This is a genomic window from Crenobacter caeni (genome assembly GCF_010435965.1).
Lineage (GTDB): Bacteria > Pseudomonadota > Gammaproteobacteria > Burkholderiales > Chromobacteriaceae > Craterilacuibacter > Craterilacuibacter caeni.
Genome location: NZ_JAAGAA010000003.1, coordinates 56,313 through 111,636, shown reverse-complemented (window position 1 = coordinate 111,636; position 55,324 = coordinate 56,313). Strand labels below are relative to the sequence as shown.

The following is a 55,324-nucleotide window of genomic DNA, read 5'->3' as shown; positions in this document are numbered from 1 at the left end:
AGTGCGCGCCTGGTCGGCGATCGAGCGGGTGATCGCCTGGCGGATCCACCACGTCGCGTAGGTCGAGAACTTGTAGCCGCGGCGGTATTCGAACTTGTCGACCGCCTTCATCAGGCCGATGTTGCCTTCCTGGATCAGGTCGAGGAACTGCAGGCCGCGGTTGGTGTACTTCTTGGCGATCGAAATCACCAGGCGCAGGTTCGCCTCGATCATCTCGCGCTTGGCCAGGCGTGCCTTCTTCTCGCCGGCTGCCATCTGGCGGTTGATCTCCTTGAGCGCGCCGATGGTGAGCATGGTGCGCTGCTGCAGCTCGCCCAGCTTGCTCTGGTGTTCGATCACCGCGTGCTTGAAGCGCTCGAGCGTCTCCGACCACGCCTTGCCGGCAGAGATCTCGTCTTCGACCCAGGCGACGTTGGTTTCGTTGCCCGGGAACACCTTGATGAAGTGGTTGCGGTCCATGCGCACGCGCTGCACGCAGATGGTCTGGATCTCGCGTTCGTGGCCGCGCACCTCGGCGACCAGCGTGCGCAGCGAGTCGCACAGGTTCTCGATCTGGCGGGTCGCGAAGCGTACCTTCATGAATTCGTCGGTGATCGCCTGCTGGAAGACCAGCGCCTCGGACGAACCCGAGCCATGCTTCTCGATCGCGGCGAGCATCTTGGCGTACTGTTCGCGCACGCCCGCAAAGTACTCGATCGACTGCAGCTTGAGCGCGAGCAGGTTGGCCGAGTTGGCCGCGTCGGGGTCGCCCCCCTCCTCGTCCTCTTCTTCCTCCTCTTCCTCGGCTTCGGTCAGGCTGTCGTCGTCGTCGGACGGCTCGCCGGAGAACTTGGCGTCCTCTTCCTCGCTGGCGTTCGGGTCGATGAAGCCGTCGACAACCTCGTCGATGCGCATCTCTTCGCGCTCAACCTTGTCCATCAGCGCGAGCACTTCGGCGATGGTGCCGGGGCAGGCGGAGATCGACTGGATCATGTGCTTGAGGCCGTCCTCGATCCGCTTGGCGATCTCGATCTCGCCCTCGCGGGTCAAGAGCTCGACCGTGCCCATTTCGCGCATGTACATGCGCACCGGGTCGGTGGTGCGGCCGAACTCGGAGTCGACCGAGGAGAGCGCGGCTTCGGCTTCCTCCACGGCGTCCTCGTCGGCGACGGTCGGCGTGGTGTCCGACATCAGCAGGTCTTCGGCGTTCGGTGCCTCTTCGGTCACCTGGATGCCGAGGCCGGTGATCATGCCGATAATGTTCTCGATCTGCTCGGCGTCCGAGACGTCTTCGGGCAGATGGTCGTTGATTTCTGCGAACGTCAGGTAGCCGCGTTCCTTGCCCAGCGCGATCAGCTGGCGCAAACGCTTGCGCTGCTCTTCCAGGCTCAACTGCGGGTTGTCCTGGCTGTCCTGCACGTCCTTGTCAGTCTTGGGGGAAGCCGCCATTTCGTTTCCTGCTCGGATAAAAGCCGAAAAAAACAGTTAAGTATATCACGGACCGTCACTCGGACGGCCTATGCACCGTGCGCGCCGCCATCCGGCGCATCAGTTCCTGCATCAATCTTTTTTCTTCGTCGCTCAGGTGTTCTAGTCCGCGCTGCGACAACTGTCTGAACAGCTCGTCGTCGCAGGATTCGAGCAGACGGCGCACACCATCGCGGAACATGTCGAGGTCGAGCTCGTCCGGGTTGGCCATCTCGGCCGGGTCGCGCAGCGCCTGCTGCAGCACCGCGTCGATCTGCGTTTCATAAGGCGTGCCGCGGAATGCCTCTTCCAGCCTCGCGCTGGTCGGTACCTGCTCGCTCGCCTGCACCCTGTCGATCAGCGCGACCAGACACGCCATGTCGCCGGCAAACGGCAGGCTGTCCGGCACGGCTACCTGCATCGCCCATTCCGGATTCATCAGCAGCCACTTGACCAGTTGCCGCACCGACGACGTCGCCAGCACCCGGCTCGCCTGCCTGGGTAGCCTGTATTCGCGCCGGCCTTGCGCGACCGGCTTCTCGACGCCGGTCAGGCGCTCGAACTCGGACAGGTCGATACCGGTCAGCTCGGCCAGCCGCTTGCGGATCAAGAAACCCAGCGCCGGCGCGGCGATCTGCCCGAGCATGGGCGTCGCCTGGCGAATCAGGTCGGCGTGCCCTTCCGGGGTCGACATGTCGACCCGCGCGGTCATCTCGCGCACGAAGTACGCAGACAGCGGCAGGCTCTCCTCGAGCAGTAGCCGCTCGAACGCTTCGGCCCCGTGCGCGCGGATGTACGAGTCGGGGTCGTGCTCCTGCGGCAGGAACAGGAAGTGCAGCGCCTTGCCGTCGACCAACTGTGGCAGGCTGTTTTCCAGCGCCCGCCACGCCGCCTTGCGCCCGGCCGCGTCCCCGTCGAAACAGAAGTAGACCTGGTCGGCGTGGCGCAGCAGCTTGCGCACATGCTCGCCGGTGGTCGCCGTACCCAGCGTGGCCACCGCGTAGCCGACGCCGAACTGGGCCAGCGCGACCACGTCCATATAACCCTCGACCACCAGCACCCGGTTTTGCTCGCGGATCGCCTGCCGCGCCTCGTAGAGGCCGTACAATTCGCGCCCCTTCTCGAACAACGGCGTCTCCGGCGAGTTCAGGTACTTCGGCGCGTGCGCGCTCTTCTCCTTCGACAGGATGCGTCCACCAAAACCGATGATGCCGCCGCGCTGGTTGCGGATCGGAAACATCACGCGGGCGCGGAAACGGTCGTAACGCTTGCCGTCGTCGCCGGCGATCACCAGACCCGCTTCGACCAGCCGCTCGTCCTGATAGTCGTCAAACAGGGTCGCGAGCGGCTGCACCGCATCGATCCGCGCGTCGGGCGCGAAGCCCAGCGCGTAGCGGGCGGCGATCTCGCCGGTAACACCTCGCCCCTTAAGGTAACTGACGGCAAGCGCCGACGATTTCAACTGCTGCTTGTAAAACGCCGCGGCCGAAGCCAGCATTTCCTCGAGCGACAGGCGCCTCTCGCGGGCGGCGCGCTCGCGCACGGGGTCGCCGCGCCGCTCTTCGGGCACCGGCATGCCGAGGCTGTCGGCGAGCAGGCGCACCGCGTCGACAAAATTCAGCCCCTGATACTCCATCACGAAGCCGATCGCCGAGCCGTGCGCACCGCAGCCAAAGCAGTGGTAGAACTGCTTGGACGGGCTGACGGTGAACGACGGCGACTTCTCCTTGTGGAAGGGGCAGCACGCCAGATAGTTCTGCCCGGCCTTCTTCAGCGGGACGTAACGGTCCACCACGTCGACGATGTCGACGCGGGAGAGTAGCTGGTCGATGAAGTCCTGCGGGATCATCCCGGCGGGTCAGCGGGCCAGCCGGGCCTTGATCAGCGCGGAAACCGCCGCCATGTCGGCGCGGCCGGCAAGTTTGGGACGCAGCAGGGCCATCACCTTGCCCATGTCCTGCATGCCGGCGGCGCCGCTGTCGGCGACCGCCTGCTCGATCAGCGCGGCAATTTCGGCCTCACTCAGCGGCTGCGGCATGTAGCCGGACAGCACGTCGATCTCGGCGCTCTCGGCCTCGACCAGGTCTTCACGGCCGCCGGCCTTGTACTGGGCGACCGAGTCGCGGCGCTGCTTGATCATCTTGTCGATGACCGCGGTCACCGCCGTGTCGTCCAGTTCGACCTGCTCGTCGACTTCCTTTTGCTTGATCGCGGCCATCAGCAGGCGGATGGCGCCCAGACGCACGCTGTCGCGCGCCTTCATCGCCTGTTTCATGTCGTCGTTGATCTGTTGCTTGAGCGTCATCGCACACCTGCCACGGGAAGGAAACGCCGGAGGCCTGGCCGCCGGCGAAAAATCGGGAGTACAAATGGCAAAACCGCAGGCAAAGCTGCGGTCTTGACTGAAGCTGCCGGAGAAGCTTAGTACAGCTTGGGCGGCAGTTGCTGGCTGCGGATACGCTTGTAGTGGCGCTTCACGGCAGCAGCGGCCTTGCGCTTGCGCTCGGCGGTCGGCTTTTCGTAGAACTCGCGGGCACGCAGTTCGGTCAGCAGACCGGTCTTTTCCACGGCACGCTTGAAACGGCGCATAGCTACTTCGAAGGGTTCGTTCTCTTTAACGCGAATGTTCGGCATCGACTAATGATCCTTGAGATTGTTCAGTAAGCTTGACGCTTGAAAGGCGTCGATTTTAGCAACGGGCAGGCGATAGATAAAGTCCTGAATCCGCTGTGGGTTCTTCACGGCAATGGCCGCCAAACCCTCTTAAGGAAATCACCCCCTCACTCGGAGAATCTGATGTTGCTTGTGGACGAAACCGCGGCCGGCGCGGACGCCAGAAGGGCCTCGGCCATCGGCAGCACGTACTCTGCTGAGTGCGGGCTTCGCGAAAGGGGTTGTTTATACCGGAAAACGCCGGTGGCGTCGAGCGGAAAATGGGCAGTCAGCGCCGCTCGGCGCGCATCACGCTGCCGACCTGCAGCACGGCGAACAGCACGCGCTCGAGGTGGGCGACGTCGCTGACCTGCAGCCGGAAGTGGATCTCGATCACGCCCTCGGACGAGGGGCTGTCCTGCGTGTCGACACGCTCGACGTTGGCCGCCGCGTTGGAGATCGCAGCGGCGATCTCGGCCAGCGCCCCCCGCTCGTTGTGCGCGGTGACGCCGACCGTCACCGTGAACACGCGGTCGCGCTGCGCGTCCCAGGTCACGTCGAGCAGCTTGTCCGCCTCGACCCGGCGCAGGTTCGCGCAGTGGCTGCGGTGGATCAGCAGGCCCTGCCCCTTGGCGATCACCCCGACGATCTCGTCGCCATGGATGGGGTTGCAGCACGAAGCCAGCGCGATCGCACCGCTCTCATTGCCGCGGATCGCGATAGGCGCCATGCGCACCGCCTCACCCAGCTTGCGCCCTGCCAGCTCGACCAGGCGGCGGGCGACGACGATGGGCAGCAGCTTGCCGACACCGACCTCGGCCAGCACCTCGCCGAACGCCCCCTGGCGGTCGCCGAAACGGCTCAGGTACTCGGCCTGCAGCGCGCCGTCGATCTCGAGCGGCTGCGTCAACAGCGCCCCCAGCGCCTGGCGCAGCAGGCGGTCGCCCAGCAGCGACGCCTCGGTGCTCTGCAGGCTCTTCAGGTAGGCGCGGATGCACGAGCGCGCCCGTCCGCTGGCGACGAAGTTCAGCCACGAAGGGTTGGGCTTGGCCTGCGTCGCGGTGATGATCTCGACGCTGTCGCCGTTGCGCAGCACGGTGCGCAGGGGCACCAGCGCGTGGTTGACGCGGGCGGCGATGCAGCGGTGGCCGACGTCGGTATGCACGGCGTACGCGAAGTCGACTGGTGTCGACCCCTGCGGCAGCACCAGGATCTTGCCCTTCGGGGTGAACACGTACACCTCGTCGGGGAACAGGTCGATCTTGATGTGCTCGAGGAACTCGATCGCGTCGTCGCTCTCGGCCTGGATGTCGAGGATGCTCTGCAGCCACTGGTGGGTGCGCTGGTGCGCGGCGTCGAGCGTCGCGTCGCCGCTCTTGTACATCCAGTGCGAGGCGATGCCAGCCTCGGCGACCGCGTTCATCTCGCGGGTGCGGATCTGCATCTCGACCGGCGTGCCGTACGGTCCGAACAAGGTGGTGTGCAGGCTCTGGTAGCCGTTGCCCTTGGGGATCGCGATGTAGTCCTTGAACTTGCCGGGCAAGGGCTTGTACAGGCTGTGCAGCGCGCCCAGCGCCAGGTAGCAGGCGGGCGTGTCGTTGACGATCACCCTGAAGCCGTAGATGTCGAGCACCTCGGAGAAGGACAGGTGCTTCTCCTGCATCTTCTTGTAGATGCTGTAGAGGTTCTTCTCGCGGCCCTTGATGGTCGCCTCGATATTGTTCTCGACGAGGCGCTGGCTGACCGCCTGCAGGATCTTGTTCACCACCTCGCGCCGGTTGCCGCGCGCGGCGCGCACGGCCTTGGCCAGCACCTGGTAGCGGTTCGGGTAGAGGTGGCGGAACGACAGGTCCTGCAGCTCGCGGTAGACCTTGTTCAGGCCGATACGGTTGGCGATCGGCGCGTAGATTTCCAGCGTTTCCAGCGCGATGCGCTTGCGCTTGTCCTCGCGCATCGAGTCGAGGGTGCGCATATTGTGCAGGCGGTCGGCCAGCTTGACGATGATCACGCGCACGTCGCGTGCCATCGCCAGCACCATTTTGCGGAAGTTCTCCGCCTGCGCGGTTTCCTTGGTCTGGTACTCGAGCCGCTCGAGCTTGGAGAGCCCGTCGACCAGGTCGGCGATGGTCTTGCCGAAGTGCTCGGCGAGCGTCGCCTTGCTGACGCCGGTATCCTCGAGCACGTCGTGCAGCAGGGCCGCCGCGACCCCCTGCGCGTCCATCCGCCAGTCGACCAGCATCGCGGCGACCGCCAGCGGATGGGTGATGTAGGGCTCGCCGCTCTTGCGGGTCTGCCCCTCGTGCGCGTCGCGGCTGACTTCGAACGCCTGGCGCAGCAGCTGCACGTCTTCCGGCTTGAGGTAGCGGGACGCTAGCTCGAACAGTGAAGACGAATCGGCTTCGATCAGCGGTCGGTAGTCGACCGCGCTGTCTGTATCAGACTGCGGCATGCGCCGTGATGCTCCGGAACGTTCAACCCTGGTGGCGGGTCAGCACTTCGCGGCCGACATGGCCAGCGGCAATTTCGCGCAGCGCAACGACGGTCGGCTTGTTGCGGCCGCTGTCGACGAAGGGGGTGCCGCCGGAAGCGAGCTGGCGCGCGCGGTAAGCGGCGGCCAGGGTCAGGTCGAAGCGGTTCTGGATGCGGTCAAGACAATCGTCAACGGTAATGCGGGCCATGGAAATTCAACCTTTGGGTTAGGTAACAAACACTATGCGATTTTAATGCGCCGGGCAATCGCTTTCGCTTCAGGCGGAAACGCCTTCGGCGAGGATCGCGTCGACGGGGCTTTGCTGCTGAGCCGCGCGCAGGCGGGCGGTACGCACCAGCGCGCGCAGGTCGCCGAGCGCACGCTCGAAGTCGTCGTTAACGACCAGGTAATCATACTCGGGCGCCAGCGCGATCTCGGCACGCGCCTCGGACAGGCGGCGGGCAACCACCTCTTCGCTGTCGGTGCCGCGCCCGCGCAGGCGCTTCTCGAGTTCGGGCAGGCTGGGCGGCAGGATGAACACGGCGACCGCCTCGGGGAACGCCGCGCGCACCTGGCGCGCACCCTGCCAGTCGATCTCGAGCAGGAGGTCGTGCCCGGCGGCAACCCGCTCGGCGATCCAGCGACGGCTGGTGCCGTAGTAGTTGCCGTAGACTTCGGCGTGCTCGAGAAAGTCGCCGTCGGCGATCATGCGCTCGAACAGCTCGCGGCTGACGAAGTGGTAGTGCTGGCCGTCGACCTCGCCCTGGCGCGGCGCGCGGGTAGTGAAGGAAACGGACAGTTCGACGCCGGGCTCGGCCTTCAGCAGGGCGGCCACCAGCGAGGTCTTGCCCGCGCCGGAAGGCGCTACCACGATGAAGATGCTGCCAGCCGCGCCACTCATGCCCAATCCCTTCACAATCCTGAACTAATATTTCAGGTTACCACAAAGCAGCCTTGCGAAAACAGCACCCCGGGGCAGATACCTCACACTTCCTAAGTCACATCATATAAAATCACGCGCTTGCCTTGTCCATAAAACCAAAGCACCACGGGGAGTGTGCGCACCATGCAACTGCTTGAAAACCTGTTCCGGCTCAAGGAGCACGGCACTTCGGTCAAGACGGAAGTGATCGCCGGGATCACGACCTTCCTGACCATGGCGTATATCGTGCTGGTCAACCCGGCCATCCTGTCGGCCACCGGCATGGACCTGAACGCGGTCTTCGTCGCGACCTGCCTCGCCGCCGCCTTGGGCACCGGCATCATGGCGCTAGTCGCCAACTACCCGATCGCGCTGGCGCCGGGCATGGGTCTGAACGCCTACTTCACCTTCACCGTGGTGCAGGGCATGGGCGTGCCCTGGCAGACCGCGCTGGGCGCGGTGTTCCTGTCGGGCATCGTCTTCCTCGCGGTCAGCCTGTTCAAGGTGCGCGAGGCCATCGTCAACGCGATCCCGCAGTCGCTGAAGTTCGGCATCTCCGCCGGCGTCGGCATGTTCCTCGCCATCATCGGCCTGAAGAACGCCGGCGTGATCGCCGCCCACCCGGCCACGCTGATCACCCTGGGCGACGTGCACAGCCCGACCACCCTGCTCGCCATCCTCGGCTTCTTCCTGATCGTCGCGCTCGAGTACCGCAAGGTGCCCGGCGCGATCATCCTCAGCATCATCGCGGTCACCGTGCTGTCGATCACGCTGGGCCTGTCGACCTTCGAAGGCGTGTTCGCGCCGGTGCCCAGCCTCGAGCCAACGCTGATGCAGATGGACATCGCAGGCGCCCTGAACGCGGGCCTGTTGGGCGTGATCTTCGTGTTCTTCTTCGTCGACCTGTTCGACACCACCGGCACCCTGGTCGGCGTGTCGCACCGCGCAGGCCTGCTAGACAAGGACGGCAAGCTGCCGCGCCTCAAGCGCGCGCTACTGGCCGACTCGGTCGCGATCACCGCCGGCGCGGTGATGGGCACCTCGTCGACCACCGCCTACGTCGAATCCGCCGCCGGCACCGCGGTGGGCGGACGTACCGGCCTCACCTCGCTGACCGTCGCCCTGCTCTTCCTGGCCTGCCTGTGGCTCTCCCCGCTGGCCAAGACCGTGCCGGCCTACGCGACCGCGCCCGCACTGTGCTACGTCGCGGTGCTGATGACCCGCGGCCTCGCCGAGATCAAGTGGGACGACCTGACCGAGGCCGCGCCGGCGGTGATGACCGCGATGGCGATGCCGTTCACCTTCTCGATCGCCGACGGCATCGCGTTCGGTTTCATCAGCTTCACCGCGGTCAAGATCCTGTCCGGCCGCTTCAAGGACCTGAGCATCGCCGTACTGGCCATCACCGGCATGTGGGTGTTCAAGCTCGCGTTCTTCCACTGAGCGCATCCGCGCTGACCTAAGCTGCAAGGGGCCGGCCGCCCCTTGCCCATGCGGGCGCGGCAGCCTGTACAATACGCCGCGACACAAGAAAACAAGGCTGAAACCATGGATAACCTCAGCAATATCGACTACGCGAGCTACCTCAAGGGCTGGATCCGCGCCGTACCCGACTGGCCGCACAAGGGGGTGATGTTCCGCGACATCACGCCGCTTTTGCAGAACCCGAAGACGTTCCGCATGCTGATCGACGTGTTCGTCCACCGCTACATGGACCAGGACATCGACCTGATCGCGGGGCTGGACGCACGCGGCTTCATCATCGGCTCGGTGCTCGCCTACGAGCTGAACGTCGGCTTCGTGCCGATCCGCAAGAAGGGCAAGCTGCCGTACACGACGATCGCCGAGGAATACGAGCTCGAGTACGGCAACGCGACGGTCGAGATGCACACCGACGCCTGCAAGCCGGGTGACCGCGTGATCCTGGTCGACGACCTGGTCGCTACCGGCGGCACCATGATGGCGGGCTACCACCTGCTGCAGAAGCTCGGCGCCGACGTGATCGAAGCCGCGGCGATCATCGAGCTGCCCGAGCTTGGCGGCGGCAAGCTGGTGCGCGAGGACGGACTGCCCTTGTTCACCATCTGCTCGTTCAGCGGCCTGTAAACCGGCCACACCCCGAGCCGGACAAGGCGCGCGCAGGCGCGCTTTTTTGCGCCCTTAATATTCATGTTGCATTGCAAGGGGATGCCCGCCTAAGATTTTCGCTTCCAATTTCTATACGCGGGAGTCGAACATGATCAAGGTCGGGATTGTCGGGGCCACTGGCTACACCGGAGTCGAATTGCTGCGCCTGTTGGCGACCCACCCGCAGGCGCGCGTCACCGCCGTCACTTCGCGCAAGGACGCCGGCACCCAGGTCTCGGCGATGTTCCCCAGCCTGCGCGGCCATGTCGACCTCGCGTTCAGCACGCCGGAAGACGCGCGTCTGGCCGAATGCGACGTGGTGTTCTTCGCCACCCCCAACGGCATCGCGATGAACGAGGCCGCCCAGCTGTTGGCCGCCGGCGTGCGCGTGATCGACCTTGCTGCCGACTTCCGCATCCGCGACCAGGCCGAGTGGGAAAAGTGGTACGGCATGGCACACGGTGCGCCGCAGCTGCTGGAAGACGCCGTGTACGGCCTGCCCGAAGTCAACCGCGAGACCATCCGCGGCGCGCGACTGGTTGCCAACCCCGGCTGCTACCCGACCGCGGTGCAACTGGGTTTCCTGCCGCTGATCGAGGCCGGCGTCGTCGACACTGCCAGCCTAATCGCCGACTGCAAGTCGGGCGTCTCCGGTGCCGGGCGCAAGGCCGAGGTGCACGCGCTCTTGGCCGAGGCCGGCGACAACTTCAAGGCCTACGGCGTAGCCGGCCACCGCCACCTGCCGGAAATCCGCCAGGGCCTCGCGCGCGCTGCCGGCACGCCGGTCGGCCTGACCTTCGTGCCGCACCTGACGCCGATGATCCGCGGCATCCACGCGACGCTGTACGCGCGCCTCACCCAGGACACCGACTTGCAGGCCCTGTTCGAGTCGCGCTACGCGAACGAGCGCTTCGTCGACGTACTGCCGGCCGGCAGCCACCCGGAAACCCGCTCGGTACGCGGCGCGAACACCTGCCGCATCGCCGTGCACCGCCCGCAAGGCGGCGACACCGTGGTGGTGCTGTCGGTGATCGACAACCTGGTCAAGGGCGCCGCCGGCCAGGCCGTGCAGAACATGAACCTGATGTTCGGCTGCGACGAGCAGGCAGGCCTCGCGCAGGTGCCGCTGTTGCCCTAAGCACTTGAAAACTCGCCAGCGCGCCCCAATCCCGAGTAAAATCCTTGGGTTGATGCCGCTTTTGGCTACCCGTTTGACAGAGGTTCCCTGAACATGACCGCCACCACCGAAATGCCGTCCCCGATCAACTTCACCGACAGCGCCTGCGACAAGGTGCGCGAACTGGTTGCCGAAGAAGGCAACCCGGAGCTGAAACTGCGCGTCTTCGTCACCGGCGGCGGCTGCTCGGGCTTCCAGTACGGCTTCACCTTCGACGAGATCGTCAACGACGACGACACCGCGATCGAGCGCGCCGGCGTGACCTTCCTGGTCGACCCGATGAGCTACCAGTACCTGGTCGGCGCCGAGATCGACTACCAGGACAGCCTGGAAGGCTCGCAGTTCGTGATCCGCAACCCGAACGCGACCACCACCTGCGGCTGCGGTTCCTCCTTCTCGGTTTAAGCGCGCCGCGTTATCATCGAAAGCCCGGATGCGTCCGGGCTTTTTTCTTGCCTGCCGCCAGACCATGACCCTGCTACCGCCGATCCAGCTGCCCAAAATCGACTTTGCCCGCGAGTTCACCTTCAGCGACGCCGACTACGAGCGCGTGCGCCGGCTGATCCACCGCACGGCGGGCATCGCGCTGGGGCCAAGCAAGAAGGACATGGTGTACGGCCGCCTGGTGCGCCGCATCCGCGAGCTCAAGCTCGCCGGCTTCACCGCCTACGTCGACCTGCTGGAATCCCCGGCCGGCCGCGGCGAGTTCGAACAGTTCGTCAACGCGCTGACCACCAACCTGACCTTCTTCTTCCGCGAAGACCACCACTTCCCGCTGTTGGCCGAGCACCTCAAACAGAAGGCCGGCCAGGAAGTGTCGATCTGGTGCGCAGCCTCGTCGACCGGCGAGGAACCCTACTCGATCGCGATCACGGCGCTCGAGGCGCTCGGCGCCAACGCCCGCGTCAGCATCCTCGCGACCGACCTCGACACCAGCGTGCTCGAGACCGGGCGGCGCGGCGTCTACGGCGCGGACAAGATCGCCCGCCTGCCCGCCGGCATGGCCGCGCGCTACTTCGACAAGCTGCCGGACGGCAACTATCAGGCGCGCGCGCAATTGCGCAACCTAATCCGTTTCGAGCGCCTCAACCTGGCCGACAGCGTGTGGCCCGCGCGCAAGCCGTTCGACGCGATCTTCTGCCGCAACGTGATGATCTACTTCGACCGAGATACCCAGGCCGGCGTACTCAGGCGCTTTGTGCCCATGCTCAAGCCGGACGGCCTGCTGTTCGTCGGCCACTCGGAAAATTTCTACTTCGCGTCCGACCTCTTTCACCTGCGCGGCAAGACCGTCTACGAGCACGCCGCGCGCGCTGCGGCGCGCGGCTGACCGGTCATGCCATGCGTGTTAAGATGCGGCCGATTTCTTAGTTAAGGAGCCCGTCCGTGCGCATCGGTACCCCGTTGTCCCCCTCCGCCACCCGCGTCATGCTCTTGGGCAGCGGCGAACTCGGCAAGGAAGTCGTGATCGCCCTGCAAAGGCTGGGCGTGGAAACCTTCGCGGTCGACCGTTACCCGAACGCGCCGGCAATGCAAGTCGCCCACGGTAGCCGAGTCATCGACATGACCGACGCGGCCGCCTTGCGCGCACTGGTGGCTGAAGTGCGCCCGCACTACATCGTCCCCGAGATCGAGGCGATCGCGACCGAGGCGCTCGTCGCGCTCGAGGCCGAAGGGCACACCACCGTGGTGCCGACCGCGCGTGCGGTCAACCTGACCATGAACCGCGAGGGCATCCGCACGTTAGCCGCCGAGGAACTGGGCCTGCCGACCTCGCGCTACGCCTTCGCCGGCTCGCTGGATGAGATGCGCGCGGCGACCGGCGCCATCGGCTTCCCCTGCTTCATCAAGCCGGTGATGTCATCCAGCGGCAAGGGCCAGTCCTTTCTCAAGTCCGCCGCCGACGTCGACGCCGCGTGGGACTACGCGGCGAGCGCCGGCCGCGTCGCCAAGGGCCGGGTCATCGTCGAGGGCCTGGTCGACTTCGACTACGAGATCACCCTGTTGACGGTTCGCGCGAGCGACGGCGAGGGCGGCACCACGACGCACTTCTGCCAGCCGATCGGCCACCGCCAGCAAAACGGCGACTACGTCGAGAGCTGGCAGCCGCAGGCGATGTCGCCCGTCGCGCTCGAACGCGCGCGCGAGATCGCCGGCAAGGTCACCGCCGCACTCGGCGGCTGGGGCCTGTTCGGCGTCGAGCTCTTCGTCAAGGGCGACGAGGTGTGGTTCTCCGAAGTGAGCCCGCGCCCGCACGACACCGGCCTGGTGACGCTCGCCACCCAGCGCTACTCGGAGTTCGAACTGCACGCACGTGCGCTGCTCGGCTTGCCGGTCGACACCACGCAGCGCGAACCCGGCGCCTCGGCAGTTGTTTACGGCGGCATGGACGACACCGGCATCGCCTTCGAGGGCATTGCCGAAGCGCTATCGGTGCCCGGCGCCGACCTGCGCCTCTTCGGCAAGCCGGAGAGCTTCCTGCGCCGGCGCATGGGGGTGGCGGTCGCCAGCGGCGACGACACCAATCAGGCGCGCGAACGCGCGCAGGCTGCGGCGTCTGCGGTGCGCCCGGTCAAGGGAAACTGAAGATGGCCGAAATGACCCCGTACGAGCTCTTGGGCGGCGCCGGCGTGGTGCGCTACCTGACCGACCGCTTCTACGACATCATGGACAGCGACCCTGCGGTGGTGAAGCTGAGGCAGATGCACCCGGACAAGCTCGAAGGCTCCCGCGAGAAGCTCTACATGTTCCTGTCCGGCTGGCTGGGCGGCCCCGCGCTCTATATGGAAGCGTTCGGCCACCCGCGCCTGAGGATGCGCCACCTGCCGTTCGCGGTCGACCGCCAGATGCGCGACGAGTGGATGTACTGCATGCGTCTCGCAGTGAACGAGCTGATCGTCGAGGACGAACTGAAGGCCAAGCTGATCGACGCCTTCCACAACACCGCCGACTTCATGCGCAACCAGCCCGAGTAAGCGGACGCGACGCATGCAAAGGCCCGGGCCGCCAGTACGGCGCCCGGGCCTTTTTTGCCTGTTCCGCCGCTTAACGGCTGCGCTGCCCGCGTTCGATGGTCACGCCGACCTTGGCGACGTCAGGCAGGATGCCCGGCTTGGTCACCGACACCCGCACCCACGCCGCGCCGAACTCGTCGCGGATCAGGTGCGCGATATGCTCGGCCAGCGCCTCGATCAGCAGGAAGTGCTGCTCGGACAGCGAAGCACGCACCCGCTCGACGACTTCCCCGTAGTGGATGGTGTCGCTGATGTCGTCGCTGTGGCACGGCGTCTCGCTCGGGATGCCGATATCGAGGTCGATCTCCAGGGTCTGGGGTGCGTGGCGCTCCCAGTCGTAAACGCCGATCAGGGTGGCGGCGCGCACTTCTCGCAGGAAAATGATGTCCATCTTGGGTGGCGGCGTTGGGAAATGCCGCCCGATACCGTAGAATCCAAACCCCGCATTCTAGTGTATTCACCATGACCACGACAGCCTTTGCCTTTATCGCCGCGGCCTACCTGATCGGCTCGCTCTCGTTCGCCGTCATCGTCTCCAAGGCAATGGGCATGGCCGACCCGCGCAGCTACGGCTCGGGCAACCCCGGCGCGACCAACGTGCTGCGCTCGGGCAAGAAGGTCGCCGCCGCGCTGACGCTGCTGGGCGACGGCGCCAAGGGCTGGGTCGCCGTCGCGCTCGCCAGCTGGCTCGCCCCGCGCTACGGCCTCGGCTCGCGCGAGGTGGCGATGGTCGCCATCGCCGTGCTCGCCGGCCACATGTGGCCGGTGTTCTTCGGCTTCAAGGGCGGCAAGGGCGTCGCCACCGCCGTCGGCGTGCTGTTCGGCTTCAGCCTGCCGCTGGCGCTGGCGGCCGTGGCCACCTGGCTGTTCATGGCCTTCGTGGTGAGGATCTCGTCGCTGTCCGCGCTGACCGCGTGCGTGCTCGCGCCGGTGTACGCCTACTTCATCCTCGGCCCGCAAAGCCCCTACTTCGGCACCTGCATCATCATCGCGATCCTGGTGATCCACCGCCACAAGTCCAACCTGATCAACCTCTTGACCGGGCAGGAAAGCAGGATAGGCGAGAAAGCCGCGCCCAAGGACGAGCAGCAGTAAACGGCGCTACAGCCGCCACCAACGCGCCGGCAGCAAGGCCGGCGCCGCCGGGTCGGCGAAGAACCCGGCCAGCACCTCACCGAGCCACGCCTCCTCTGCCGCACACTCGGCAAGGCCCAGCCTCGCGCCCCAGTAGCGGGCGACGAGCTCGGCCTGCTGCTCGAAGTTGTACGCACGAAACGGCCGCGCATCGCCTGCCGGGTAACGGTACGCGTCGCGCAGCCAGTAAGCCCCCTGCAAGCACAGGCAGACGCCGGCAAGCCTCACCGGCACACCTTGCTGGTACTGCCAGACATGGGTGAGCTCGTGCACGAACAGGCACTGCGAGCGCGGGCCGGCCCGCGAGAAATCGGCGCGATAGAGCGCAGGTGGGAAGTAGAGCTCACCCGCCGGCGCCATCGCGACGCGGCGCAGCCACGGCAGGTAGCCGCGCGCGTGCACGCGCACCCGGTCCGCGTCGAGCGACGTGCCGAACAGCCGCCGCGCCACCGCCCGCTCGCCCGCCGTCAGCGCCCGCATCTTTCCTCCCGCCCATGCAAAAAAGGGGGCGTCAGCCCCCTTGCAGTATGCGCACGCGCTGCGCTCAGTGCTTGAGCGTCGAGTTGAGCAGCTTGTCGGTGTAGGCGATGGCCGCCGCCGACAGCAGGAAGGCCAGGTGCAGCAACAGCTGCCACTTGATGGTGTGCTCGGACAGCTTGCTTGCGTTGATGAAGGTCTGCAGCAGGTGGATGGACGAGATGCTGATGATCGCCATCGACAGCTTGACCTTGAGCACCGACGCGTTCACATGGTCGAGCCACTCGGGCTGATCCGGGTGGTTGTCGATGCGCAGCCGCGACACGAAGGTCTCGTAACCGCCGACGGTCACCATCAGCAGCAGGTTGGCGATCATCACCACGTCGATCAGCGCGAGCACCGACAGCATGATCTCGGTCTCGGTCAGCACCGTCAGGTCCGACAATAGCGTCCACAGCGAGGACAGGAACTTCCACGCATAGACGCCCTGCACGACGATCAGCCCCAGATAGATCGGCAACTGAAGCCAGCGGCTCCAGAAAATCAGCTGGCCGAGCCGCGACTTCATCGCCGGCCGCTCCTCGTGTCGCAGTACCGCTTCACCTGCTTGCATCACTCCTCCCCCTAATCCGCTTTGGCTCACAAACCCAGGCGCTGACAGATCGTCGACACCAGCCCAGCCTGGTTCAGCGTGTAAAAATGCAACCCGGGTGCACCGTTCGACATCAGGCGGTCGCAAAGTTCAGTCACCACATCGAGCCCCAGCGCTCGGATCGACGCGGTGTCGTCGAGGTAGGACTGCATGCGCAGGCGCAGCCAGCGCGGCACTTCGGCGCCGCACATATCGGAGAAGCGCACCAGCTGGCCGAAGTTGTTGATCGGCATGATGCCCGGCACCACCGGCACGTCGACGCCGCGCGCCTGCGCCTCGTCGACGAAGCGGAAGTAGGCGTCGGCGTTGAAGAAGTACTGGGTAATCGCCGAGTTAGCGCCGGAGCGCACCTTGCGCACGAAGTTGTCGATGTCCTCGTCGGCCGAGCGCGCCTGCGGGTGGAATTCCGGATAGGCCGCGACCTCGATATGGAAATGGTCGCCGTGCGTCTCGCGGATGAAGGCAACCAGTTCGTTGGCGTAGCGGAATTCGCCGGCCTCGACCATGCCCGAGGGCATGTCGCCGCGCAGCGCGACGATATGGCGGATGCCGTGCTCGCGGTACTCGTCGAGGATCGCGCGGATGCTCTCGCGCGTCGAGCCGATGCACGACAGGTGCGGCGCGGCGGCCAGGCCGTCGGCGCGGATGTCGAGCACCGCCGCGAGCGTGCCCTCGCGAGTGGTGCCGCCGGCGCCGAAGGTCACCGAGAAGAACTCGGGCTTGAACTGCGCAAGCTGCGCGCGCGTGGTGCGCAGCTTGGCCATCCCCTCTTCCGACTTGGGCGGGAAGAATTCGAAACTGTAGGTGTGCTTCATGGTTTCCCCCTGGTCGCAGACAGGCCGGCCCCGTCTGGCGCGGGTGGCGCCGGCCCTGCCGCGGTGGATCAGTAGCGGTAGTGCGCCGGCTTGTACGGGCCTTCCTTGGGCACGCTGATGTAGGCGGCCTGCTCGTCGGACAGTTCGGTCAGGCGCGCGCCGATGCGCTTGAGGTGCAGGCGGGCCACCTTCTCGTCCAGGTGCTTGGGCAGCACATACACTTCGCGGCCGTACTTCGCGCCGTTGCAGAAGATCTCGATCTGCGCGAGCACCTGGTTGGTGAAGCTGTTCGACATCACGAACGACGGGTGGCCGGTCGCGCAGCCGAGGTTCACCAGGCGACCCTCGGCCAGCAGGATGATGCGCTTGCCGTCCGGGAAGATGATGTGGTCGACCTGCGGCTTGATGTTTTCCCACTGGTACTGGCGCAGGCTGGCGACTTCGATCTCGGAGTCGAAGTGGCCGATGTTGCAGACGATCGCGTTGTTGCGCATCGCCTTCATGTGATCGTGCGTGATCACGCCGACGTTGCCGGTGGTGGTGACGAAGATGTCGGCTTCACCGGCCACCTCGTCCATGCGCACCACTCGGTAGCCTTCCATCGCCGCCTGTAGCGCGCAGATCGGATCGATCTCGGTCACCCACACCGTCGCACCCAGCCCGCGCAGGGATTGCGCGCAGCCCTTACCCACGTCGCCGTAACCCAGCACCACCGCCACCTTGCCGGCGACCATCACGTCGGTCGCGCGCTTGATGCCGTCGACCAGCGATTCGCGGCAGCCGTACAGGTTGTCGAACTTGGACTTGGTCACCGAGTCGTTGACGTTGAACGCCGGAAACGGCAGCTGGCCGTCCTTCTGCAGCTGGTAGAGGCGGTGCACGCCGGTGGTGGTCTCTTCGGTCACGCCCTTGATGTGCGCGAGGCGCTTGGAGTACCAGTGCGGGTCGAGCGCCAGATGGCGCTTGATCGACGCGAACAACGCGGTTTCTTCGTCGTTGCCCGGGTGGCCGATCACGCCGATGTCCTGCTCGGCCTTGCTGCCCAGCATCAACAGCAGCGTCGCGTCACCGCCGTCGTCCAGGATCATGTTGGCCGGCTCACCTTCCGGCCATTCGAAGATGCGGTGCGAGTATTCCCAGTACTCGTCCAGGCTCTCGCCCTTGAACGCGAATACCGGGATGCCGGCCGCGGCGATCGCCGCGGCCGCGTGGTCCTGCGTCGAGAAGATGTTGCACGAAGCCCAGCGTACGTCGGCGCCCAGCGCAACCAGCGTCTCGATCAGCACGCCGGTCTGGATGGTCATGTGCAGCGAGCCGGCGATACGCGCGCCACGCAGGGGCTGGCTGTGCTTGTACTCCTCGCGCAGCGCCATCAGGCCCGGCATCTCGGTCTCGGCGATCGCCAGTTCCTTGCGGCCCCACTGGGCGAGGTTGATGTCGGCGACCAGGAAATCGTTGAATTCAGCCATCGTGTAGTCCTTCACGAAGGCCGGGCGGGATGCGGCTCACCCGTCATCCCGTGTCCGGCACGGGTTGCATGGGCGAGTGCGGTTGAAGCGATCCGGGCCTGGGGCGCAAGCCTTGCAGCACTCCCCGGAATGCGCCGGATTATAACCTACGGATACCTTTTTGGCATTACTCTCAAGAGACTGACATGAAAAACGGGCCGCACGAGGCGGCCCGTTTTCGGGAGTTGCTGCCTGAGCCCTCATCCGGCGCTGCGCGCCACCTTCTCCCGCGTGCGGGAGAAGGAATAAGGCAGAGGCCGGTCGAACACCCCTCTCCCGATTGCGGGAGAGAGGCCGGGGGTGAGGGCTGGCGTTACAGCCCGGCGTCAGCGCGCAGCGCCTCGACCTTGTCGGTACGCTCCCAGCTGAACTCGGGCTCTTCGCGGCCGAAGTGGCCGTAGGCGGCGGTCTTGGTGTAGATCGGGCGCAACAGGTCGAGCATCTGCACGATGCCCTTCGGGCGCAGGTCGAAGTGGCGCTTCACCAGTTCAACGATCTTCTCGTTCGGGATCGCATTGGTGCCGAAGGTATCGACCGAGATCGAGGTCGGCTGGGCGACGCCGATCGCGTACGAGACCTGGATCTGGCACTGGCGCGCGAGGCCGGCGGCGACGATGTTCTTCGCCACGTAACGGCCGGCGTAGGCGGCCGAGCGGTCAACCTTGGACGGGTCCTTGCCGGAGAACGCACCACCACCGTGCGGGGCTGCGCCGCCGTAGGTGTCGACGATGATCTTGCGGCCGGTCAGGCCGCAGTCGCCGTGCGGGCCGCCGATGACGAAGCGGCCGGTCGGGTTGACCAGGTACTTGGTGGCGGCGGTGATCATCTCCGGCGGCAGCACCGGCTTGATCACGTCCTCGATGATCGCTTCGGTCAGCGTCTTGTGGTCGATGTCCGGGCTGTGCTGGGTGGACAGCACCACGGTGTCGATCGACTTGGGCAGGCCGGTGGCGGAGTCGTACACGCAAGTGATCTGGCTCTTGGCGTCCGGGCGCAGCCACGGCAGGCGGCCGTCCTTGCGCAGCTCGGCCTGGCGCTGCACCAGACGGTGCGCGTAGTAGATCGGGAACGGCATCAGCGTCGGCGTCTCGTCGCACGCGTAGCCGAACATCAGGCCCTGGTCGCCGGCGCCCTGGTCAAGGTCGAGGCCCTCGCCTTCGTTGACGCCCTGCGCAATGTCCGGGCTCTGGCGGTCGTAGCACATCATCACCGCGCAGCCACGGTAGTCGAAGCCCAGCTCGGAGTCGTCGTAGCCGATACGCTTGATGGTCTCGCGCGCGACCTTGATGTAGTCGACGTTGGCGTGGGTGGTAATCTCGCCGGCCAGCACGACGAGGCCGGTGTTGACCAACGTCTCGGCGGCGACGCGCGCCCTCGGGTCCTCGCGCAGGATGGCGTCGAGGATGGCGTCGGAGACCTGATCCGCGACCTTGTCCGGATGGCCTTCGGAGACCGACTCCGAAGTGAAGAGGTATTCGCTCATGTAGGGATCCCTGGAGTGATGGCTGTCTATTTGGTGTTAAAATCCGGCGCTTTACCCGGACACAAGGACGCGACATGGCACGCCTTGTACAAATCCTGCTGGCGGCGCTCTCCCGCCTGCCGCTGGCCGCGCTGCAGGCGCTCGGAGGCGCGCTGGGGTCGTTGACCCGGCTGGCCTCGCCCGCTTTTGCAGACCGCATAAAAAGCAATCTGAATAATAGCGGGCTCGCCGAAAACAACAATGTGTTGGAAGAATACGTCAAACGCACCGCGCGGGAAACCGGCATGGGTGCGCTCGAGCTGGCGATCGCCTGGACGCGAGATTCTAAAGACATCGCGGCGCTGGTCAAGTCCTGCGACGGCTGGCAGCACGTCGAGGCGGCGCTCGCGCGCGGCGACGGCTTGGTGTTCGTCACCCCGCACCTGGGCGCGTACGACATCGCCGGGCGCTACCTGGCGACCCGCCTGCCTTTCCCGGTGACCGCGATGTTCCGCCCGCCCAAGTACGCCTACCTCGAGCCGGTGATGCAGGGTGGCCGCGCGCGCGACGGCGCCGCCACCGCCCCGGCGACCCCGGCCGGCGTGCGCATCGTGATGAAGGCCTTGCGCAACGGCGAGGCGACCATCATCCTGCCCGACCAGGCACCGGGCAGCGGCGAGGGCGTATGGGCGCCGTTCTTCGGCAAGCCCGCCTACACGATGACGCTAGTGCCGCGCCTCGCGCAGATGAAGAACGTGACCACGCTGATGTTCTGGGGCGAGCGCCTGCCGCAAGGCCAAGGCTTCGCCGTGCATATCTCGCCGCTCTCAGAACCCTTTGACGGCGACCGCGACGCCGACGCCGCCCGCCTCAACCGCGAAGTCGAAAGGCTGGTTAGCCAGGCGCCGACCCAGTACCTTTGGAGCTACAACCGCTACAAACGCCCGGCCGGCGCGCCACCCAGGCCCGGTACGGAGGACGCTGCATGAAACTCTTTTTTGCCCTGCTCTGGCTGCTGCACTGGCTGCCGCTGTCGCTGATAGCAACCATCAGCCGCGGGCTTGGTCAGCTGCTCTACTACGCGGCGGGCAACCGACGCCGCGTTGGCCTGACCAACCTCGAACGCTGCTTCCCCGCCATGCCACAAGCCGAACGCAAGCGCCTGCTCAAGCGCCACTTCGGCCATATGGCACAGCTCCTGCTCGAGTACGGCGTGTGCTGGTGGGCCAGCCCCGAACGCATCAAGCGCCTGGTGCGCGTCCACAACCTTGATCGCCTGACCGGGTTGCAGGCAGCGGGCGAGGACGTGATCATCTTCTACCCGCACTTCGTCGGCTTCGAGCTGGCCGCACTGAGGCTCAACCTGGAGATGCCGCTGGTCAGCGTGTACTCGCACCAGAAGAACCAGTCGATGGACAAGATGATCTACGCCGGCCGCAACCGCTTCGACAACGCCTTCATCGTGTCGCGCCAGGAAAGCCTGCGCGCGATCATCAAGGCGATGCGTGCCGACCACGCCCCCTTCCTCTACCTGCCCGACCAGGACTTCGGCCGCCGCGATTCGATCTTCGTGCCCTTCTTCGGCGTACAGGCGGCGACCGTGCCCGGACTCTCCCGCATCGCAGGGCTCGCCAAGGCGCGCGTGGTACCGGTGATCCCCCGCCGTGTCGCAGGCGGACTGGAAGTCGACGTCTACCCGGCGTGGGACAACTTTCCCAGCGGCGACATCGAAGCCGATACCCGCCGCATGAACGAGTTTCTCGAACAGCGGGTGCTTGAGATGCCCGAGCAGTACTTCTGGCTGCACAAGCGCTTCAAGACGCGGCCTGAGGGCGAGCCGCCGTTCTACCAGAAATGAAGAAGGCGCCCGCGGGCGCCTTCTTCATTTCCAGCCAGCCTCACACGCCCTCATCCGGCGCTCTGCGCCACCTTCTCCCGCAGGCGGGAGAAGGGTGTGTGAGTCCACCGCGCGGGAGCGGCATGCAAACAGCCTCCGCGCAGCGGACTGCAAGGCCAGCCGTCGTGGTGGCTTACGCCGGCTTTGCCAGCTAACCCACCCTTGCGGTTGAGGCTTGCCCCCCTCTCCCGCTTGCGGGAGAGGGGTTGGGGGTGAGGGGTCAGGCGGCCTTGCGCACCGGGTGCGCGCGCCAGAAGTGGCGGGCGACGAAGCCGGGGAAGGCGAACACTACGAACAGCGCGAAGGTGGTCACGTAGAACTGCCAGTTCTGCGCGTGTACCGGCATGTGCTGCGCCTCGAGTACGCGGGCGAGCCCGCCCACTGCGAGGTAGAGCACTACCAGCTCCAGCGCCTCCCAGCCGAAATGCTTGTCCTTCACGCGCAACACGCCGAACAGGCGGCGGCTGACAAAGGGCAGGTTCGCCGCGATACAGGCGACGACGGTCAACAGGATCACACTTTCTTGCACGGTCAGGCTCCATCAATGAAAAAAGGCGTGCCGCGGTCGTCCGCGACACGCCCGGCCAGGGCTTTCCGGGTTCAGAAGCTGGCCAGCGATTGACGCATCGCGTCAATGCAAAGTTCCACCAGACGCTCCGGCAGCAGGCCGATCACCAACAGCGCCAGCGCGTTGACCGACAGCAGAAGCTTCATGTCGCCGCGAACGACGATGGGCGCGTCGGTCTGGCTGCCGTCAAAGTACATCACCTTGACCACGCGCAGGTAGTAGAACGCGCCAACCAGCGACATCAGCACCGCAAACACCGCCAGGTACACCGGCGAGCCCGCGAAGAAGCCGAAGTCGAGCACCGGCAGGTCGACCACCGCGCGCAGCACTGCGAACTTGGCGTAGAAACCGGCCAGGGGCGGGATGCCGGCCATCGAGAACATCACCAGCAGCATCAGGAAGGCGTACCAGCTGCTCCTCGCGTTCAGGCCCTTCAGGTCGTCGACCTTGTCGCATTCGAAGCCGGCGCGAGAGAGCGCGAGCAGCACGCCGAAGGCGGCCAGCGACATCAGCACGTAGGTGAGCGCGTAGAACATCGCCGAAGCGTAGCCCTGCTCGTTACCGGCCAGCACACCCAGCAGCAAAAAGCCCATGTGCGAGATGGTCGAGTAGGCGAGCATGCGGCGGATATTGGTCTGCGCGACCGCGGCCAGGTTGCCGATCAGCATCGACAGCGCGGCGATCAGCACCAGCATGCCCTGCCACTGTGCAGCCAGCTCGCCCAGGCCCTGCGCCAGGATGCGGATGACAAACACGAAGGCGGCGAGCTTGGGCGCGGCGCCCAGCATCAGCGTCACCGCCAGCGGCGCGCCCTGGTAGACGTCGGGCACCCACATATGGAAGGGCACGGCGCCCAGCTTGAAGGCGAGGCCGGCGACCAGGAACACCAGGCCGAACACCAAGAGCACGATATTGGTTTCCGGACGCGAGATCCCGGTGGCAATCACGTGGATATCGAGCGAGCCAGTCGCACCGTACACCATCGACATGCCGTACAGCAGCATGCCCGAGGCGAGCGCGCCCAGCACGAAGTACTTCATCGCCGCTTCGGTGCCGGCTGCCGAGTCGCGCTTGAGGGCGATCAGCGCGTAGAGCGCCAGCGACAGCAGTTCGAGGCCGATATAGAGCGTGACGAAGTTGGCGGACGACACCATCACGTTCATGCCCAACAGCGCGAACAGGCTCAGCGTGAAATACTCGCCGCGGAACATGCCGTTGTCGGCGACGTACTGGCGGGAGTACACCAGCGTGGCGGCGGTCGCGCCGTACATGGCGACCTTGATGATGTCGGCGACCGGGTCGTCGACGAACATGCCGGAGAAGGTGGTCACCGCGAACGGCTCGAAGGTCGCGACCTGCAGCACCGCGCACAGCGCCACCGTCAACAGCGACAGCACGTAGGTGACGCCGCGCTTCTCGTCGGGGACGAACAGGTCGAACACCAGGATGAACGACAGCGCACCGAGCAGGAACAGCTCGGGCAGCGCCGGCATCAGATTCAGATCAGCCCAATTCATTGCTTTGTCCTTGTGGCCTTACAGCTTGCTTTGCGCGACATGCGCGATCAGGTCGTTCACCGCGAGGTGCATCTTGTCGACGAACATCTGCGGGTACAGGCCCATGCCGAGCACGGCGATGGCCAGCACGGCCAGCACCAGGAACTCGCGCTTGTTCACGTCGGTCAGCTCGTCGACGTGGTGGTTGGCCACCTCGCCGAAGATGGTGCGCTTGACCATCCACAGCGTGTACGCAGCGCCGAAGATCAGCGTCAGCGACGCCAGCGCGGCCACCCAGAAGTTCACCTGCAGCGCGCCCATGATCACCATGAACTCGCCGACGAAGCCGGAGGTCGCCGGCAGGCCGGAGTTGGCCATCGCGAACAGCACCATGAAGGCGGCGAAGATCGGCATGCGGTTGGCGACGCCGCCGTAGTCGGCGATGTTGCGGCTGTGCACGCGGTCGTACATCACGCCGATGCAGAAGAACATCGCGGCGGACACGAAGCCGTGGCTGACCATCTGCACGATCGCGCCTTCCACCGCCCACACGTTAAGTTCCGAGCCGGTAAAGAGGAACAGGCCCAGCGTCACGAAGCCCATGTGCGAGATCGACGAGTAAGCGACCAGCTTCTTCATGTCGGTCTGCACCAGCGCGACCAGGCCGATGTAGACGACAGCGACCAGCGACAGCGCAACCACGATCGGTGCGAGCTCGCGCGCGGCGTCCGGCACGATGGGCAGCACGAACCGCAGGAAGCCGTAGGCGCCGATCTTCAGGGTGATCGCGGCCAGCACCATCGAGCCGCCGGTCGGCGCCTCGACGTGCGCGTCCGGCAGCCAGGTGTGCACCGGCCACATCGGCACCTTCACCGCGAAGGACATGAAGAAGGCGATGAAGAGCAGGATCTGCACGGTCAGCGGGATCTGCGCGATGTCTTGGAACGCCTCGATCGAGAAGCTCTTGCCGGCGGCGAAATAGAGCCAGATCAGCGCGACCAGCATCAAGAGCGAACCCAACAGCGTGTACAGGAAGAACTTGATCGACGCGTACACGCGGCGCGGGCCACCCCACACCCCGATGATCAGGTACATCGGGATCAGCATCGCCTCGAAGAACACGTAGAACAGGATCGCGTCCAGCGCGGCGAACGCGCCGTTGATCAGGCCGGACATCACCAGGAAGGCGGCCATGTACTGCGCGACGCGCTGCTCGATCACCTGCCAGCCGGCAATCACCACCAGCATGGTGATGAAGCTGTTGAGCACGACGAACAGCATGGACAGGCCGTCGACGCCCAGGTGGTAGTTGATGTTGAGCGCCGAGATCCACGGGGCGAACTCGACGAACTGCATGCCGCCGTTCAGGGTATCGAACGCGGTGAAGAGCGGCAGCGACGCGGCGAAGCCGAGCGCGGAGCCGGCCAGCGCGATCCAGCGCGCGAGCGGTGCGCGCCTGTCGTCGCCGGTGGCCAGGACCAGGACGCCGGCGATGATCGGCACCCAGATCACCAGACTTAACAGATTGGAAAACATAGTTCGAACCTATTGTTGTTTGCTATTTCCGGCACGCGGCTTATCTGAAGATCAGCTGCGAGAACCACAGGGTGACCAGCACCAGGATGCCGATGATCATGGTCGTGGCGTAGCTGTAGATGAAGCCGGTCTGCAGGCGGCGCGCCTTCTGGGCGAGCTTGCCGACGAGCGCGGCCGAGCCGTTCACGATCAGCCCGTCGATCAACAGCATGTCGCAGATCTTCCAGAAGAAGGTGCCGAGGGCACGGCTGCCCTTGGCGAACACCGCGAAGTACAGTTCGTCGAGGTAGTACTTGTTCTCGAGCAGGCGGTGTACCGGCGCGAAGGTTTCCTTGATCTTCGCCGGGATCTGCGGTGCCTTCATGTAGAAGAACCACGACAGCGCGACACCCGCGAACGCCAGCCAGAACGGCAGCGTCGAGAAGGCGTGCAGGCCCATCGCCAGCGCGTGCTCGGCGTGCGGGATCACCGCAGCGAGGCCCGGGTGCGCTTCAAGGTTGGTGAACAGCACGCCCTTGAAGAAGTCGCCGCCAACCATGGGGCCGATCGCGAAGTAGCCGATCACCACCGACGGGATGGCCAGCAGCACCAGGGGCAGCGTCACCACCCACGGGCTCTCGTGCGGCTTGTCGTTCGGGCCCAGGCCATGGTGGTGGTCGTGGTCCGGCTCTTCGTCCGCGTGGTCGCCGTGGTGGTCGTGCGCGTGCTTGGCGTCCATCCAGCGCTCCTTGCCGTGGAAGACCAGGAAGTACATGCGGAAGGAGTAGAACGCGGTGACGAACACGCCGGCCAGCACGGCGAAGGTCGCGAAACCGGACGCCGGCAGGTTGCTGTGCTCGACGGCCAGGATGATCGAGTCCTTCGAGTAGAAGCCCGAGAAGAATGGGGTGCCGATCAGCGCGAGGCTACCCAGCAGGCTGGTGATCCAGGTGATGGGCATGTACTTGCGCAGGCCGCCCATATTGCGCATGTCCTGGTCGTGGTGCATGCCGATGATGACCGAACCGGCCGCAAGGAACAGCAGCGCCTTGAAGAAGGCGTGCGTCATCACGTGGAACATCGCCACCGAGTAGGCGGATGCGCCCAGCGCGACGGTCATGTAACCCAGCTGCGACAGCGTCGAGTAAGCCACCACACGCTTGATGTCGTTCTGCACAATGCCCAGGAAACCCATGAACAGCGCGGTGATCGAACCTGCGACCATCACCACGTTCAGTGCAGTGTCGGACAGCTCGAACAGCGGGCTCATGCGCGACACCATGAAGATGCCGGCAGTCACCATGGTCGCCGCGTGGATCAGCGCCGAGATCGGGGTCGGGCCTTCCATCGAGTCCGGCAGCCACACGTGCAGCGGGAACTGCGCGGATTTACCCATCGCGCCGACAAACAGCAGGATGCAGGTCACGGTCAGCAAGGACCACTCGACGCCCGGGATGATCTGGATCGTCTTGTCGGCCACTTGCGGCAGCGCGGCGAACACGTCGCTGTAATTGAGCGAGCCGCCGAAGTGCGCGAGCACCAAGCCAATGCCCAACAGGAAGCCGAAGTCACCGACGCGGTTGACCAGGAAGGCCTTCAGGTTCGCGAAGATCGCCGTCGGGCGCTTGAACCAGAAACCGATCAGCAGGTAGGAGACGAGGCCGACCGCTTCCCAGCCGAAGAACAGCTGGACGAAGTTGTTGCTCATCACCAGCATCAGCATGCTGAAGGTAAACAGCGAGATGTAGCTGAAGAAGCGCTGGTAGCCCGGGTCCTCGGCCATGTAGCCGATGGTGTAGATGTGCACCATCAGCGACACCGAAGTCACCACCACCAGCATGGTCGCCGTCAGCGTGTCGACCAGGAAGCCGACCGAGAACTCCATGCCGCCGACGGTCAGCCAGGTGTAGACCGCCTCGTTGAAAACCGCTCCACCGTTGAGGAAGTAGTGGAGCACCTTGAGCGACAGCGCGGCCGAAACCGCCACACCCGCGATGGTCACGATGTGTGCGGCACGCCGGCCGATCGCCCAGCCAAACAAGCCTGCAATGATGGCCCCCGCCAGCGGCGAGAGGGCGATCAGCAGGTACAAGCTCTTCATATCCATTTTCTGGCTTCTCGTTTGTTGGTATCCGTCAGCCCTTCAGGCTGCCCAGGTCTTCAACGTTGATGGAGCGCTGGTTGCGGAACAGCACGACCAGGATCGCAAGGCCGATCGCGGATTCCGCGGCGGCCACCGTCAGGATGAAGAACACGAAGATCTGGCCGGCGGTGTCGGACAGATAGTGCGAGAAGGCAATGAAGTTGAAGTTCACGGCCAACAGCATCAGCTCGATCGCCATCAGGAGCACGATCACGTTCTTGCGGTTGAGGAAGATCCCCAGCACGCTGATCGAGAACAGCGCCGCGGCCAGCACCAGATAGTGGGTCAGGGTCAGCATCGTGCGCTCCTTACTGCGACTGGGCGGCATCCGCCGCTTCGGTTTGCGGCGCTTCTTCGCGCACCGCGTCCATCTTCACCACGCGAACGCGGTCGGCCGCCTTCACCTCGACCTGGCGCGCCGGGTCGACGTACTTGCCGTCCTTGCGCTCGCGCTGGGTCAGCGCGATCGCCGCGACAATCGCCAGCAGCAACAGCACCGCCGCCAGTTCGAACGGCATCAGGTAGGTGGTGTAGATCTCGAGGCCCAGCTGCTTGACGTTGCTCGCGTCGGCGGCCAGCGGCGCCGCCGGCGCGTAGTCGGCCAGGCGGGTCTCGGGCGCGGCGAGGATCAGCGCCATCTCGGCGGCCATGATCAGGCCGACGGTGGCCGCCAGCGGGAAGTGCCGCCAGAAGCCCTCGCGCAGCTGCTCGACGTTGATGTCGAGCATCATCACCACGAACAGGAACAGCACCATCACGGCGCCGACGTAGACGAGCACCAGCGAGATGGCCAGGAACTCGGCCTCCAGCAGCAACCAGTGCCCGGCGCTGGTGAAGAACGCCAGCACCAGCCACAGGGCGGCGTGCACCGGGTTCTTCGCCGTGATCACGCGAAACGCCGAGAACAGCAGGATCGCGGAGAGCACGTAAAAGACGATCATCGTAAAGCTCATGTTTCCCCCTTAGCGGTACTTGGCGTCGGCCGCCTTGTTCTTGGCGATTTCGGCTTCGTACTTGTCGCCGATCGCCAGCAGCATGGGCTTGGTGTAATAAAGGTCACCGCGCTTCTCGCCGTGGTACTCGAAGATATGCGTCTCGACGATCGCGTCGACCGGGCACGCCTCTTCGCAGAAACCGCAGAAGATGCACTTGGTCAGGTCGATGTCGTAGCGGCTGGTACGGCGGGTACCGTCGTCACGCTGCTCGGACTCGATGGTGATGGCCATGGCCGGGCATACCGCCTCGCACAGCTTGCACGCGATGCAGCGCTCTTCGCCGTTGGCGTAGCGGCGCTGCGCGTGCAGGCCGCGAAAACGCGGCGACAGCGGCGTCTTCTCTTCCGGGAACTGCACGGTGATCTTCGGCGCGAAGAAGTAGCGCAGCGTCACCGACAGGCCCTTGAGGAGCTCGACCAGGAAGAAGGTCTTGATAAATTTGTTCATCTTGTTTCTCCGGTCCCCGTCTTATGGCCACAAGGACAGCGGGCTCATCATCCACGCGCCGACTACCACCACCCACACCAGCGTCACCGGGATGAACACCTTCCAGCCCAGACGCATGATCTGGTCGTAGCGGTAGCGCGGGAATGTCGCGCGGAACCACAGGAAGCAGAACAGCACCAGCGCCATCTTGACGGCGAGCCAGAAGAAGCCGGACGCGCCGAGCAGGCCCCACGACGCCGGGAAAGGCGACAGCCAGCCGCCGAGGAACATGATCGAGGTCAGTGCCGCGATCAGGATCATGTTCGCGTACTCGGCGAGGAAGAACACCGCGAACGCCATGCCCGAGTACTCGACGTGGAAGCCGGCGACGATCTCCGATTCACCCTCGGCGACGTCGAACGGCGCACGGTTGGTTTCGGCGACACCCGAGATCAGGTAGACGATGAACATCGGGAACAGCGGCAGCCAGTTCCAAGACAGGATCGAACCGCCGGCCATGCCTGCGCCCTGCTGGTTGACGATCTCGACCAGGTTCAGGCTGCCCGACACCATCAGCACGCCGACCAGCGCGAAGCCCATCGCGATCTCGTACGAGACGATCTGCGCGGCCGAGCGCATCGCGCCCAGGAAGGAGTACTTCGAGTTGGCCGCCCAGCCAGCGACGATCACGCCGTACACGCCCATCGAAGTGATCGCCATGATGTAGAGCAGCGACGCGTCGATGTTGGCGAGCACCAGCCCGTCGCCGAACGGCACCACCGCCCACGCGGCGAGCGCCGGTGCGATCGACAGGATGGGGCCGACCAGGAACAGGGTCTTGTTCGACTTGGTCGGCAGGATGATCTCCTTCATCAGGAGCTTCACGCCGTCGGCGATCGGCTGCAGCAGCCCCTTGGGGCCGACCCGGTTCGGGCCGATCCGCAGTTGCATGTAACCGATCACCTTGCGCTCGGCGAGCGTCAGGTACGCCACCGCGCCCATCAGCGGGGCGACGATGGCGACGATCTTCAGCAGGGTCCACACGGCGAGCCCCGCCTCGTTGCCCAGAAGGCTTTGGAAAAACTCCATGGCTTACCCCCGTTTGATCTCGATGGCGTCAAAACGACCGCCCAGCGCCAGCGTGTCCTGGCTTGCCGCCGCCACGCGCACGCAGCCGGCCGCGAGGCCCGCGTCGACGCGCGCGCCCATCCGAACCTCTGCCCCGCCCTGCTTCAGCAGCACCTCGGTTGGTTCGCCCAGCGACGCGTAGAGGTCGGCCGACAGCAGCGCGACCGGCGCGGCCGCGTGCTCGGTCGCCTGCAGCGAAGCCGCGTTGCGGCAGATCGCGTCGACCGCGAACATCGGCACCTCGCCCACGCGCACGGTGGCCGCCTTGGCGGACACATCCGCGCGCACGTCAGACAGCGCGTTGTTCAGGCGGGACTCGATGCTGCCCACAGCGAGCAGTTCGGCACGCACGTCTTCGGCGCTGTTGAAGCCGAAACCGTCCAGTTGCAGCAGGTTGCCCAGCACGCGCAGCACCTTCCACGCCGGACGGGTCTCGCCCAGCGGCTTGACCACGCCGTTGAACAACTGCAGGCGGCCTTCCATGTTGACGAAGGAGCCGGCGGTCTCGCTGAACGGCGCGATGGGCAGCAGCACGTCGGCGTAGTCGGCGAGGCCTTCGCTGTCGAACGCGGTCAGCGCGATCACCGTCTGCGCCTGCTTCAGCGCGGCGACGGCGCCGGCGGCATCGTAGGCGTCGAACTCGGGCTCGGTGTTCAAGAGGAAGTAGGCCTTGCGCGGCTTGGCGAACATTTCGGCCGCGTTGGCGCCGCCGTCCTTGGGCAGCGCGCCGACCGCTTCCGCGCCGACGCTGTTGGCGGCGTCGGACAGCACGCCGAAACGGCCGCCGGCCACGCGGGCGATTTCTTGCGTGACTGCGTAGACGCTGGCGTAGTTCGGCAGTTGCTGCGCAAGCGCACCGATCACCACCGCACCCTTTTCGCCGTCGGCGAGGCTTTGCGCGATGGCGCGTGCTTCCGCCGAAACCTCGACGGAAGAGAGGTCGATCGCGGTGTCGCCACCCTTGATCTCGATGAGTGCCTTGAGTACCTGGGCGAGCGCACCCGCGAGGTTCTGCGGCGCAGCGAGCAGCTTGCCGTGCACGTTCATCAAGAGTTCGTCGTCGGCCACATGCACGACGCTGAGCTTCAGGCGCTTGCGCGCAGCCTGGCGCAGGCGCGCCGCGATCAGCGGCTGTTCGCTACGCAGGGTGCTGCCGACAACCAGCAGCGCGTCCAGTTGCGACAGCTCGGCCACCGGCAGGCCCAGCCATTCGCCGCCCTGGCGCAATGCGTCGGCGGAGAAGTCGCTACGGCCGAGGCGGTAGTCGATGTTGGTAACACCGAAGGCGCGTGCCAGTTTCTGCGCGAGGTACAGCTCTTCGGTCGTCGAGCGCGCGCCCAGCAGGAAGCCTACCGCGTCCTTGCCGTGGTCGGCCGACACGCCGTTCAGGCCCTTCACCACGTAGTTGAGCGCGGTTTCCCAGTCGGTGTCGTGCCACTTGCCGTCGAACTTGATCTTCGGGTTCTTCAGGCGGCGCTCGCTATTCAGGCCTTCGTACGAGAAGCGGTCACGGTCGGACAGCCAGCACTCGTTGATCGCCTCGTTCTCCAGCGGCAGCACGCGCATCACGGTGTTCTGCTTGACCTGGACGATCAGGTTGGCACCCAGGCCGTCGTGCGGGGCGACCGACTTGCGGCGAGACAGCTCCCACGAACGGGTGCTGTAGCGGAACGGCTTGGAGGTCAGCGCGCCGACCGGGCACAGGTCGATCACGTTGCCCGAAATTTCCGAGGTCACGGTCTTGCCGAGGAAGGGCAGGATTTCCGAGAACTCGCCTCGGTTGGCCATGCCGATTTCCTGAAAGCCGCCGATTTCCTCGGTGAAGCGCACGCAGCGCGTGCAGTGGATGCAGCGGCTCATTTCCTCGGCGGAAACCAGCGGGCCCATGTCCTTGCCCGGCACCGAGCGCTTTTCTTCCTGGTAGCGGGACTCGCTCTTGCCGTAGCCGACCGCGATATCCTGCAGCTGGCACTCGCCGCCCTGGTCGCAGATCGGGCAGTCCAGCGGGTGGTTGATCAGCAGGAACTCCATCACCCCCGCCTGCGCGGTCTTCGCCATGCTGGAGTGGGTATGCACCTTCATGCCGTCGGTGACCGGCGTCGCGCAAGCCGGCAAGGGCTTGGGCGCCTTCTCGACCTCGACCAGGCACATGCGGCAGTTCGCCGCGATCGAGAGCTTCTTGTGGTAGCAGAAATGCGGGATGTAGGTGCCGATCGAATGGGCTGCCTCCATCACCGTGCTGCCCTGCGGGGCGGTCAGTTTCTTGCCGTCGATTTCGATTTCAAGCATCGCTCAACACCATTTGTGGTTCACCAAGGGCTTCCCGTGTTCGATCAGATACTCGAACTCGTTGCGGAAGTGCTTGGTAAAGCTGCGGACCGGGAAAACGGCGGCGTCAGCCAGCGCGCAGATGGTGCGCCCGGCCATGTTGTTGCCGACGGAGTCCAGCAATTCGAGGTCACCCGGACGGCCCTGGCCGTTCGCGATCCGGTGGATCACCTTGTACAGCCAGCCCGTGCCTTCGCGGCACGGCGTGCACTGGCCGCAGGACTCTTCGTGGTAGAAGTACGCGAGGCGTTCGAGCGCGCGCACCATGCACACGTCTTCGTTCATCACGATGACCGCCCCCGAGCCCAGCATGGAGCCGGCCTTCGAGATGCTGTCGTAGTCCATGGTCAGGCCCATCATCACGTCGCCCGGCAGCACCGGCGCGGACGAGCCACCCGGGATCACCGCCTTGAGCTTCTTGCCGTCACGCATGCCGCCGGCCATCTCCAGGAGTTCGGAGAAGGGGGTACCCAGCGGGATCTCATAGTTGCCCGGACGGTTCACGTGGCCGGACACCGAAAAGAGCTTGGTGCCGCCGTTGTTCGGCTTGCCCGCTTCCAGGAACTTCTGCGCGCCGTCACGGATGATAAACGGCACGGAGGCGAAGGACTCGGTGTTGTTGATGGTGGTCGGCTTGCCATACAGGCCGAACGACGCCGGGAACGGCGGCTTGAAGCGCGGCTGGCCCTTTTTGCCTTCCAGCGATTCCAGGAGCGCGGTTTCCTCGCCGCAGATATACGCGCCGTAGCCGTGCGCGGCGTACAGCTCGAAATTGAAGCCCGAGCCGAGGATGTTGTTGCCGAGGAAACCGGCAGCGCGCGCCTCTTCGATTGCTTCCTCGAACTGCTCGTACGCCTCGAAGATCTCGCCGTGGATGTAGTTGTAACCGGCGCGGCAACCCATCGCGTAACCGCCGATGATCATGCCCTCGATCAGCGCGTGCGGGTTGAAGCGTAGGATGTCGCGGTCCTTGAAGGTGCCCGGCTCGCCCTCGTCGGTGTTGCACACCACGTACTTGTCGCCCTGGAAGGCGCGCGGCATGAAGCTCCACTTGAGGCCGGTCGGGAAGCCCGCGCCGCCACGGCCGCGCAGGCCGGAGTTCTTGACCTCGGCGATCACCTCGTCCTGCGGCATCGCGCCTTGCAGGATCTTTTTCAGCGCGGCGTAGCCGCCGCGTGCCTCGTAGGCGGCCAGACGCCAGGCGTTCGCGTCCTGGGTGTCGACGCCTTCGAAAATCACGCCACTTTTGAAGATCGCCATTACTTGAGCTCCGCCAGTTTCTTGTCGATGGCTTCGGGCGACATGTGGCTGCACATATGGTGGTTGTTCACCAGCAGCACCGGTGCGTCGCCGCAGGCGCCCATGCACTCGCCCTCGAGCAGGGTGTACTTGCCGTCGGCCGAGGTCTCGCCGATGGCGATCCCCAGTTTTTCGGAAATGTACTTGGCGGCGGAGACGCCGCCGGAGAGCGCGCACGGCAGGTTGGTGCAGACGGTGATCTTGTACTGCCCCACCGGCTTCATGTCGTACATGTTGTAGAAAGTGGCGACCTCGTACGCGGCCACCGGGGCGATGCCCAGGTAGTTGGCGACGAACTCGATCACGTCAGCGTTCAGGCAGCGCGCGTCCGGCGTCTGGCCCAGTTCCCGACGTTCAGTCAGCGCGATCCTCAGCGCGGCCATCACCGCCGAACGCTTCTGGTCGGCGGGGTACTTGGCGACTTCGCGGTCGATCTTTGCAAGCGATTGTGCGGACAGCATCAGCGGTCAATCTCCCCAAACACGATATCCTGCGTGCCGATGATCGCGACGACGTCGGCGATCATGTGGCCGCGCGACATTTCGTCCAGACCCGCCAGGTGGGCGTAGCCGGGCGCGCGGATCTTCAGGCGGTACGGCTTGTTCGCGCCGTCGGAGACGAGGTAGATGCCGAACTCGCCCTTCGGGTGTTCGGTACCGACGTAGACCTCGCCCTCCGGCACGTGCATGCCTTCGGAGAAGAGCTTGAAGTGGTGGATCAGCTCTTCCATGTTCGACTTCATCGCCTCGCGCGACGGCGGCGCCACCTTGTGGTTGTCGCTGATCACCGGGCCCGGGTTGTCGCGCAGCCACTTTACGCACTGGGCGATGATGCGGTTGGACTGGCGCATCTCCTCGACGCGCACCAGGTAGCGGTCGTAGCAGTCGCCGGTGACGCCGACCGGCACGTCGAAGTCCATCTCGGCGTACACGTCGTAAGGCTGGGTCTTCCTAAGGTCCCATGCGATGCCGGAACCGCGCAGCATCGGGCCGGTGAAGCCCAGTTGCAGCGCGCGCTCGGGGGTGACCACGCCGATGCCGACCGTACGCTGCTTCCAGATGCGGTTGTCGGTGAGCAGCGTCTCGTACTCGTCGACGCAGGCCGGGAAGCGGCGGGTGAAGTCCTCGATGAAGTCGAGCATCGAGCCCTGGCGGTTCTCGTTCAGGCGCGCGATTTCCTTCGCGTTGCGGATCTTGGACGCGGTGTACTGCGGCATGGTGTCCGGCAGGTCGCGGTAGACGCCGCCCGGGCGGAAGTACGCCGCGTGCAGACGCGCGCCGGACACCGCCTCGTAGCAGTCCATCAGGTCTTCGCGCTCGCGGAACGCGTACAGGAACATCGTCATCGCGCCGATGTCGATCGAGTGCGCACCGATCCACAGCAGGTGGTTCAGGATGCGGGTGATCTCGGCGAACATCACGCGGATGTACTGCGCGCGGATGGGCACGTCGACGCCGGTCAGCTTCTCGATCGCCAGGCAGTAGGCGTGCTCGTTGCACATCATCGACACGTAGTCGAGACGGTCCATATACGGCAGCGACTGGATGAAAGTCTTCTGCTCGGCCAGCTTCTCGGTGCCGCGGTGCAACAGGCCGATATGCGGGTCGGCGCGCTGCACCACCTCGCCGTCCAGTTCGAGCACCAGGCGCAGCACGCCGTGCGCGGCCGGGTGCTGCGGGCCGAAGTTCAGCGTGTAATTGCGGATATCAGCCACCGTAGTTCTCCTCGCGGACGATGCGCGGCGTGATCTCGCGCGGCTCGATGGTGACCGGCTGGTAGACCACGCGTTGCTGCGTCGCGTCGTAGCGCATTTCGACAAAGCCTGACACCGGGAAGTCCTTGCGGAACGGGTGGCCGACGAAACCGTAATCGGTCAGCAGGCGGCGCAGGTCGGGGTGGCCTTCGAACATCAGGCCGTACAGGTCGAACGCCTCGCGCTCGTACCAGTTCAGGCAGTTCCAGACGCCGGTCAGCGTCGGCAGGACGGGAAAATCGTCGTCTTCGGCGAAACAGCGCAGGCGCAGGCGGACATTGTGCTGGACCGACAGCAACTGGTAGACGGCCGCGAAGCGCGGGCCGTCCCAGGGTTGGTCCTTGTAGGCGCTGTAGTCCATGCCGCACATATCGATGCACTGCTCGAAGCCGGCCTGATCGCGCAGGATGGTGGCGACTTCGAGCAAGTCTTGAGCCTTGCATACGACAGTCAGCTCATTATACGCCATTGTGCTATGCACAACACGCGACGCGAGCAGACCCTCGACGCTCGACTTGAGCGCTTCCAGTTTGGAGGCCATGGTTACTCCCTTAGCGGGCGATGGTGTTGGTGCGTTTGATCTTGTTCTGCAGCTGGATGATGCCGTACAGCAAGGCTTCCGCGGTCGGCGGGCAGCCCGGCACGTAGACGTCGACCGGCACGATGCGGTCACAGCCACGGACGACCGAGTACGAGTAGTGGTAGTAGCCGCCACCGTTGGCGCACGACCCCATCGACAGCACCCAGCGCGGCTCGGCCATCTGGTCGTACACCTTGCGTAGCGCGGGCGCCATCTTGTTGCACAGCGTGCCGGCGACGATCATCAGGTCGGATTGGCGGGGACTCGGACGGAACACGATGCCGAAACGATCGAGGTCGTAACGCGACGCCCCGGCGTGCATCATTTCCACCGCGCAGCAGGCAAGGCCGAAGGTCATCGGCCACATCGAACCCGTGCGGGTCCAGTTGATGAGGGTATCAGCCGTGGTGGTGATGAAACCCTTCTCGAGGATACCTTCTACTCCCATTCCAGCGCCCCCTTCTTCCATTCATAGATAAAGCCGATCGTCAGGATGGCCAGGAAGACCAGCATGGCGCCGAAGCCGAACATGCCGATATCCCGCAGCACGACGGCCCACGGGAACAGGAAGGCGATTTCGAGATCGAACAGGATGAACAGAATCGCGACGAGGTAGTAACGCACATCAAAACGCATGCGCGTGTCTTCGAAGGCCTCGAAGCCACACTCGTACGGAGACAGTTTCTCGGCGTCGGGTCTGTTGGGTGCGACGAGCTTACCGAGGACGATAGGCCCGACACCGACCAGCAGGCCGATGACGACAAACATCAAGATGGGAAAATAATTTTGCAGCATTTCCCGATTACCCCTAAAAAAAGGAGGTTTCCCTCCTGCGCTCCAAAAAAAAACAGGTCAACGGTTTCCCGATGACCTGTTTTTTAGATTTTGTGGTGCCGACAGTGAGACTCGAACTCACACAGCCTATGGCCACTACCCCCTCAAGATAGCGTGTCTACCAATTTCACCATGTCGGCACTGAACAAACCTTGGTTTACTCCGGTATTGCGGGACCGGGTTTATTATTATCAGCCGCACCGCCCGGGACTTGCGGCGCGGACTGCTGTACACCACCCATCACACCCAAATCGTTCTGTCTCTCGATGGACAGATAGGACAGAGCAAGACAGGTCGAGAAGAAGACGACCGCGAGTACCGCAGTGCTCCGACTCATAAAATTCGAGGAACCAGAGGCTCCAAACAGACTGCCGGACGAACCGCCACCACCACCGAAAGCCGCACCCATATCAGCGCCCTTGCCGTGCTGCAACAGAACAAGGACGATCACGGCGACTGCGGAGAGCAGATTCACGATCCAGAGCAGTGTTTTCAGGAGTTCCATGTTACCTACTTTTATGCGGCATTGCAAATCGATTTAAACGTTTCGGCATCCAGCGAAGCTCCACCTACCAGCGCCCCGTCTACCCCGGGCACTGAAAAGATCGCTTCAGCGTTGTCTGCCTTGACGCTGCCGCCGTAGAGGACGCGAATATTATCAGCGCCCCTACCGCATTGCAATAGCCATTTTTTGATTTCCTGGTGGATTTCTTCAATTTGGCCGGTTTCTGCCACTTTTCCGGTACCAATCGCCCAAACCGGTTCGTAGGCGACCACCAGACTGCGCCCCGCGTAAGCCTCAAGCACGGACAGCTGCGCGCGGATCACCGCCAGCGCCGCCCCCGCCTCGCGCTCGGCGAGCGTCTCGCCGACGCACAGCACCGGGATGAGTCCGGCCTGATGGCAGGCCTCGAGCTTGTCCGTGAGCACGGCGTTGTCCTCGCCGAAGTACTGGCGACGCTCGGAATGGCCGACCAGCACGTAGCGCACCCCCAGGTCCGCCAGCATCGCGGCGGACACCTCGCCGGTATACGCGCCGTCGCCGGCAAAGCGGCTGACATCCTGCGCGCACAGCGCGAGCGGCGTACCCTCGAGCGCAGCCGCCAGCTGACCGAGGTAGGCGGCAGGCGGCGCGACGCCGACGCCTTCGCGGCACACTTCGGGCAGCGCCTTGAGCGCCCGGAGCAAATCCGCGTTGCGCCCGGTACGTCCATTCATCTTCCAGTTGCCGATGACCAGCTTCTCGCTCATGACCCTTGATTCCCTGCTTGATATTCGATGCGCCGTATTATGTCAGAGCCGCGCAGGGTGCGGCTACGCGGGTCCTGGCCCGGCCGGTTTGCAACATGTAATATTTCTGCAAAGAAAGCCGATTACGATGCCGACATCCCAACCCGACACCCAACCGGAGTCAGCATGAAACAGACCGTCCGCTTCGCCGCCACGATCGCCCTGTGCGGCGGTTTTGCAGCCCCCGCCTTCGCCGCCGACATCACCGGCGCCGGCGCGTCCTTCCCCTACCCGCTGTACGCCAAGTGGGCCGAGGCGTACAAGGCCAAGACCGGCAACCAGGTGAACTACCAGTCGATCGGCTCCGGCGGCGGCATCAAGCAGATCGAATCGAAGACGGTCGACTTCGGCGCCTCCGACATGCCGCTCAAGGCGGAAGACCTGGCCAAGAAGGGTCTGGTGCAGTTCCCGACCGTGATCGGCGGCGTGGTGCCGGTGGTCAACCTGCCCGGCGTCACCCCGGGCCAGCTCAAGCTGACCGGCGCGCTGTTGGCCGACATTTACCTCGGCAAGGTCAACAACTGGAGCGACCCGGCGATCGCCAAGCTGAACCCGGGCGTCAAGCTGCCCAGCCAGAAGATCACCCCGGTACGCCGCTCCGACGGTTCGGGCACCACCTTCGTGTTCACCGACTACCTGTCCAAGGTGTCGCCGGAGTGGAAGTCCGCCATCGGCGCCAACACCACCGTCGCCTGGAAGGTCGGCGTCGGCGGCAAGGGCAACGAAGGCGTCGCCAACTACGTGAACCGCATCAAGGGTTCGGTCGGCTACGTCGAGTACGCGTACGCCAAGGTCAACAAGCTCTCGCACGCTGCCGTGCAGAACGCCGCCGGCACCTTCGTGCAGCCGGACGACAAGACCTTCGCCGCCGCAGCAGCTGGCGCAGACTGGAAGGGCACGCCGGGCTTCAGCCTGATCCTGACCAACGCGCAGGGCAAGGAGAGCTGGCCGATCACCAGCGCGACCTTCATCCTGATGCAGAAGAGCACCGACAAGGCCGAGGGCAGCGCCGAAGCGCTGAAGTTCTTCGACTGGGCGTACAAGGACGGCAGCCAGATGGCGCTGCAACTGGACTACGTGCCGTTGCCGGCGAACGTGCAGAACCTGATCCGCACCTCGTGGAAAGACATCAAGACCAGCGCCGGCCAGAGCGTCTGGAAATAAGCGGGACACACCGCTGAGAAATCCGGCCGGGGGACTCCCCCGGCCTTTTGCCTGAAATACCGAGTCACGCGCATGGAAAAATACCAGAACACCCCGCAGCTCAAGCGCCAGCTCCTGATCGACACGCTGTTCCGCAACAGCACGCGTTTCTTTGCCTTCCTGGTGCTCGCGCTCTTGGTCGGCATCATGCTCTCCTTGCTGGTCGGCGCGATGCCGACCATCCGCCAGCAGGGCCTGGGCTTTTTGACCAGCACGGCGTGGGACCCGGTGACCGAAGAATTCGGCGCGCTGGTGCCGATCTACGGCACCCTGCTGACCTCCTTCATCGCCCTGCTGATCGGCGTGCCGGTCAGCTTCGGCATCGCGCTGTTTTTGACCGAACTCTCCCCCACCTGGCTCAAGCGCCCGCTGGGCATCGCGGTCGAACTGCTCGCCGGCATCCCGTCCATCATTTACGGCATGTGGGGCCTGTTCGTGTTCGCGCCGTGGTTCGGCGACAACATCCAGCCCTGGCTGATCGACAACCTGGGCGAGATGCCGGTGATCGGCTTCCTGTTCCAGGGCGCGCCGATGGGCATCGGCATGTTCACCGCCGGCCTGATCCTCGCGATCATGGTGATCCCGTTCATCGCCTCGGTGATGCGCGACGTGTTCGAGGTGGTGCCGGCCATGCTCAAGGAGTCTGCGTACGGGCTGGGTGCGACGACCTGGGAAGTCGTTCGCAACGTGGTGCTGCCCTATACCAAGACCGGCGTGATCGGCGGCATCATGCTCGGCCTGGGCCGCGCGCTGGGCGAGACCATGGCGGTCACCTTCGTGATCGGCAACTCGACCATCTTCTCGACCGGCCTCTTCGACGCGGGCAACTCGATCGCGTCGGCGCTCGCCAACGAATTCGCCGAGGCCACCAGCGAAGCGCACCTGTCGGCACTGATCTCGCTGGGCCTGATCCTGTTCTTCATCACCTTCGTCGTCCTCGCCTGCTCCAAGCTGCTGCTACTGCGCCTGAAGAAGCAGGAAGGCCGCGGCACCTGAGCGCGGAGAGTACAACGGATGCAACACACCCTCAGCAACGCTAGCAAGGCCAAGACCGTGAAAAGCTTTACCCGCAACAACGCGATCTACCGCAAGCGCCGCCTCGTCAACCTGTTCAATATGGGCGCGTCGATGGCGACCATGGCGTTCGGCCTGTTCTGGCTGGCGTGGATCCTGCTCACCCTGCTGCGCTACGGCCTCGAAGGGCTGTCGCCGGCGGTGTTCACCGAGATCACCCCGCCGCCGGGGTCCGCCGGGGGCCTCGCCAACGCCATCGTCGGCTCGCTGACCATGACCTTCTTCGGCACGCTGATCGGCACCCCGATCGGCATCCTGGCCGGCATTTACCTGTCCGAGTACGGCAGCCGCGGCTATCTGGCACCGGCGACCCGCTTCATCAACGACATCCTGCTCTCGGCGCCGTCCATCGTGATCGGCCTGTTCGTGTACGAGGTGTACGTGCTGTCGGTCGGCCACTTCTCCGGCTGGGCCGGCTCGTTCGCGCTGTCGCTGCTGGTGATTCCGGTCGTGGTGCGCACCACCGAGAACATGCTGCGCCTGGTGCCGGGCAGCCTGCGCGAAGCGGCCTTCGCGCTGGGCGCACCGCAGTGGAAGGTAACCATGCAGGTGACGCTGCGCGCGGCCAAGGCCGGCGTGACCACCGGCATCCTGCTCGCGGTCGCGCGCATCTCGGGCGAAACTGCGCCGCTCCTGTTCACCGCACTGAACAACCAGTTCTGGAGCAACATGAACCAGCCGATGGCCAACCTGCCCATCGTCATCTTCCAGTTCGCGATGAGCCCGTACGAAGACTGGCACAAGCTGGCGTGGGCCGGCTCCCTGCTGATCACCTTCAGCGTCCTGACCCTGAACATCGTGGCCCGCTACCTTGGCCGCCAGAAAACCCAATCCCACTAAGTACCCACCATGACCGAACAGAACATCAAGCTCAAGGTCCGCGACCTCAACTTCTATTACGGCAATTTCCAGGCGCTCAAGGGGATCAACCTGGACATTCCGAGCAAGCAGGTGACCGCCTTCATCGGCCCGTCCGGCTGCGGCAAGTCGACGCTTCTGCGCATCTTCAACCGCATGTACGAGCTGTACCCGGGCATGCGCGCCGAGGGCGAGATCCTGATGGACGGCCAGAACATCCTCAGCCGGGACGTTGACGTCAACCTGTTGCGCGCACAGGTCGGCATGGTGTTCCAGAAGCCGACGCCGTTCCCGATGTCGATCTACGACAACATCACCTTCGGCGTGAAGCTGTACGAGAACCTCAGCCGCAGCGAGATGGACGACCGCGTCGAGTGGGCGCTGAAGAAGGCCGCGCTGTGGAACGAGGTGAAGGACAAGCTCAAGCAGTCGGGCAACTCGCTCTCCGGCGGCCAGCAGCAGCGCCTGTGCATCGCGCGCGCCGTCGCCACCCGCCCCGAGGTGCTGCTGCTGGACGAACCGACCTCGGCGCTCGACCCGATCTCGACCGCGCATATCGAAGAGCTGGTGCACGAACTCAAGCAGGACTACACCATCGCGATCGTCACCCACAATATGCAGCAGGCGGCGCGGGTGTCCGACTACACCGCCTACATGTACCTGGGCGACCTGGTCGAGTTTGGCGAAACCGACACCATCTTCACCGCGCCGTCCAAGAAGGCGACCGAAGACTACATCACCGGCAAGTTCGGCTGACACGCTACACAGCCATGCCATCCGGCAACCCGACCATCCCGGCGCTTGGCGCCGGGATTTTTCTTTGCATTTAACAGTTTAAGCAGTACTACAAAAAGAAACCGGATGGTAACATTCGCGCTCACCTGACCGGCCCGCACGGCTTCCTGCGGGCCTTTGCTTTTTTGCACCGAATACAGGATCTGATTGTGGACCTTCACGATTACAGCGAAATCTCCAAGGCGGCCGAACGCGGCCGCAACGATTTCGTCCGCCTGGGCCTGGCGCTGCTCTTCATCGTCGGCGCCGTCATTTACAGCACCACGCTTGGCCATATCAGCCTGCCGATGATGGTCGCCGCCGGGATCGGCGCCTACATGGCGATGAATATCGGCGCCAACGACGTCGCCAACAACGTTGGCCCCGCCGTCGGCTCCAAGGCACTGACCATGGGCGGCGCGCTGGTGATCGCCGCCGTGTGCGAGGCGGCCGGCGCGCTGATCGCCGGCGGCGAAGTGGTGTCGACCATCCGCAGCGGCATCATCGACCCCTCGCTGATCCCGGACAAGGCCGCCTTCATCTGGATCATGATGTCGGCGCTGCTCGCCGCCGCCTTGTGGCTGAACGTCGCCACGCTGGTCGGTGCACCGGTGTCGACCACCCACTCCATCGTCGGCGCGCTGCTGGGCGCCGGCGTGATGGCGGCAGGCTTCGGCATCGCCAACTGGGGCAAGGTCGTGCAGATCGCCGCCAGCTGGGTGATCTCGCCGGTAATGGGGGGCATCGTTGCCGCGGGCTTCCTCTACTTCATCAAGCGCACCATCACCTACCAGAGCGACATGCGCGCGGCCGCCGCGCGCATCGTGCCGGTGCTGATCGGCCTGATGGTCGGCGTGTTCGCCGCCTACCTGATGCTCAAGGGGCTGTCCAAGCTGTGGAAAGTCGGCTTTGTCGAGGCGCTGCTCGGCGGCGCCGGCCTCGGCGTGGTGTCCTACCTGGTGCTCAAGCCGGTAATCGCGCGCCGCGCCGCGCGCTCGGAAAACACCAAGCAGGCGATCAACGCGCTGTTCACCTGGCCGCTGATCATGTCTGCCGCGCTCTTGAGCTTCGCACACGGCTCGAACGACGTCGCCAACGCGATCGGCCCGCTGGCCGCCATCGTCGACGCGCTGCAGACCAGCGGCAGCGAGATCGGCGCGTCCGCCGGCATCCCGCTGTGGGTGATGCTGGTCGGCGCGCTCGGCATCTCGGTCGGCCTCGCGCTGTTCGGCCCCAAGGTGATCCGCACCGTCGGCAACGAGATCACCGAGCTTGACCAGATGCGCGCGTACTCGATCGCGATGTCGGCGACCGTCACCGTGATCCTGGCGAGCCAACTCGGCCTGCCGGTCAGCTCGACGCATATCGCGGTCGGCGGCGTGTTCGGCATCGGCTTCTTGCGCGAACACCTGAAGAACCGCTACGCGATCATGATCGCGCAGATCAAGGCGCACCACCCGGAGGACGACCAGCCGGCGATCGACGCCTTCATCACGTCTTTCACCGCCGCCTCGATCGAACAGAAGGGGCAGATGCTCAAGGATCTCAAGCAGCGGATGAAGTCGCTGCAGGACCCGGCGCATTTCTCCAAGCGCGAGCGCAAGGAACTGCGCCAGGTCTACAAGACCGAGCTGGTGAAGCGCTCGCTGATCAAGCGGATCGCGGCGGCCTGGGTGATCACCGTCCCCGCCTCCGCGCTGATGTCGGCCGCGATCTACCTCGTGCTGCAGCAACTGGGTTTCTGACCCGAATTCCCCTACGCTGCCGGCTTTCGCCGGCAGCGTTTTTTCCAGCAAAATCAGCCAGATTCCCCGCCTGATACCGATAGGCGACGTACACCTTCGGAATCGTGTAATTTCCCCTACAAAATGCCTTGACGCGACCGCGCTTGCCCCCAACAATCGCGCCTTCCTATGACAACAGCAGTCCATCATGCTTGAACTGTTCAGCGACCTTAGCCCCGCCCTCGCGATCACCCTCGTGCTCTCCCTGGGGCTGGTCCTCGCCTTCGAATTCATCAACGGTTTTCACGACACCGCCAACGCGGTGGCCACCGTCATCTACACCCAGTCGATGAAACCGCAGCTCGCGGTCGTCGCGTCGGGCATCTTCAACTTCCTGGGCGTGATGGCCGGCGGCCTCGCCGTCGCCTACGCGATCGTCCACCTGCTGCCGGTCGACCTCCTGGTCTCGATCAACAGCGCACGCGGCATGGCGATGGTATTTGCGCTATTGACCGCCGCCATCGTGTGGAACCTCGGCACCTGGTACTTCGGCCTGCCCGCGTCCAGCAGCCACACCCTGATCGGTGCGCTGCTGGGCGTCGGCGTCGCCAACGCCTGGCTGAACAACGCGCCGCTGACCCAGGGCATCAACTGGGGCAAGGCGCTCGACGTCGGCACCTCGCTGCTGCTCTCGCCGCTGTTGGGCGGGGTGGTCGCCGCGCTGATCCTGCTTGCGCTGCTGCGCTTTCGGGCGCACAGCAACATCCACCGCACGCCGTTCCAGCGCCAGCAGATCGAGGGGCGCAAGCACCCGCCGTTCTGGTCGCGCTTCATGCTGATCGTCTCGGCGATGGGGGTGAGCTTCGCGCACGGCTCGAACGACGGCCAGAAGGGCGTCGGCCTGATCATGCTGGTGCTGATCGGCATCGTGCCGGCCAAGTTCGTGCTCAACCTGGACAGCACGCCTTACCAGATCGAGCGCACCCGCGACGCCGCCGTCCACCTGCAGCAGTTCTACGAGCGCAAGGCGCCCGAACTCTCCGCGCTGATCGCCAAGATGCCGCCGAAGAAGGACACCGGCCGCTTCCAGTGCCACCCGCTGGCCACCGCCGAAACGGCCAACGTGCTGGCCGGCCTGCTGGACACCACCGACTACCACAAGCTCGACAAGCAGCAGCGCTGGGACGTGCGTACCGACCTTCTGTGCCTGGACGACGCCGCGAAGATCGCGCTGAAGCTGCCGGGGCTGACCGCAGCCGAGAAGGCGCACCTGACCGGCCTGCGCAAGGATCTGACCGCGACCACCGAGTACGCGCCGACCTGGGTGATCGTCGCCGTCGCGCTCGCTTTGGGCATCGGCACCATGGTCGGCTGGAAGCGCGTGGTGCGCACCGTCGGCGAAGGCATCGGCAAGAAGGACATGACGTACGCGCAGGGCGTGTCGGCGCAGCTGACCGCGGCCACCGCCATCGGCGCGGCCAGCGTGTTCGGCTTCCCGGTGTCGACCACGCAGGTGCTCTCCAGCGCGGTCGCCGGCACCATGCTCGCCAACCGCTCGGGCCTGCAGATGTCGACCATCCGCAACATCCTGCTCGCGTGGCTGTTCACGTTGCCGGTGGCGATGGGGCTGGCCGCCGGCCTCTATATCGCCGGCGCCCGCTTCTTCGGATAAAGAGAGTAGATAATCTCTAACGAATGAAAAATTGATCTGGATCAACAAGGCCGCCAGGATGACGCGCTAACATCCATCCCGCTTCATCATGGTTTCTCCTTTGTTGTTTGCAGCAATATCCCATTCGCCCCGACCCCTCAGTCGGGGCCTTTTTTTGCCCGTCGTTCAGGCCTTCAGGAAATGCTCGCGCCCGGCGAGCCAGCGCGCCAGGTGCGCGTGTGCGACCTCGGGCATCCTGGACAGCAGCTCCGGCGCCAGCGCGCGCGCCTCTTCAAGCAGCCCGCTGTCGGCCTCCAGGTCGGCAAAGCGCAGCATCGGCACACCGCTTTGCCGCGCGCCGAGGAACTCGCCGGGGCCGCGGATCAACAGGTCCTGCCGCGCGATCTCGAAGCCGTCGGTGTTTTCGTAGATCACCCTGAGCCGCGCCTTGGCAAGGTCCGACAGCGGTTGCTCGAACAGCAGCACGCAACTACTCTTGGCCGCACCGCGGCCGACGCGTCCGCGCAACTGGTGCAGCTGCGCGAGCCCCATCCGCTCGGCGTGCTCGATCACCATCAGGCTCGCGTTGGGCACGTCGACGCCGACCTCGATCACGGTGGTCGCGACCAGCACGTCAATGCTGCCTGCCGCGAAGGCCGCCATCACCTCGGCTTTTTCCGCCGCCTTCATCCGCCCGTGCACCAGCGCGACGCGCCGCTCGGGCAACGCAGCGCCCAGCTCCTGATGGGTGTCGACCGCCGTCTGCAGGGTCAGCGTCTCGCTCTCCTCGATCAGCGGGCACACCCAGTACGCCTGCCGGCCCTCCCCGCACACCTTGTTAACAAAACCGACCACCTCGCCCCGCCGCTCGGCCGACACCAGCCGGGTGACGATCGGCGTGCGCCCGGGCGGCAGCTCGTCGATCACCGACACGTCAAGATCGGCGTAGTAGCTCATCGCCAGCGTGCGCGGGATCGGCGTCGCCGACATCATCAGTTGGTGCGGCGAGCCGCCCTTGCCCTGCAAGGCGAGGCGCTGGCCGACGCCGAAGCGGTGCTGCTCGTCGACGATCACCAGCCCCAGCCGCTCGAAGGCGACGTCGTCCTGGAAGAGCGCGTGGGTACCGACCGCGAGGCGCGCCTCGCCCGAGGCGATGCGCGCTGCCATCGCCTCGCGCGCCTTCTTCCTCAGGCTGCCGGACAGCCACGCCACCTCGACGCCCAGTGGGGCGAGCCAGGCGGAGAGTTTGAGGTAGTGCTGCTCGGCGAGGATCTCGGTCGGCGCCATCAGCGCGACCTGGTAGCCCGCCTCGATCGCGGCGAGCGCCGCCATCGCCGCGACGATGGTCTTGCCGCTGCCCACGTCCCCCTGCAGCAGCCGGTTCATCGGGTGCGGCTTGGCAAGGTCAACCTCGATTTCAGCCAGCACGCGTTGCTGCGCGCCGGTCAGCGCGAAAGGCAAGCTCTGGGCCAGGCGCGCGCGCAAGGCGCCGTCGCCGACAATCGCCGGCGCGTGCCCTTGTCTGCGCGCACGGTAGGCCAGGCGCATCGACAGTTGCTGCGCGAGCAGCTCGTCGAATTTCAGCCGCTGCCACGCCGGCAAGGCCGGGTCGGCGAGCGCCGAAGCGCCAAGCTCCGGCGGCGGCGCGTGCAACAGGCGTACCGCGTCGGCAAACGGCAGCAGGCGGTAGCGCGCGCGTACCGCGTCGGGCAGGGTATCGTTAAGCGGCAGGGATTTGAGCTCCGCCGCGATCATGCGCCTGAGCACCGGCTGGGTCAGGCCGTTCACCGTCGGGTAGATAGGCGTCAGCCGCTCGGCCAGCGCGTCGCCCTCGTGCACGTCGCGCAGCTTGGGGTGGACCATCTCGTCGCCGAAGTAACCGCGGCGGATCTCGCCCAATGCGCGCACGCGGTGGCCGACGGCAAGCTGCTTTTGCTGGCTGGGGTAGAAATGGATGAAGCGCAGCACCAGGCTGGCGCTGCCGTCGCGCAGGCGCGCCACCAGCTGGCGACGCGGCCTGAACTGCACCTCACACGAGGTGACCTCGCCCTCGACTAGCACATGCTGGCCGTAAGGCGCGTCGGCGATCGGGTAGAGGTGGGTCTCGTCCTCGTAGCGCAACGGCAGGTGCAGCACGAGGTCGAAGCGGCGGCGGATGCCCAGCTTCTCGAGTTTCTTCAGCGTGGCGTCCTGGGCAGCGGGCGCCTGATGGGCAAGGTCGGCACTCATGCGCCGATTCTACCGGAAATAAAAAAACGGAAAGCCCTCCGGCCTTCCGTTCTGTACCGCAAGGGCAGAGTGCTTACGGCTTGACCCAGGTCTGGGTGCGGCCAAGCAAGGCCATGCCGAGGAAACCGCGCACCTCGAGCTTGTCGCCGACCACCTTGAGCTTGGCGCTGTAGACCTTGCCCGTTTTCGGGTCGAGGATCTTGCCGCCTTCCCATGCGTCGCCATCTTTCTTCAGGCCCCACAGGATGTTCATGCCGACCACCGGCTTGTCCTTGTTGGCGCCGTCGCACTTGCCGCACACGGCGTCCGGGTTGTTGAACAGTTTGACGATCTTGCCGCTAAGCTCACCCGAAGCCGACTCCGAGATCTGCACCAGCGCCTTGGGCTGCTTGGTCTCGTCGTCGATGGTCTTCCAGGTGCCAACCGCGCCGGCCGCCCAGGCGCTGCCGCACAACAGCACGCCGGCGAGCACCGCCGCGCCCTTGTTCAGGATCCCCTTCATTATTTTCTCCTCGTTTTCAAACGGTGGTTTGAGTGGTTGCTCGAGGATGCCAACACCGCCTGCTCCCGTCAAGAACACCGGCATCATCCGCGGAAATCACCGTCTGCCATCGCGCGCACGCGCCCGCCGACGCTGACCTGCCCCGTCGCGTCGATGCACAGGCGCAGGCGGTTCGGCCGACCGGCGGTCTCCCCCTGCTCGACACACCAGTCGAGGTCCCGTTCACCGCCTAGCGCCAGATAACCGCCCAGGTTCGCGCACGCCGAGCCGGTGCCGATGTCTTCGAGCACCGCCCCGTCTTGCACGTAGAAATACCGCACCGTCGCGACGCCCTCCGCTGCGTGCCACAGGTAGGCGATGCTGCGCCCGGGTCGCAGCGTCGCGCCGGCGATGAGCCGCGCAAGATCGGGCCTTGCCGCGCGCACCGCGTCGCGGCTGCTGACCCGGATCAGCAACTGCTCGGAGCCGGTGTTCACCCATTGCGGCGCGCCGCAAACCGCACCTTCCGCCAGCCCCAGCATCGCGGCGGCGTCGCTTGCCGAGAGCGCCGCCGGGCGCAGTGTCGCCGTGGGCACCCACAAGAACCAGTGTCCGTCCGCTTCGTACACCCCGATCGGCCCCGCGTTGCAGCGAAGGGTGAACGCTGGCCCCAGCGCGCGCTGCGCGGCGAGCACCGCCGCCGCGCCGAGCACCGGATGCCCGGCAAACGGCAGCTCGGTCGCCGGCGTGAAGATGCGCAGGCGCGCGGCGGTGCCGTCTGCCTCGCCCGGCAGCACGAACACGGTCTCGGCCAGGTTGAACTGGCGCGCGATCGCCTGCATCTCGTCATCACGAAGCTTGCGGGCGTCGGTAAACACCGCGAGCGGGTTGCCGCCGAAACGGCTGCCGTCGCTGAATACGTTGACGATGCAGTAAGGAAGTGCGGCCACGGTTTTCCCCCGAAATTGTCTATTGGATCACACGGACGGCACACGGCAAAACGCCGCCGGCAAAAGCACGGCGGCGTATGGCAAAAACGGCAGAGTCCGGGTTTAGCCCAGCACCATCACCGCTTCCGCTTCGACCTGTACGCCACGCGGCAGGCTGGCGACGCCGACCGCGGCGCGCGCCGGGAACGGCTCGGCCATGAATTCAGCCATCACCTTGTTGAAGGTCGCGAAGTTGGCGAGGTCGGTCAGGTAGGCATTGAGCTTGACGATGTCGTTCAGCGAACCGCCGGCCGCCTCGCACACCGCCTTCAGGTTGGCGAACACCTGGCGCGTTTCCGCCTCGAAGCCGCCCTCGACCACGGTCATGGTCGCCGGGTCGAGCGGGATCTGCCCGGACAGGTAGACGGTGTTGCCGGCCTGCACGGCCTGCGAGTACGCGCCGATCGCTGCCGGGGCCTGGTCGGTGTGGATGATTTTCTTGGTCATGGTGTTCACGCTTTGTCGTTGAGGAACAGGGTTAACAAGTCGTTCAGGAAACGCTGGCCGGCGAGTGTCGGCCGGATCAGCCCGCCTTGCCGCTCGATCAGGCCGCGCCGCACCGCCTCGTCCAGCTCGCGGGCGATCTGCACCAGCGGCAGGCCGGTATGCGCGGCAAACAGCGACTCGTCGAAGCCGCCGGTCAGCCGCAGCGCGTTCATCATGAATTCGAACGGCAAATCGCGGCGGCCGACCTTGTGCGCCTCCTGCACCGGCTCGCCCGCGGCGACCGCCTTCAGGTAGGCCGCCGGCTGCTTGTAGCGCATCTGGCGGCGTACGCCGTCGTGCGCGCTGACCTTGCCGTGCGCGCCGGCGCCGATGCCCAGGTAGTCGCCAAAGGTCCAGTAATTGAGATTATGCCGGCACTGCCGGCCGGGGCGCGCGAACGCAGAGGTCTCGTAGTGCTGGAAACCGGCCGCCGCCAGCCTTTCCTCGATCGCCTCCTGCATGTCGGCCGAGCGCTCGTCGTCGGGCAGGTTTTCCGGCTCGTAGCGCGCGAACAGCGTGTTGGGCTCGATGGTCAGATGGTACGCCGACAAATGGGTGACGCCGGCGGAGAGCGCCGTGTCGACGTCGGCGAGCGCTTGATCCAGCGTCTGCCCGGGCAACGCGTACATCAGGTCGGCGTTGACGTTGTCGAAGTGCTGAAGCGCCGCCTCAAGCGCGCCGCGCGCCTCGGCGCCGCCGTGGATGCGGCCGAGCGTACGCAGGAAGCCGTCGTCGAAACTCTGGATGCCGAGCGACAGGCGGTTGACGCCGGCCGCGCGGTAGCCCTCGAAACGGCCATGCTCGACGGTGCCCGGGTTGGCCTCCATGCTGATCTCGGCGTCCGGGTGCACGCGCACGCGCGCGCGCACGCCGGCGAGCAGGTGGTCGATCGCCTCCGGCGAGAACAGGCTGGGCGTGCCACCGCCCATGAAGATGGTCGTCACCGGCCGCCCCCATACTGCGGGCAGCGCAAGCTCGAGGTCGGCGAGCAAGGCGTCGACGTAGCCCGCCTCGTCAAAACCCGCTTTCGCCTCGTGCGAATTGAAGTCGCAGTACGGGCACTTGCGCACGCACCACGGGAAGTGGATGTAGAGCGACAGGGGCGGCAGGCTCTTGAGGCCACCCGTCAGCGCCGAGAGGTCGATCACGCTCATGCGAACGCCGTCAGGCGAGAGAGCAAGGCCTGCATCGCCTGGCCGCGGTGGCTGACCCGGTTCTTCTCTTCAGCCGGCAGCTCGGCCACCGAGCAGCCGTACGCGGGGATCCGCACCAGCGGGTCGTAGCCGAAACCGCCGTCGCCCGAGGCCGCGTCTGCAACTTCGCCCAGCCACACCGCGTCGACGATCAGCGGATGCGGGTCGTCGGCGTGGCGCACCAGCACCAGCACGCAGGTGTACCAGCAGCGGCGGTTGTGCTCGCCCTGCATCTTCTCAAGCAGCAGCGCGTTGTTGCGCGCGTCGCTCTTCGGCTCGCCGGCAAAGCGCGCGGAGAGCACGCCGGGCGCGCCGCCCAGCGCCTCGACGCACAGGCCGGAGTCGTCGGCCAGCGCCGGCAGGCCGGTCTCGCGGCTGGCGTGGCGCGCCTTCTCCAATGCGTTCTCGACGAAGGTGTGGTAAGGCTCGGCACACTCGGAGACGCCGAGCGCCTGCTGCGGCACCACCTTCACCCCGAGCGGCGCGAGGAGCGCCGAGAATTCGCGCAGCTTGCCGGCGTTGCCGCTGGCGAGCACCAGTTGGTCGAACATGGTCTTTCCTTGTCTTTCTGCAAAAACGGGGCGCCACCGGCGCCCCGCATCCGGCCTTAGTGGCCGGCCTTCACCTGGGTCCACAGGCGGTTCATCAGCCGGCGCTCCTTCGGCGTCTGCTCGCGCAGCACCGTCCACTTGGCGACCGTCTGCGGCGTCGGGTTGACTACCGGGTTGGCCTTGAGGTCGGCACGGAAGAAGGGCTCGGCGGTCTTCACCGGGTTGGTCGCGCCGTTCAGGTTGGTCAGCTCGGCCGCGTTCTTGCCGTCGAGCATGAAGTTGATGAACTTGTGCGCAAGGTCCGGGCGCTTGGCGCTGGCGAGGATGGCCATGGTGTCCACCCCCAGCTCGTTGCCCTCGCGCTGCGCGCTCATCGCGACCTTGAACGGACGGCGGGCCGCCTTGGCGTCCTCGGCGGCCTGGTGGAACTCGGTCGAGTAACCCAGCGCGACCCAGATATTGCCGACCGCCAGCTCTTTGAGGTAGCTCGCGTTGGAGAACGCCGCCCAGTAGGGCTTGGCGCGCGCGATCACGTCCTTGGCTGCGCGGTAGTCGGCCTCGGTCGCCTTGTTCGGGTCCTTGCCCAGGTAGAACATCGCCGCCGAGAACACCTCGCGCGGGCTGTCCAGCACGGTGACCTTGCCCTTGATCCTGGCCAGCACCTTGGGGTCGAAGATCACCGACCAGCTCGTCGGGTCGACGCCGAGCTTCTTCAGCCGCACGTCGTTGTAGCCGACGCTGGTCAGGCTGAGCACGGTCGGCACTTCGTAGCGGTTGCCCGGGTCGTAGCTCTGGTTGAGGTAGGCCGGGTCGACGTTCCTGAGATTGGGGATCAGCTGCTTGTTCAACGGCTGCAACAACTTCTGCTTGACCATCGGCTGGATCACGAAGGACGACGGGAACACCACGTCGTAACCCTTGGCGCCCGCGGAGAGCTTGGCCAGCATTTCCTCGTTGTCACCGTAGAAGTCCTGCACCACGCGGCAATCGCAGCTCTTCTCGAAGCGCTTGATGGTGGCGTCCGACAGCGAACCGCTCCAGTTATACAGGTGGAGCACGTCGTTCGGACCGGCCAGCACGCTGGTCGACGCCAGCGCGGACAACAATGTAACAGTCAGCTTGTTCAATTCAGGTTCACCTCCAGACAGATCAGGGCGACGGCCCGCTCGGGCCGCCGCTAAAAAAACGGGCAGTTCAGGCGCAGCTTGCCTCGGTGCGCGGCGCGCGCGCACGCGGCAAGGCAGCCAGCAGCAGGGTTTCATTTGCGCCGTCGAGCAAGGCGGCGTCGGACAGCGTGCGCCGCCAGTTGCGCGCGCCGGGCACGCCCTGGTAGAGGCCGAGGATGTGGCGGGCGATATTGCGCAGCTTGTTGCCCGCGGCGATCTCGCGCGCGACATACGGCATCATGGCGCGCGCGACGTCGTCTCGGGTCTTGTCAGCGGCAGTGGCGCCGTAGAAGCGTTCGTCCCACTCGGCCATCAGCCACGGGTTGTGGTAGGCCTCGCGGCCGACCATCACGCCGTCTACATGCTTCAAGTGCCCGGCAATCTCGTCGTTGCTCTTCACGCCGCCGTTGAGCAGGATCTCGAGTTCGGGGAAGTCGCGCTTCAGGCGGTAGGCGTAGTCGTACTTGAGCGGCGGGATCTCGCGGTTTTCCTTGGGCGAGAGACCCTTGAGGATGGCGTTGCGCGCGTGGACGATGAAGGTCGTGCAGCCGGCCTCATGAATACGGCCGACGAAGTCGCGCACGAAGGCGTAGTCCTCGATGGCGTCGATGCCGATGCGGTGCTTGACCGTCACGTCGATGCCGCAGGCGTCGCGCATCGCCTTCACGCAGTCGGCAACCAGTTCGGGCTCGGCCATCAGGCAGGCGCCGAACGCGCCCTTTTGCACGCGCTCGGACGGGCAACCGACGTTGAGGTTCACCTCGTCGTAGCCCCACGCTTCGGCCAGTTTCGCGCAGCGCGCGAGCTCCTGCGGGTCGGAGCCGCCCAGTTGCAGCGCGAGCGGGTGTTCGGCGTCGTCGAAGCGCAGGTGGCGCTCGACGTCGCCGTGCATCAGCGCGCCGGTGGTCACCATCTCGGTGTACAGCCAGGTGTCGCGGGTGATCAGGCGGGCGAAATAGCGGTAGTGGCGGTCGGTCCAGTCGAGCATCGGCGCGACCGACAGCGTGCGCGGGGGCAGCGGTTGGCAGCTCACTTGGACAGCGCCTCCGACTGCAGGCCGATCAGCTCGCGCACGCCCTTCTCGGCGAGCTCAAGCAGCGCGTTCAGCTCTTCGCGGCTGAACGGCACGCCCTCGGCGGTGCCCTGCACCTCGACGAAGCGGCCGGACGCGGTCATCACCACGTTCATGTCGGTCTCGCACGCCGAGTCTTCCGGGTAGTCGAGGTCCAGCACCGGCTGGCCTTCGTAGATGCCGACCGACACCGCCGCCACCGCCTCGCGGATCGGGCTCTCGGCGAGCTTGCCGGCGGCGATCAGGCCGGCGATGGCGTCGCTCAGCGCGACGAAGGCGCCGGTGATGCTGGCGGTGCGGGTGCCGCCGTCGGCCTGGATCACGTCGCAGTCGACCACGATCTGCCGCTCGCCCAGCTTCTGCAGGTCGACCACCGCGCGCAGGCTGCGCCCGATCAGGCGCTGGATTTCCTGGGTGCGGCCGGACTGCTTGCCGCTGGCGGCCTCGCGGCGCATGCGGCTGCCGGTCGAGCGCGGCAGCATGCCGTACTCGGCGGTCACCCAGCCCTGCCCCTTGCCCTTGAGGAAGGGCGGCACGTTCTCTTCGACGCTGGCGGTACAGATCACCTTGGTGTCGCCGAATTCGACGAGGACCGAACCTTCGGCGTGGCGGGTGTAGTGACGGGTCAGGCTGACGCGGCGCAGGGCGTCACAGCTTCGCTCGGAGGGGCGCATGGCAAACATCGATCCGCAAAAAACGCCCGATTGTACAGCAACTTGCGTGCGACCCCCAAGGCCGGGCCGGCCTACAGCCCGCCGCCTGCGGCGAGCATCTCGCTCTCCAGCGTCGCGCCCAGCGCGTCGGGCACTTCGGGCGCCTGCGCGCTGTCGAGCACCTCGGCGCCGGCCGCGTCGTCGGCGAGCGGCATCAGCGCGGCGGCGCTCAGGTTGTCGCTGCGCTCGCCGGCCCGGCGCTCGGCCACCTGCAACAGCGCGGGCACCACCCGCTGCGGCGCCCGGGCCGTCAGCGCGCGCGCCAGCTCCTCGTCGCCGAACTGCGACCAGACGCCGTCCGAGCAGACCAGCACCGCGTCGCCGCGCCCTAGCGGGAGCGGCCCCGCCTCGCCGACTTCCGGCTGGTCGATGCCGCCCAGGCAGCTGGTCACCCGGTTGCGCTCGGGGTGCGCGAGCGCCGCCTCCGGGGTGAGCTGGCCGCAATCGATCAGCCGCTGCACCGTCGAATGGTCTCGGCTGCGCCAGAGAACCGCCCCGTCCCGCAGCAGGTAGGCGCGCGCGTCGCCCGCCCACACGGCGTACAACTGCCCGCGCTGGACCAGCGCGATCGCCACCGTCGCGCTGGGCACCTCGGGAAAGCGCCGCAGCAAGGCCATGCGTTCGAGCGCGGCCTGGATCTCGGCAAGCCCCTCGCGCAGGAAGGCCTGCGGATCGGCCAGCACCGGCCGCGCGCCCATCTCGAAGCGGTGCGACAGGGTGTCGATCACCATCTGCGCGGCCAGTTCGCCGTTCAGGTGGCCGCCCATGCCGTCGGCGACGACCAGCAGCCATGCCTCGCGCGAGTGCAGCGTCAGCACGCGGTCTTCGTTGTAGCTGCGGGATCCGATCCGGCTGCCGGCCATCCACGCAAATTTCATCCACGCTCCTTGACGCGTTCGGGGCGCAGCCAGCCGCCCAGTTTCTGCAACAGTCCGTCGGGTTTGGCCGGCGGGGAGAACGGCGCCTGCAGCGCCTTTTGCACCTCGAGCAAGGAACCGGGACGCTGCTCCGGGTCCAGCGCCATGCTGCGGCTGACCAGCGCGAGCAACTCT

At 65.6% G+C, this 55,324-nt stretch carries 57 protein-coding genes, 1 tRNA gene and 1 riboswitch (2 of these 59 only partly in view); of the genes, 16 read left to right on the top strand and 42 right to left on the bottom strand.

Features of this window, described 5'->3' with window-relative positions; genetic code table 11:
- The 7 genes from rpoD to gmk form a co-directional block, all read right to left on the bottom strand.
- Positions 1-1,428, bottom strand: partial view of an RNA polymerase sigma factor RpoD gene (rpoD, locus tag GZH52_RS04335; protein ID WP_163315271.1) — the 5' portion only. Its footprint begins 510 nt before the window's first position; 1,428 of the gene's 1,938 nt are visible here — the first part of the coding sequence; it begins with the start codon at positions 1,426-1,428; its stop codon lies beyond the left edge, outside the window.
- Positions 1,429-1,483: 55 nt separating this feature from the next.
- On the bottom strand, positions 1,484-3,295 hold the full coding sequence (dnaG, locus tag GZH52_RS04330; protein WP_163315270.1) for a DNA primase: 1,812 nt from the start codon (positions 3,293-3,295) through the stop codon (positions 1,484-1,486).
- A 9-nt stretch (positions 3,296-3,304) separates the two neighbouring features.
- Complete coding sequence (locus GZH52_RS04325) at positions 3,305-3,751, bottom strand: GatB/YqeY domain-containing protein (RefSeq protein WP_163315269.1); 447 nt, start codon at positions 3,749-3,751, stop codon at positions 3,305-3,307.
- A 116-nt stretch (positions 3,752-3,867) separates the two neighbouring features.
- A complete protein-coding gene (gene rpsU / locus GZH52_RS04320; protein ID WP_136551955.1) occupies positions 3,868-4,080 on the bottom strand; it encodes a 30S ribosomal protein S21 in 213 nt (70 codons plus the stop codon).
- A gap of 307 nt (positions 4,081-4,387) precedes the next feature.
- The gene (locus GZH52_RS04315; RefSeq protein WP_163315268.1) at positions 4,388-6,547 is read right to left on the bottom strand and encodes a RelA/SpoT family protein; all 2,160 of its coding nucleotides are present in this window, start codon (positions 6,545-6,547) and stop codon (positions 4,388-4,390) included.
- Between the two features lie 22 nt (positions 6,548-6,569).
- A complete protein-coding gene (gene rpoZ / locus GZH52_RS04310; protein ID WP_163315267.1) occupies positions 6,570-6,776 on the bottom strand; it encodes a DNA-directed RNA polymerase subunit omega in 207 nt (68 codons plus the stop codon).
- A 69-nt stretch (positions 6,777-6,845) separates the two neighbouring features.
- On the bottom strand, positions 6,846-7,469 hold the full coding sequence (gmk, locus tag GZH52_RS04305; RefSeq protein WP_163315266.1) for a guanylate kinase: 624 nt from the start codon (positions 7,467-7,469) through the stop codon (positions 6,846-6,848).
- Positions 7,470-7,634: 165 nt separating this feature from the next.
- Here gmk and GZH52_RS04300 point away from each other — a divergent pair, with 165 nt between their 5' ends.
- The 7 genes from GZH52_RS04300 to GZH52_RS04270 all read left to right on the top strand — a co-directional run bounded on the left by GZH52_RS04300 (position 7,635) and on the right by GZH52_RS04270 (position 13,769).
- Positions 7,635-8,933: an NCS2 family permease gene (locus tag GZH52_RS04300; protein ID WP_163315265.1), complete on the top strand. Its 1,299-nt coding sequence runs from the start codon at positions 7,635-7,637 to the stop codon at positions 8,931-8,933.
- A 105-nt stretch (positions 8,934-9,038) separates the two neighbouring features.
- Positions 9,039-9,596, top strand: coding sequence for an adenine phosphoribosyltransferase (locus GZH52_RS04295; RefSeq protein WP_163315264.1), 558 nt, complete (start codon positions 9,039-9,041; stop codon positions 9,594-9,596).
- 130 nt (positions 9,597-9,726) lie between these two features.
- Positions 9,727-10,755, top strand: coding sequence for an N-acetyl-gamma-glutamyl-phosphate reductase (argC, locus tag GZH52_RS04290; RefSeq protein ID WP_163315263.1), 1,029 nt, complete (start codon positions 9,727-9,729; stop codon positions 10,753-10,755).
- A 93-nt stretch (positions 10,756-10,848) separates the two neighbouring features.
- Entirely contained in the window at positions 10,849-11,199 is a 351-nt protein-coding gene (erpA, locus tag GZH52_RS04285) for an iron-sulfur cluster insertion protein ErpA (RefSeq protein WP_136551962.1), read from the top strand.
- A 28-nt stretch (positions 11,200-11,227) separates the two neighbouring features.
- Positions 11,228-12,124 (top strand): CheR family methyltransferase, encoded by an 897-nt coding sequence (locus tag GZH52_RS04280; protein WP_349290637.1) that lies wholly within the window; start codon positions 11,228-11,230, stop codon positions 12,122-12,124.
- Positions 12,125-12,180: 56 nt separating this feature from the next.
- Positions 12,181-13,380, top strand: coding sequence for a formate-dependent phosphoribosylglycinamide formyltransferase (gene purT / locus GZH52_RS04275; RefSeq protein ID WP_349290636.1), 1,200 nt, complete (start codon positions 12,181-12,183; stop codon positions 13,378-13,380).
- Positions 13,381-13,382: 2 nt separating this feature from the next.
- A complete protein-coding gene (locus GZH52_RS04270; RefSeq protein WP_163315262.1) occupies positions 13,383-13,769 on the top strand; it encodes a group II truncated hemoglobin in 387 nt (128 codons plus the stop codon).
- Positions 13,770-13,839: 70 nt separating this feature from the next.
- On the opposite strand, the gene folB is transcribed toward GZH52_RS04270, so the two are convergent.
- Complete coding sequence (folB, locus tag GZH52_RS04265; RefSeq protein ID WP_163315261.1) at positions 13,840-14,199, bottom strand: dihydroneopterin aldolase; 360 nt, start codon at positions 14,197-14,199, stop codon at positions 13,840-13,842.
- 71 nt (positions 14,200-14,270) lie between these two features.
- Here folB and plsY point away from each other — a divergent pair, with 71 nt between their 5' ends.
- Positions 14,271-14,903, top strand: coding sequence for a glycerol-3-phosphate 1-O-acyltransferase PlsY (gene plsY, locus GZH52_RS04260; RefSeq protein WP_163315260.1), 633 nt, complete (start codon positions 14,271-14,273; stop codon positions 14,901-14,903).
- 6 nt (positions 14,904-14,909) lie between these two features.
- Here the strand turns inward: plsY and GZH52_RS04255 are convergent, their stop codons facing one another.
- From GZH52_RS04255 to metK, 5 genes are all read right to left on the bottom strand, one after another.
- On the bottom strand, positions 14,910-15,422 hold the full coding sequence (locus GZH52_RS04255) for a type IV secretion protein Rhs (protein ID WP_163315259.1): 513 nt from the start codon (positions 15,420-15,422) through the stop codon (positions 14,910-14,912).
- A gap of 64 nt (positions 15,423-15,486) precedes the next feature.
- Positions 15,487-16,032, bottom strand: coding sequence for a TIGR00645 family protein (locus GZH52_RS04250; RefSeq protein ID WP_203525614.1), 546 nt, complete (start codon positions 16,030-16,032; stop codon positions 15,487-15,489).
- A gap of 26 nt (positions 16,033-16,058) precedes the next feature.
- Complete coding sequence (gene metF, locus GZH52_RS04245) at positions 16,059-16,886, bottom strand: methylenetetrahydrofolate reductase [NAD(P)H] (RefSeq protein ID WP_163315258.1); 828 nt, start codon at positions 16,884-16,886, stop codon at positions 16,059-16,061.
- A gap of 68 nt (positions 16,887-16,954) precedes the next feature.
- Positions 16,955-18,355, bottom strand: a complete 1,401-nt coding sequence (gene ahcY, locus GZH52_RS04240; RefSeq protein ID WP_163315257.1) for an adenosylhomocysteinase — start codon at positions 18,353-18,355, stop codon at positions 16,955-16,957.
- A gap of 67 nt (positions 18,356-18,422) precedes the next feature.
- Positions 18,423-18,487, bottom strand: a riboswitch (S-adenosyl-L-homocysteine riboswitch).
- Positions 18,488-18,707: 220 nt separating this feature from the next.
- Positions 18,708-19,877, bottom strand: coding sequence for a methionine adenosyltransferase (metK, locus tag GZH52_RS04235; RefSeq protein ID WP_163315256.1), 1,170 nt, complete (start codon positions 19,875-19,877; stop codon positions 18,708-18,710).
- A gap of 74 nt (positions 19,878-19,951) precedes the next feature.
- Between metK and GZH52_RS04230 the strand changes: the two genes are divergently transcribed.
- Complete coding sequence (locus GZH52_RS04230) at positions 19,952-20,845, top strand: lysophospholipid acyltransferase family protein (protein ID WP_163315255.1); 894 nt, start codon at positions 19,952-19,954, stop codon at positions 20,843-20,845.
- Entirely contained in the window at positions 20,842-21,714 is an 873-nt protein-coding gene (locus tag GZH52_RS04225) for a lipid A biosynthesis lauroyl acyltransferase (protein WP_163315254.1), read from the top strand. The genes GZH52_RS04230 and GZH52_RS04225 overlap by 4 nt, the downstream gene beginning before the upstream one ends.
- A 259-nt stretch (positions 21,715-21,973) precedes the next feature.
- Here GZH52_RS04225 and GZH52_RS04220 read toward each other — a convergent pair whose 3' ends face one another.
- From GZH52_RS04220 to tpiA, 18 genes are all read right to left on the bottom strand, one after another.
- On the bottom strand, positions 21,974-22,282 hold the full coding sequence (locus tag GZH52_RS04220) for a DUF2818 family protein (protein ID WP_163315253.1): 309 nt from the start codon (positions 22,280-22,282) through the stop codon (positions 21,974-21,976).
- A 71-nt stretch (positions 22,283-22,353) separates the two neighbouring features.
- A complete protein-coding gene (gene nuoN / locus GZH52_RS04215; protein ID WP_163315252.1) occupies positions 22,354-23,838 on the bottom strand; it encodes an NADH-quinone oxidoreductase subunit NuoN in 1,485 nt (494 codons plus the stop codon).
- An 18-nt stretch (positions 23,839-23,856) separates the two neighbouring features.
- Positions 23,857-25,353, bottom strand: coding sequence for an NADH-quinone oxidoreductase subunit M (locus GZH52_RS04210; protein WP_163315251.1), 1,497 nt, complete (start codon positions 25,351-25,353; stop codon positions 23,857-23,859).
- Between the two features lie 40 nt (positions 25,354-25,393).
- A complete protein-coding gene (nuoL, locus tag GZH52_RS04205; protein ID WP_163315250.1) occupies positions 25,394-27,439 on the bottom strand; it encodes an NADH-quinone oxidoreductase subunit L in 2,046 nt (681 codons plus the stop codon).
- A gap of 28 nt (positions 27,440-27,467) precedes the next feature.
- Positions 27,468-27,773: an NADH-quinone oxidoreductase subunit NuoK gene (gene nuoK, locus GZH52_RS04200; protein ID WP_136551978.1), complete on the bottom strand. Its 306-nt coding sequence runs from the start codon at positions 27,771-27,773 to the stop codon at positions 27,468-27,470.
- Between the two features lie 10 nt (positions 27,774-27,783).
- A complete protein-coding gene (locus tag GZH52_RS04195; protein WP_163315249.1) occupies positions 27,784-28,428 on the bottom strand; it encodes an NADH-quinone oxidoreductase subunit J in 645 nt (214 codons plus the stop codon).
- Between the two features lie 9 nt (positions 28,429-28,437).
- Entirely contained in the window at positions 28,438-28,917 is a 480-nt protein-coding gene (gene nuoI / locus GZH52_RS04190) for an NADH-quinone oxidoreductase subunit NuoI (protein WP_163315248.1), read from the bottom strand.
- Between the two features lie 21 nt (positions 28,918-28,938).
- Positions 28,939-29,985, bottom strand: a complete 1,047-nt coding sequence (gene nuoH, locus GZH52_RS04185) for an NADH-quinone oxidoreductase subunit NuoH (RefSeq protein ID WP_163315247.1) — start codon at positions 29,983-29,985, stop codon at positions 28,939-28,941.
- Between the two features lie 3 nt (positions 29,986-29,988).
- On the bottom strand, positions 29,989-32,313 hold the full coding sequence (gene nuoG, locus GZH52_RS04180; RefSeq protein WP_163315246.1) for an NADH-quinone oxidoreductase subunit NuoG: 2,325 nt from the start codon (positions 32,311-32,313) through the stop codon (positions 29,989-29,991).
- A 3-nt stretch (positions 32,314-32,316) separates the two neighbouring features.
- Positions 32,317-33,612, bottom strand: a complete 1,296-nt coding sequence (nuoF, locus tag GZH52_RS04175) for an NADH-quinone oxidoreductase subunit NuoF (protein WP_163315245.1) — start codon at positions 33,610-33,612, stop codon at positions 32,317-32,319.
- Positions 33,612-34,112, bottom strand: a complete 501-nt coding sequence (gene nuoE, locus GZH52_RS04170; RefSeq protein ID WP_163315244.1) for an NADH-quinone oxidoreductase subunit NuoE — start codon at positions 34,110-34,112, stop codon at positions 33,612-33,614. The genes nuoF and nuoE overlap by 1 nt, the downstream gene beginning before the upstream one ends.
- Entirely contained in the window at positions 34,112-35,365 is a 1,254-nt protein-coding gene (locus GZH52_RS04165) for an NADH-quinone oxidoreductase subunit D (RefSeq protein WP_163315243.1), read from the bottom strand. The genes nuoE and GZH52_RS04165 overlap by 1 nt, the downstream gene beginning before the upstream one ends.
- Entirely contained in the window at positions 35,358-35,945 is a 588-nt protein-coding gene (locus GZH52_RS04160) for an NADH-quinone oxidoreductase subunit C (protein ID WP_163315242.1), read from the bottom strand. The genes GZH52_RS04165 and GZH52_RS04160 overlap by 8 nt, the downstream gene beginning before the upstream one ends.
- Positions 35,946-35,955: 10 nt before the next feature.
- Positions 35,956-36,432 carry a NuoB/complex I 20 kDa subunit family protein gene (locus GZH52_RS04155; protein ID WP_163315241.1) on the bottom strand — a complete coding sequence of 159 codons (477 nt, stop codon included), beginning with the start codon at positions 36,430-36,432 and terminating at the stop codon, positions 35,956-35,958.
- Positions 36,423-36,779, bottom strand: coding sequence for an NADH-quinone oxidoreductase subunit A (locus GZH52_RS04150; RefSeq protein ID WP_136551988.1), 357 nt, complete (start codon positions 36,777-36,779; stop codon positions 36,423-36,425). Before GZH52_RS04150 ends, GZH52_RS04155 begins: the two co-directional genes overlap by 10 nt.
- A gap of 93 nt (positions 36,780-36,872) precedes the next feature.
- Positions 36,873-36,958, bottom strand: a tRNA-Leu gene (locus GZH52_RS04145).
- 17 nt (positions 36,959-36,975) lie between these two features.
- Positions 36,976-37,323, bottom strand: coding sequence for a preprotein translocase subunit SecG (gene secG, locus GZH52_RS04140; protein ID WP_136551989.1), 348 nt, complete (start codon positions 37,321-37,323; stop codon positions 36,976-36,978).
- 11 nt (positions 37,324-37,334) lie between these two features.
- The gene (tpiA, locus tag GZH52_RS04135) at positions 37,335-38,069 is read right to left on the bottom strand and encodes a triose-phosphate isomerase (protein ID WP_163315240.1); all 735 of its coding nucleotides are present in this window, start codon (positions 38,067-38,069) and stop codon (positions 37,335-37,337) included.
- Positions 38,070-38,234: 165 nt separating this feature from the next.
- Here tpiA and pstS point away from each other — a divergent pair, with 165 nt between their 5' ends.
- From pstS to GZH52_RS04105, 6 genes are all read left to right on the top strand, one after another.
- On the top strand, positions 38,235-39,272 hold the full coding sequence (gene pstS, locus GZH52_RS04130) for a phosphate ABC transporter substrate-binding protein PstS (RefSeq protein WP_163315239.1): 1,038 nt from the start codon (positions 38,235-38,237) through the stop codon (positions 39,270-39,272).
- Positions 39,273-39,344: 72 nt separating this feature from the next.
- Complete coding sequence (gene pstC / locus GZH52_RS04125) at positions 39,345-40,307, top strand: phosphate ABC transporter permease subunit PstC (RefSeq protein WP_163315238.1); 963 nt, start codon at positions 39,345-39,347, stop codon at positions 40,305-40,307.
- Between the two features lie 18 nt (positions 40,308-40,325).
- On the top strand, positions 40,326-41,225 hold the full coding sequence (gene pstA / locus GZH52_RS04120; protein WP_163315237.1) for a phosphate ABC transporter permease PstA: 900 nt from the start codon (positions 40,326-40,328) through the stop codon (positions 41,223-41,225).
- Positions 41,226-41,234: 9 nt separating this feature from the next.
- Positions 41,235-41,999, top strand: a complete 765-nt coding sequence (gene pstB, locus GZH52_RS04115) for a phosphate ABC transporter ATP-binding protein PstB (protein ID WP_163315236.1) — start codon at positions 41,235-41,237, stop codon at positions 41,997-41,999.
- A 188-nt stretch (positions 42,000-42,187) separates the two neighbouring features.
- Positions 42,188-43,762: an inorganic phosphate transporter gene (locus GZH52_RS04110; RefSeq protein WP_163315235.1), complete on the top strand. Its 1,575-nt coding sequence runs from the start codon at positions 42,188-42,190 to the stop codon at positions 43,760-43,762.
- 187 nt (positions 43,763-43,949) lie between these two features.
- Positions 43,950-45,413 carry an inorganic phosphate transporter gene (locus GZH52_RS04105; RefSeq protein WP_163315234.1) on the top strand — a complete coding sequence of 488 codons (1,464 nt, stop codon included), beginning with the start codon at positions 43,950-43,952 and terminating at the stop codon, positions 45,411-45,413.
- A 165-nt stretch (positions 45,414-45,578) separates the two neighbouring features.
- Here the strand turns inward: GZH52_RS04105 and recG are convergent, their stop codons facing one another.
- From recG to GZH52_RS04050, 11 genes are all read right to left on the bottom strand, one after another.
- Complete coding sequence (recG, locus tag GZH52_RS04100; RefSeq protein ID WP_163315233.1) at positions 45,579-47,621, bottom strand: ATP-dependent DNA helicase RecG; 2,043 nt, start codon at positions 47,619-47,621, stop codon at positions 45,579-45,581.
- A gap of 73 nt (positions 47,622-47,694) precedes the next feature.
- Positions 47,695-48,123: a DUF2147 domain-containing protein gene (locus GZH52_RS04095; RefSeq protein ID WP_163315232.1), complete on the bottom strand. Its 429-nt coding sequence runs from the start codon at positions 48,121-48,123 to the stop codon at positions 47,695-47,697.
- A gap of 83 nt (positions 48,124-48,206) precedes the next feature.
- Complete coding sequence (locus GZH52_RS04090; RefSeq protein ID WP_163315231.1) at positions 48,207-49,052, bottom strand: PhzF family phenazine biosynthesis isomerase; 846 nt, start codon at positions 49,050-49,052, stop codon at positions 48,207-48,209.
- Positions 49,053-49,154: 102 nt separating this feature from the next.
- Entirely contained in the window at positions 49,155-49,538 is a 384-nt protein-coding gene (locus GZH52_RS04085; protein ID WP_163315230.1) for a RidA family protein, read from the bottom strand.
- Positions 49,539-49,543: 5 nt separating this feature from the next.
- Positions 49,544-50,731 (bottom strand): radical SAM family heme chaperone HemW, encoded by a 1,188-nt coding sequence (hemW, locus tag GZH52_RS04080; RefSeq protein WP_163315229.1) that lies wholly within the window; start codon positions 50,729-50,731, stop codon positions 49,544-49,546.
- Positions 50,728-51,321 (bottom strand): RdgB/HAM1 family non-canonical purine NTP pyrophosphatase, encoded by a 594-nt coding sequence (gene rdgB, locus GZH52_RS04075; RefSeq protein ID WP_163315228.1) that lies wholly within the window; start codon positions 51,319-51,321, stop codon positions 50,728-50,730. Before rdgB ends, hemW begins: the two co-directional genes overlap by 4 nt.
- A 56-nt stretch (positions 51,322-51,377) precedes the next feature.
- Complete coding sequence (locus tag GZH52_RS04070; RefSeq protein WP_239058012.1) at positions 51,378-52,448, bottom strand: ABC transporter substrate-binding protein; 1,071 nt, start codon at positions 52,446-52,448, stop codon at positions 51,378-51,380.
- A gap of 67 nt (positions 52,449-52,515) precedes the next feature.
- Complete coding sequence (gene dusA, locus GZH52_RS04065) at positions 52,516-53,475, bottom strand: tRNA dihydrouridine(20/20a) synthase DusA (protein WP_163315439.1); 960 nt, start codon at positions 53,473-53,475, stop codon at positions 52,516-52,518.
- A gap of 41 nt (positions 53,476-53,516) precedes the next feature.
- On the bottom strand, positions 53,517-54,233 hold the full coding sequence (gene rph / locus GZH52_RS04060) for a ribonuclease PH (RefSeq protein WP_163315226.1): 717 nt from the start codon (positions 54,231-54,233) through the stop codon (positions 53,517-53,519).
- A 71-nt stretch (positions 54,234-54,304) separates the two neighbouring features.
- Positions 54,305-55,150 carry a PP2C family protein-serine/threonine phosphatase gene (locus tag GZH52_RS04055; protein WP_163315225.1) on the bottom strand — a complete coding sequence of 282 codons (846 nt, stop codon included), beginning with the start codon at positions 55,148-55,150 and terminating at the stop codon, positions 54,305-54,307.
- Positions 55,147-55,324, bottom strand: partial view of a serine/threonine-protein kinase gene (locus GZH52_RS04050; RefSeq protein WP_163315224.1) — the 3' end only. 776 nt of this gene lie beyond the right edge of the window; 178 of the gene's 954 nt are visible here — the last part of the coding sequence; the start codon falls outside the window, past its right edge; its stop codon occupies positions 55,147-55,149. Before GZH52_RS04050 ends, GZH52_RS04055 begins: the two co-directional genes overlap by 4 nt.

Excerpts from the sequence above, each read along its gene's own strand:
- dnaG (WP_163315270.1), bottom strand. The coding sequence starts at position 3,295 with ATGATCCCGCAGGACTTCATCGACCAGCTACTCTCCCGCGTCGACATC.
- GZH52_RS04325 (WP_163315269.1), bottom strand. The coding sequence starts at position 3,751 with ATGACGCTCAAGCAACAGATCAACGACGACATGAAACAGGCGATGAAG.
- rpsU (WP_136551955.1), bottom strand. The coding sequence starts at position 4,080 with ATGCCGAACATTCGCGTTAAAGAGAACGAACCCTTCGAAGTAGCTATG.
- GZH52_RS04315 (WP_163315268.1), bottom strand. The coding sequence starts at position 6,547 with ATGCCGCAGTCTGATACAGACAGCGCGGTCGACTACCGACCGCTGATC.
- rpoZ (WP_163315267.1), bottom strand. The coding sequence starts at position 6,776 with ATGGCCCGCATTACCGTTGACGATTGTCTTGACCGCATCCAGAACCGC.
- gmk (WP_163315266.1), bottom strand. The coding sequence starts at position 7,469 with ATGAGTGGCGCGGCTGGCAGCATCTTCATCGTGGTAGCGCCTTCCGGC.
- GZH52_RS04300 (WP_163315265.1), top strand. The coding sequence starts at position 7,635 with ATGCAACTGCTTGAAAACCTGTTCCGGCTCAAGGAGCACGGCACTTCG.
- GZH52_RS04295 (WP_163315264.1), top strand. The coding sequence starts at position 9,039 with ATGGATAACCTCAGCAATATCGACTACGCGAGCTACCTCAAGGGCTGG.
- argC (WP_163315263.1), top strand. The coding sequence starts at position 9,727 with ATGATCAAGGTCGGGATTGTCGGGGCCACTGGCTACACCGGAGTCGAA.
- erpA (WP_136551962.1), top strand. The coding sequence starts at position 10,849 with ATGACCGCCACCACCGAAATGCCGTCCCCGATCAACTTCACCGACAGC.
- GZH52_RS04280 (WP_349290637.1), top strand. The coding sequence starts at position 11,228 with ATGCGTCCGGGCTTTTTTCTTGCCTGCCGCCAGACCATGACCCTGCTA.
- GZH52_RS04270 (WP_163315262.1), top strand. The coding sequence starts at position 13,383 with ATGGCCGAAATGACCCCGTACGAGCTCTTGGGCGGCGCCGGCGTGGTG.
- folB (WP_163315261.1), bottom strand. The coding sequence starts at position 14,199 with ATGGACATCATTTTCCTGCGAGAAGTGCGCGCCGCCACCCTGATCGGC.
- plsY (WP_163315260.1), top strand. The coding sequence starts at position 14,271 with ATGACCACGACAGCCTTTGCCTTTATCGCCGCGGCCTACCTGATCGGC.
- GZH52_RS04255 (WP_163315259.1), bottom strand. The coding sequence starts at position 15,422 with ATGCGGGCGCTGACGGCGGGCGAGCGGGCGGTGGCGCGGCGGCTGTTC.
- GZH52_RS04250 (WP_203525614.1), bottom strand. The coding sequence starts at position 16,032 with ATGCAAGCAGGTGAAGCGGTACTGCGACACGAGGAGCGGCCGGCGATG.
- metF (WP_163315258.1), bottom strand. The coding sequence starts at position 16,886 with ATGAAGCACACCTACAGTTTCGAATTCTTCCCGCCCAAGTCGGAAGAG.
- ahcY (WP_163315257.1), bottom strand. The coding sequence starts at position 18,355 with ATGGCTGAATTCAACGATTTCCTGGTCGCCGACATCAACCTCGCCCAG.
- metK (WP_163315256.1), bottom strand. The coding sequence starts at position 19,877 with ATGAGCGAATACCTCTTCACTTCGGAGTCGGTCTCCGAAGGCCATCCG.
- GZH52_RS04230 (WP_163315255.1), top strand. The coding sequence starts at position 19,952 with ATGGCACGCCTTGTACAAATCCTGCTGGCGGCGCTCTCCCGCCTGCCG.
- GZH52_RS04225 (WP_163315254.1), top strand. The coding sequence starts at position 20,842 with ATGAAACTCTTTTTTGCCCTGCTCTGGCTGCTGCACTGGCTGCCGCTG.
- nuoN (WP_163315252.1), bottom strand. The coding sequence starts at position 23,838 with ATGAATTGGGCTGATCTGAATCTGATGCCGGCGCTGCCCGAGCTGTTC.
- GZH52_RS04210 (WP_163315251.1), bottom strand. The coding sequence starts at position 25,353 with ATGTTTTCCAATCTGTTAAGTCTGGTGATCTGGGTGCCGATCATCGCC.
- nuoL (WP_163315250.1), bottom strand. The coding sequence starts at position 27,439 with ATGGATATGAAGAGCTTGTACCTGCTGATCGCCCTCTCGCCGCTGGCG.
- nuoK (WP_136551978.1), bottom strand. The coding sequence starts at position 27,773 with ATGCTGACCCTGACCCACTATCTGGTGCTGGCCGCGGCGCTGTTCTCG.
- GZH52_RS04195 (WP_163315249.1), bottom strand. The coding sequence starts at position 28,428 with ATGAGCTTTACGATGATCGTCTTTTACGTGCTCTCCGCGATCCTGCTG.
- nuoI (WP_163315248.1), bottom strand. The coding sequence starts at position 28,917 with ATGAACAAATTTATCAAGACCTTCTTCCTGGTCGAGCTCCTCAAGGGC.
- nuoH (WP_163315247.1), bottom strand. The coding sequence starts at position 29,985 with ATGGAGTTTTTCCAAAGCCTTCTGGGCAACGAGGCGGGGCTCGCCGTG.
- nuoG (WP_163315246.1), bottom strand. The coding sequence starts at position 32,313 with ATGCTTGAAATCGAAATCGACGGCAAGAAACTGACCGCCCCGCAGGGC.
- nuoF (WP_163315245.1), bottom strand. The coding sequence starts at position 33,612 with ATGGCGATCTTCAAAAGTGGCGTGATTTTCGAAGGCGTCGACACCCAG.
- nuoE (WP_163315244.1), bottom strand. The coding sequence starts at position 34,112 with ATGCTGTCCGCACAATCGCTTGCAAAGATCGACCGCGAAGTCGCCAAG.
- GZH52_RS04160 (WP_163315242.1), bottom strand. The coding sequence starts at position 35,945 with ATGGCCTCCAAACTGGAAGCGCTCAAGTCGAGCGTCGAGGGTCTGCTC.
- GZH52_RS04155 (WP_163315241.1), bottom strand. The coding sequence starts at position 36,432 with ATGGGAGTAGAAGGTATCCTCGAGAAGGGTTTCATCACCACCACGGCT.
- GZH52_RS04150 (WP_136551988.1), bottom strand. The coding sequence starts at position 36,779 with ATGCTGCAAAATTATTTTCCCATCTTGATGTTTGTCGTCATCGGCCTG.
- secG (WP_136551989.1), bottom strand. The coding sequence starts at position 37,323 with ATGGAACTCCTGAAAACACTGCTCTGGATCGTGAATCTGCTCTCCGCA.
- tpiA (WP_163315240.1), bottom strand. The coding sequence starts at position 38,069 with ATGAGCGAGAAGCTGGTCATCGGCAACTGGAAGATGAATGGACGTACC.
- pstS (WP_163315239.1), top strand. The coding sequence starts at position 38,235 with ATGAAACAGACCGTCCGCTTCGCCGCCACGATCGCCCTGTGCGGCGGT.
- pstC (WP_163315238.1), top strand. The coding sequence starts at position 39,345 with ATGGAAAAATACCAGAACACCCCGCAGCTCAAGCGCCAGCTCCTGATC.
- pstA (WP_163315237.1), top strand. The coding sequence starts at position 40,326 with ATGCAACACACCCTCAGCAACGCTAGCAAGGCCAAGACCGTGAAAAGC.
- pstB (WP_163315236.1), top strand. The coding sequence starts at position 41,235 with ATGACCGAACAGAACATCAAGCTCAAGGTCCGCGACCTCAACTTCTAT.
- GZH52_RS04105 (WP_163315234.1), top strand. The coding sequence starts at position 43,950 with ATGCTTGAACTGTTCAGCGACCTTAGCCCCGCCCTCGCGATCACCCTC.
- recG (WP_163315233.1), bottom strand. The coding sequence starts at position 47,621 with ATGAGTGCCGACCTTGCCCATCAGGCGCCCGCTGCCCAGGACGCCACG.
- GZH52_RS04095 (WP_163315232.1), bottom strand. The coding sequence starts at position 48,123 with ATGAAGGGGATCCTGAACAAGGGCGCGGCGGTGCTCGCCGGCGTGCTG.
- GZH52_RS04085 (WP_163315230.1), bottom strand. The coding sequence starts at position 49,538 with ATGACCAAGAAAATCATCCACACCGACCAGGCCCCGGCAGCGATCGGC.
- hemW (WP_163315229.1), bottom strand. The coding sequence starts at position 50,731 with ATGAGCGTGATCGACCTCTCGGCGCTGACGGGTGGCCTCAAGAGCCTG.
- rdgB (WP_163315228.1), bottom strand. The coding sequence starts at position 51,321 with ATGTTCGACCAACTGGTGCTCGCCAGCGGCAACGCCGGCAAGCTGCGC.
- dusA (WP_163315439.1), bottom strand. The coding sequence starts at position 53,475 with ATGCTCGACTGGACCGACCGCCACTACCGCTATTTCGCCCGCCTGATC.
- rph (WP_163315226.1), bottom strand. The coding sequence starts at position 54,233 with ATGCGCCCCTCCGAGCGAAGCTGTGACGCCCTGCGCCGCGTCAGCCTG.
- GZH52_RS04055 (WP_163315225.1), bottom strand. The coding sequence starts at position 55,150 with ATGAAATTTGCGTGGATGGCCGGCAGCCGGATCGGATCCCGCAGCTAC.